The sequence below is a fragment of the Mesorhizobium sp. B2-4-15 genome (genome assembly GCF_006658505.1).
Classification (GTDB): Bacteria; Pseudomonadota; Alphaproteobacteria; order Rhizobiales; family Rhizobiaceae; genus Mesorhizobium.
Genome location: NZ_VFUZ01000037.1, coordinates 1 through 49259, shown reverse-complemented (window position 1 = coordinate 49259; position 49259 = coordinate 1). Strand labels below are relative to the sequence as shown.

48 protein-coding genes and 6 pseudogenes are annotated in these 49259 nt (G+C 60.9%); 38 read left to right on the top strand and 16 right to left on the bottom strand.

All coding sequences use genetic code 11. The annotated features are described in order from the left end of the window. Positions 1-149: 149 nt before the first annotated feature. Positions 150-368, bottom strand: a complete 219-nt coding sequence (locus FJ930_RS28050; RefSeq protein ID WP_141840927.1) for a hypothetical protein — start codon at positions 366-368, stop codon at positions 150-152. A 1048-nt stretch (positions 369-1416) separates the two neighbouring features. On the opposite strand from FJ930_RS28050, the gene FJ930_RS30195 reads away from it, so the two are divergent. From FJ930_RS30195 to FJ930_RS28030, 4 genes are all read left to right on the top strand, one after another. Beyond that, positions 1417-1701, top strand: a complete 285-nt coding sequence (locus FJ930_RS30195) for a hypothetical protein (RefSeq protein WP_150833768.1) — start codon at positions 1417-1419, stop codon at positions 1699-1701. 185 nt (positions 1702-1886) lie between these two features. After that, a complete protein-coding gene (locus tag FJ930_RS28040) occupies positions 1887-2228 on the top strand; it encodes a hypothetical protein (RefSeq protein WP_140749710.1) in 342 nt (113 codons plus the stop codon). 121 nt (positions 2229-2349) lie between these two features. Beyond that, positions 2350-2643, top strand: coding sequence for a hypothetical protein (locus FJ930_RS28035; RefSeq protein ID WP_181763489.1), 294 nt, complete (start codon positions 2350-2352; stop codon positions 2641-2643). A gap of 286 nt (positions 2644-2929) precedes the next feature. Continuing rightward, the gene (locus FJ930_RS28030; RefSeq protein ID WP_348642761.1) at positions 2930-5011 is read left to right on the top strand and encodes an acyltransferase family protein; all 2082 of its coding nucleotides are present in this window, start codon (positions 2930-2932) and stop codon (positions 5009-5011) included. Positions 5012-5170: 159 nt separating this feature from the next. Here the strand turns inward: FJ930_RS28030 and FJ930_RS30860 are convergent, their stop codons facing one another. Further along, positions 5171-5365 (bottom strand): Chromate resistance protein ChrB, encoded by a 195-nt coding sequence (locus FJ930_RS30860; protein ID WP_348642762.1) that lies wholly within the window; start codon positions 5363-5365, stop codon positions 5171-5173. Positions 5366-5839: 474 nt separating this feature from the next. On the opposite strand from FJ930_RS30860, the gene FJ930_RS28020 reads away from it, so the two are divergent. From FJ930_RS28020 to FJ930_RS30665, 12 genes and pseudogenes are all read left to right on the top strand, one after another. Next, a complete protein-coding gene (locus FJ930_RS28020) occupies positions 5840-6496 on the top strand; it encodes a hypothetical protein (RefSeq protein ID WP_246677065.1) in 657 nt (218 codons plus the stop codon). After that, positions 6493-7191 carry a hypothetical protein gene (locus tag FJ930_RS28015; protein WP_141840924.1) on the top strand — a complete coding sequence of 233 codons (699 nt, stop codon included), beginning with the start codon at positions 6493-6495 and terminating at the stop codon, positions 7189-7191. Before FJ930_RS28020 ends, FJ930_RS28015 begins: the two co-directional genes overlap by 4 nt. 151 nt (positions 7192-7342) lie before the next feature. Beyond that, positions 7343-8458, top strand: coding sequence for a glycosyltransferase family 9 protein (locus FJ930_RS28010; RefSeq protein WP_246677064.1), 1116 nt, complete (start codon positions 7343-7345; stop codon positions 8456-8458). Between the two features lie 169 nt (positions 8459-8627). Then, positions 8628-8879, top strand: coding sequence for a hypothetical protein (locus FJ930_RS28005; RefSeq protein WP_141840923.1), 252 nt, complete (start codon positions 8628-8630; stop codon positions 8877-8879). 65 nt (positions 8880-8944) lie between these two features. Continuing rightward, on the top strand, positions 8945-10813 hold the full coding sequence (locus tag FJ930_RS28000; protein WP_181763488.1) for a nucleoside-diphosphate sugar epimerase/dehydratase: 1869 nt from the start codon (positions 8945-8947) through the stop codon (positions 10811-10813). A 199-nt stretch (positions 10814-11012) separates the two neighbouring features. Next, a pseudogene (locus tag FJ930_RS27995) lies at positions 11013-11217 on the top strand (IS5/IS1182 family transposase); the annotation flags it as partial. A gap of 350 nt (positions 11218-11567) precedes the next feature. Then, positions 11568-12941: a cytochrome c gene (locus tag FJ930_RS27990; RefSeq protein WP_141840921.1), complete on the top strand. Its 1374-nt coding sequence runs from the start codon at positions 11568-11570 to the stop codon at positions 12939-12941. Beyond that, entirely contained in the window at positions 12941-13447 is a 507-nt protein-coding gene (locus FJ930_RS27985; protein WP_140749728.1) for a (2Fe-2S)-binding protein, read from the top strand. The genes FJ930_RS27990 and FJ930_RS27985 overlap by 1 nt, the downstream gene beginning before the upstream one ends. Continuing rightward, entirely contained in the window at positions 13447-15696 is a 2250-nt protein-coding gene (locus tag FJ930_RS27980; protein ID WP_141840920.1) for a molybdopterin cofactor-binding domain-containing protein, read from the top strand. Before FJ930_RS27985 ends, FJ930_RS27980 begins: the two co-directional genes overlap by 1 nt. Positions 15697-15840: 144 nt before the next feature. Next, entirely contained in the window at positions 15841-16116 is a 276-nt protein-coding gene (locus FJ930_RS27975; RefSeq protein WP_246677063.1) for a hypothetical protein, read from the top strand. A 160-nt stretch (positions 16117-16276) separates the two neighbouring features. Then, positions 16277-16441: a hypothetical protein gene (locus tag FJ930_RS30190; protein WP_181176590.1), complete on the top strand. Its 165-nt coding sequence runs from the start codon at positions 16277-16279 to the stop codon at positions 16439-16441. A 58-nt stretch (positions 16442-16499) separates the two neighbouring features. Next, positions 16500-16733 (top strand): annotated as a pseudogene (locus FJ930_RS30665) (DUF736 domain-containing protein); the annotation flags it as partial. Between the two features lie 265 nt (positions 16734-16998). On the opposite strand, the gene FJ930_RS27965 reads toward FJ930_RS30665, so the two are convergent. Together FJ930_RS27965 and FJ930_RS27960 are read right to left on the bottom strand one after the other, a co-directional pair. Then, positions 16999-17490: a type II toxin-antitoxin system YhaV family toxin gene (locus FJ930_RS27965; RefSeq protein WP_140749957.1), complete on the bottom strand. Its 492-nt coding sequence runs from the start codon at positions 17488-17490 to the stop codon at positions 16999-17001. 2 nt (positions 17491-17492) lie between these two features. After that, positions 17493-17825, bottom strand: coding sequence for a type II toxin-antitoxin system PrlF family antitoxin (locus FJ930_RS27960; RefSeq protein WP_141840918.1), 333 nt, complete (start codon positions 17823-17825; stop codon positions 17493-17495). A gap of 102 nt (positions 17826-17927) precedes the next feature. Between FJ930_RS27960 and FJ930_RS27955 the strand changes: the two genes are divergently transcribed. Further along, entirely contained in the window at positions 17928-18167 is a 240-nt protein-coding gene (locus tag FJ930_RS27955; RefSeq protein ID WP_140749951.1) for a hypothetical protein, read from the top strand. Here the strand turns inward: FJ930_RS27955 and FJ930_RS30660 are convergent. Together FJ930_RS30660 and FJ930_RS30185 are read right to left on the bottom strand one after the other, a co-directional pair. Beyond that, positions 18139-18350 (bottom strand): annotated as a pseudogene (locus tag FJ930_RS30660) (DNA-binding protein). The gene FJ930_RS27955 and the pseudogene FJ930_RS30660 sit on opposite strands and share 29 nt — an antisense overlap. A gap of 691 nt (positions 18351-19041) precedes the next feature. Continuing rightward, the gene (locus FJ930_RS30185) at positions 19042-19206 is read right to left on the bottom strand and encodes a hypothetical protein (protein WP_181176589.1); all 165 of its coding nucleotides are present in this window, start codon (positions 19204-19206) and stop codon (positions 19042-19044) included. 125 nt (positions 19207-19331) lie between these two features. Here FJ930_RS30185 and FJ930_RS27940 point away from each other — a divergent pair, with 125 nt between their 5' ends. Then, positions 19332-19514, top strand: a complete 183-nt coding sequence (locus FJ930_RS27940) for a hypothetical protein (protein ID WP_140749949.1) — start codon at positions 19332-19334, stop codon at positions 19512-19514. 1220 nt (positions 19515-20734) lie between these two features. On the opposite strand, the gene FJ930_RS27930 is transcribed toward FJ930_RS27940, so the two are convergent. Beyond that, positions 20735-22222, bottom strand: a complete 1488-nt coding sequence (locus tag FJ930_RS27930; protein ID WP_141840917.1) for a PLP-dependent aminotransferase family protein — start codon at positions 22220-22222, stop codon at positions 20735-20737. Positions 22223-22444: 222 nt separating this feature from the next. On the opposite strand from FJ930_RS27930, the gene iolE reads away from it, so the two are divergent. The 10 genes from iolE (at position 22445) to FJ930_RS27885 (ending at position 31367) form a co-directional block, all read left to right on the top strand. Continuing rightward, complete coding sequence (gene iolE, locus FJ930_RS27925; protein WP_141840916.1) at positions 22445-23353, top strand: myo-inosose-2 dehydratase; 909 nt, start codon at positions 22445-22447, stop codon at positions 23351-23353. 26 nt (positions 23354-23379) lie between these two features. After that, positions 23380-24477 (top strand): ABC transporter ATP-binding protein, encoded by a 1098-nt coding sequence (locus tag FJ930_RS27920; RefSeq protein WP_140748633.1) that lies wholly within the window; start codon positions 23380-23382, stop codon positions 24475-24477. Next, positions 24474-25793, top strand: coding sequence for an extracellular solute-binding protein (locus FJ930_RS27915; protein WP_141840915.1), 1320 nt, complete (start codon positions 24474-24476; stop codon positions 25791-25793). Before FJ930_RS27920 ends, FJ930_RS27915 begins: the two co-directional genes overlap by 4 nt. Continuing rightward, positions 25793-26698 carry a sugar ABC transporter permease gene (locus FJ930_RS27910; RefSeq protein ID WP_141840914.1) on the top strand — a complete coding sequence of 302 codons (906 nt, stop codon included), beginning with the start codon at positions 25793-25795 and terminating at the stop codon, positions 26696-26698. Before FJ930_RS27915 ends, FJ930_RS27910 begins: the two co-directional genes overlap by 1 nt. Then, positions 26695-27513 carry a carbohydrate ABC transporter permease gene (locus tag FJ930_RS27905; RefSeq protein WP_140748627.1) on the top strand — a complete coding sequence of 273 codons (819 nt, stop codon included), beginning with the start codon at positions 26695-26697 and terminating at the stop codon, positions 27511-27513. Before FJ930_RS27910 ends, FJ930_RS27905 begins: the two co-directional genes overlap by 4 nt. Positions 27514-27565: 52 nt before the next feature. Next, positions 27566-28558 (top strand): inositol 2-dehydrogenase, encoded by a 993-nt coding sequence (gene iolG / locus FJ930_RS27900; RefSeq protein WP_140748625.1) that lies wholly within the window; start codon positions 27566-27568, stop codon positions 28556-28558. A 30-nt stretch (positions 28559-28588) separates the two neighbouring features. Next, the gene (locus FJ930_RS27895) at positions 28589-29527 is read left to right on the top strand and encodes a sugar phosphate isomerase/epimerase (protein WP_140748623.1); all 939 of its coding nucleotides are present in this window, start codon (positions 28589-28591) and stop codon (positions 29525-29527) included. 590 nt (positions 29528-30117) lie between these two features. Next, entirely contained in the window at positions 30118-30297 is a 180-nt protein-coding gene (locus tag FJ930_RS27890; RefSeq protein ID WP_140748621.1) for a hypothetical protein, read from the top strand. A 164-nt stretch (positions 30298-30461) separates the two neighbouring features. Beyond that, positions 30462-30590, top strand: a complete 129-nt coding sequence (locus FJ930_RS30795; RefSeq protein WP_281406691.1) for a hypothetical protein — start codon at positions 30462-30464, stop codon at positions 30588-30590. Between the two features lie 555 nt (positions 30591-31145). Beyond that, positions 31146-31367 (top strand): hypothetical protein, encoded by a 222-nt coding sequence (locus FJ930_RS27885; protein ID WP_140748619.1) that lies wholly within the window; start codon positions 31146-31148, stop codon positions 31365-31367. 208 nt (positions 31368-31575) lie between these two features. On the opposite strand, the gene FJ930_RS27875 is transcribed toward FJ930_RS27885, so the two are convergent. The 4 genes from FJ930_RS27875 to FJ930_RS27860 are packed head-to-tail and all read right to left on the bottom strand — an operon-like array spanning position 31576 to position 33220. After that, a complete protein-coding gene (locus tag FJ930_RS27875) occupies positions 31576-31764 on the bottom strand; it encodes a hypothetical protein (protein ID WP_140748615.1) in 189 nt (62 codons plus the stop codon). Between the two features lie 10 nt (positions 31765-31774). Beyond that, complete coding sequence (locus FJ930_RS27870; protein ID WP_141840913.1) at positions 31775-32476, bottom strand: SOS response-associated peptidase; 702 nt, start codon at positions 32474-32476, stop codon at positions 31775-31777. Positions 32477-32486: 10 nt separating this feature from the next. Next, positions 32487-32927, bottom strand: a complete 441-nt coding sequence (locus FJ930_RS27865; RefSeq protein ID WP_141840912.1) for a hypothetical protein — start codon at positions 32925-32927, stop codon at positions 32487-32489. Next, positions 32870-33220, bottom strand: a complete 351-nt coding sequence (locus FJ930_RS27860) for a hypothetical protein (protein ID WP_141840911.1) — start codon at positions 33218-33220, stop codon at positions 32870-32872. The genes FJ930_RS27865 and FJ930_RS27860 overlap by 58 nt, the downstream gene beginning before the upstream one ends. A gap of 63 nt (positions 33221-33283) precedes the next feature. Here FJ930_RS27860 and FJ930_RS27855 point away from each other — a divergent pair, with 63 nt between their 5' ends. Next, a complete protein-coding gene (locus FJ930_RS27855) occupies positions 33284-33493 on the top strand; it encodes a hypothetical protein (RefSeq protein WP_140748606.1) in 210 nt (69 codons plus the stop codon). Next, a complete protein-coding gene (locus tag FJ930_RS27850; protein WP_141840910.1) occupies positions 33494-33955 on the top strand; it encodes a hypothetical protein in 462 nt (153 codons plus the stop codon). A gap of 856 nt (positions 33956-34811) precedes the next feature. Here the strand turns inward: FJ930_RS27850 and FJ930_RS27845 are convergent. Next, positions 34812-35770, bottom strand: a pseudogene (locus FJ930_RS27845) (IS1595 family transposase); the annotation flags it as partial. 146 nt (positions 35771-35916) lie between these two features. Here FJ930_RS27845 and FJ930_RS27840 point away from each other — a divergent pair. From FJ930_RS27840 to FJ930_RS27830, 3 genes are all read left to right on the top strand, one after another. Then, complete coding sequence (locus FJ930_RS27840; RefSeq protein ID WP_140748601.1) at positions 35917-36162, top strand: hypothetical protein; 246 nt, start codon at positions 35917-35919, stop codon at positions 36160-36162. Positions 36163-36378: 216 nt separating this feature from the next. Further along, positions 36379-37095: a Crp/Fnr family transcriptional regulator gene (locus tag FJ930_RS27835; protein WP_140748599.1), complete on the top strand. Its 717-nt coding sequence runs from the start codon at positions 36379-36381 to the stop codon at positions 37093-37095. Then, positions 37095-37334: a hypothetical protein gene (locus tag FJ930_RS27830; RefSeq protein WP_140748597.1), complete on the top strand. Its 240-nt coding sequence runs from the start codon at positions 37095-37097 to the stop codon at positions 37332-37334. The genes FJ930_RS27835 and FJ930_RS27830 overlap by 1 nt, the downstream gene beginning before the upstream one ends. A gap of 647 nt (positions 37335-37981) precedes the next feature. Here the strand turns inward: FJ930_RS27830 and FJ930_RS27820 are convergent. Both FJ930_RS27820 and FJ930_RS27815 read right to left on the bottom strand, forming a co-directional pair. Continuing rightward, positions 37982-40162 carry an EAL domain-containing protein gene (locus FJ930_RS27820; RefSeq protein ID WP_140748595.1) on the bottom strand — a complete coding sequence of 727 codons (2181 nt, stop codon included), beginning with the start codon at positions 40160-40162 and terminating at the stop codon, positions 37982-37984. 202 nt (positions 40163-40364) lie between these two features. Beyond that, positions 40365-41222, bottom strand: coding sequence for a LysR family transcriptional regulator (locus tag FJ930_RS27815; RefSeq protein ID WP_140748593.1), 858 nt, complete (start codon positions 41220-41222; stop codon positions 40365-40367). A 123-nt stretch (positions 41223-41345) separates the two neighbouring features. On the opposite strand from FJ930_RS27815, the gene FJ930_RS27810 reads away from it, so the two are divergent. After that, positions 41346-42428: an amidohydrolase family protein gene (locus FJ930_RS27810; RefSeq protein ID WP_140748592.1), complete on the top strand. Its 1083-nt coding sequence runs from the start codon at positions 41346-41348 to the stop codon at positions 42426-42428. Positions 42429-42439: 11 nt separating this feature from the next. Next, positions 42440-42793, top strand: a complete 354-nt coding sequence (locus FJ930_RS27805) for a Rieske (2Fe-2S) protein (RefSeq protein ID WP_140748590.1) — start codon at positions 42440-42442, stop codon at positions 42791-42793. Between the two features lie 151 nt (positions 42794-42944). Here FJ930_RS27805 and groEL read toward each other — a convergent pair. Together groEL and iolD are read right to left on the bottom strand one after the other, a co-directional pair. After that, a pseudogene (gene groEL / locus FJ930_RS27800) lies at positions 42945-43135 on the bottom strand (chaperonin GroEL); the annotation flags it as partial. A 1534-nt stretch (positions 43136-44669) separates the two neighbouring features. Continuing rightward, positions 44670-46511 (bottom strand): 3D-(3,5/4)-trihydroxycyclohexane-1,2-dione acylhydrolase (decyclizing), encoded by a 1842-nt coding sequence (gene iolD / locus FJ930_RS27785; RefSeq protein ID WP_141840909.1) that lies wholly within the window; start codon positions 46509-46511, stop codon positions 44670-44672. Positions 46512-46699: 188 nt separating this feature from the next. On the opposite strand from iolD, the gene FJ930_RS27780 reads away from it, so the two are divergent. The 3 genes and pseudogenes from FJ930_RS27780 to FJ930_RS27770 form a co-directional block, all read left to right on the top strand. Next, complete coding sequence (locus FJ930_RS27780) at positions 46700-47584, top strand: MurR/RpiR family transcriptional regulator (protein ID WP_140748573.1); 885 nt, start codon at positions 46700-46702, stop codon at positions 47582-47584. Positions 47585-47968: 384 nt separating this feature from the next. Next, positions 47969-48910: a sugar ABC transporter substrate-binding protein gene (locus FJ930_RS27775; RefSeq protein ID WP_140748570.1), complete on the top strand. Its 942-nt coding sequence runs from the start codon at positions 47969-47971 to the stop codon at positions 48908-48910. 104 nt (positions 48911-49014) lie between these two features. After that, a pseudogene (locus tag FJ930_RS27770) lies at positions 49015-49259 on the top strand (ABC transporter permease); the annotation flags it as partial.

The window sequence follows — 49259 nt, the reverse complement described above, 5'->3', positions numbered from 1 at the left end:
GGGTGGGGCTTCAGGCGCCGGCCGGGCGAACAAGTCCGCCGCATCCATACTGCCATGTATTCCGCGGCGCGGAAAGGTACGCGAACGCGCACGGTGATCCTGAAGGATATTTGTGACGACTAGTCTAGGGACGCGGCTGTTCTGGGGGATCAGCCTCTGCGCCCATCTCTCGCTTTATCAGCGAAGCTGAATGCGAAAACACTTCCGCGAGTTTCGTCTGTGACACGAACCCATCTTCTCTTCCAGGTGCGCAAGATCACGTTTCTTCCGATAGTCTTCGACGCGGCCTCCAATGGACTGGTGGCATGCGCCTGATGCACGGAAAGGACTTTGTTCATGTCCATTTCTTCGACGAGATAGATCGCCATCGCCCAAGCCCCATCCCCAGTTGCATTCTGGCGCAACTTTTGCGGGCATGCAAGCGGCCCTGGCAACCTGGTGCCGGAACTGCGCCCATCACACCGAAGTCAAACCGGCAGCCTTGATCCGGCGATACGGCAAAGACGCACTTTTCAGCACAGTCGAACGCGCTCTCGTTTGCACGAGTTGCGATAGGGGAGGGTCGATGCGGCTGGAGATTCACAAGCTGCCGCAAAACTGTTGAACGCCACAGGCGGAGCCCTGCGATCGAAGCTAATCTCGGCGCCCGTTCGATTGCCGCACATCAGGCGCGTTGGGACGCTGCTGATGCCGAGATCGGGTATCCGAGAACAGACGAACTAATACAGCGATCGGAACAGGCGCTTCTGGATGACCTGGCGCTGTCTCCAGCATGCTCCGTCGAAGCGGCGACCACCAAAGCGGCGAGCATGCTGGTGGTGAGAGCGGCGGCAGCGGTGGCAGCGGCGATGGTGGTGGTGCCGACTGACACAGGTACGGCTTAGCCGGCCATCGAATTTCGACCAATGCCCTGCCGGTCAGGCCTCTAGCGGCCTTCCGCTGCCAGTCCCCCACGCAACAATGCTGCTGCGCCGCTGCGTAAAGTCCTACGTCTCTCGCTTGGCGCTTTCGAAGTCGGCTTCCAATCGCGATAGCGCTCCCGCTGCAGGCCTTCGTAATCTGGAATGCATGTGAAGAACACCGGGCGCCGATCGCGGCAGGCAGCCTTGCAATCCGAGCAGGCGAACAGTCCGACAAGATCCTGATGCATTGAGCCATGGCCGGGCCCGAGCCTGTCGGTCCACCGATGCAAGAAGTTGGTACCGGGTGGGCTTATGGGGCCATAAGCCCGGATATAATTTCGTTATGACAGTGGGCCCCGAGCGCCAAGCTTGCGTTTGACCATGGCCGGCGCGATGGTGCCTTTGGGGAAAAGGGAGGGGAACATGCGCAGCCGAGCTTTCGTGGCTGTTGCAGCGGTTTTTGCGCCGGCGTGAGGCTGAGGAAGTCATGAGCATTTCAGAGTGATCTACGGTGATGAGGGCGGCCACCACCTGTCTGTTGGTTGTCGCGGCGGTATCTTCCGGGACCGCTGAAGCCGAAACGCTGAGAGAAGCCTATGACGCTTGTCTTGCAGCCAGCATCCCTAAATTCGAGCATGTTTGTGGCCGTGCAGACTTGATAGCGAGGGACATAATTTTCGAGTGCAGTCCGCAGCTTCTGGCAATTTTGCGTTCGATGCCGCTTGCCGACGATGAAAACCAAAAGGTCGTGGCAGATCTGTTGAAATTTCGGGTTCAGCATCCCTGCGAAGTAAATTAGGTCAGGCCGCCGGCCGCTCTCCTACGCCGCCGAACTGTCGCGCGCTCCCTGGCGCCGCCCATGAGCAAAGGGAAGCATATGGTTCAGCTCATATGTGCAGCCGAAAAACAAAGTGATTTCTTGTCGCCCTAAATCGTCCAGAATCGAGGCGTTGGTCAGCTAGATCGGAGACGACGGAGAGGTCGATGAAATTGTCGGTTCTTGCCTTGGCCAGCGCGATTTTGTCGTTGACATTTAGCGCTCACGCAGCGCCGCTCTCGATCGACGCGCCGGCCCACGATCGCTTGATCCAGCAGGCGCGTGTGACGTGTGCATACCTGACCCGGGACGGCTACTGCGTCCGACCGCAAAGGGGGCACAAACATAGAGAATATCGGCATTATGACCGGCACCACCGCTACGACCACTATCGGCGGATCTTCCGGACTTACGAGCCGCCATACTACGGGCGCTATTATCGCCCGCGGCCGATCATCCGGGTCATTCCCAATTATCCGCCGTTTTATGATGATGGCTGGGACTATTGAGAAGTTGAGAAGGGCGGCGCAAACGTCGCCACGCTCGGGGAGGTCGCCTCCCCGTAGCCAGCCTCACCTTCGCCTGGGTCGCCAAAACAAACCCAGCGTCGAACGCTGTTTGGAGCATTTCATGAACATTCGAATCCTTATCGCCGCAGGTTCCGTAGCATTGGCCAGCCCACTCGTGGCTCCGGCAAACGCGCAAGAGATGTTTTATGGCTACAATTGCAGTGACGGCTGCTCGGGGCATCAGGCAGGGTACAATTGGGCGCAAAGGAACGACATCACCGACGAAAGCGATTGCGACGGGAATAGCCGGTCTTTCAACGAGGGCTGCCAGGCGTACATTGATGAGCAATCGACCGAACCAGTTCAGCGCTATCAACCCAACGATGGAAACGACGACGAAGATAGCGGGGAATGACAGGCGTCAGACCAGCAAAGTCTGCATTGCGCCCACCTGTTGCCGATCGGCCTGCCGAACCATTATCCCGGAAGCCGCCGATCGTTTCCAAAGCGTGCGGTACTCGTTGGGTCGGGTCGCGGCAGATGTCATTGGCGTGCTCCATGGGGTCACCCGCCTGGTGTCCCACCGCATCCGGCATAGTTGACTTCAACATGGAGTGCTGCGATTGAGTCACGCTTCCGCTCCACAACGGTCACATTCGCACGACAGAAGCACTCCGCCGGCAACCCCCAGGAGAATCGCGTTGAACGTTGTATTGCCGAGTCAGATCGCGCAAACACCAACGCTGCAACCTTCGCCGGGCCGGGTGCCCTATCGTGCCGACATCGACGGGCTTCGAGCGATCGCCGTGCTCCCGGTGATTCTGTACCACGCAGGCATTCCCGGCTTCCAAGGCGGCTTCGTCGGCGTCGACGTGTTCTTCGTCATTTCCGGATATTTGATCGCATCGCTGATTGCAGGCGAGATCGCCGAAGGCGACTTCAGCCTGCTGCGTTTTTACGAACGGCGCATCCGGCGAATCTTCCCGGCACTGTTCGCCATGATTGCGGCCTGTGCCGTTGGCGCCTGGATGTTCTTCATGCCGGAGGAGTTCAAATATCTCGGGCGCAGCATGTGGACGACCGCCCTTTTCACTTCGAACATCCAGTTCGTGAAGGAAAGCGGATATTTCGACATAGGCGCCCAGATGAAGCCGCTGCTTCATACGTGGTCGCTTGCTGTCGAGGAACAGTTCTACATTGTCTTTCCCATACTGCTGATGACACTCGGCAGATTTGGCCGCAGCCGGACCGTCGCGGTGCTTTCAGCACTGTTTGTCGCATCGCTCGCAGCGAGCGCCTGGAGCGTGTTTCAATGGCCGACGGGCGCTTTCTTCCTGTCGCAGTTTCGCGCCTGGGAGTTGCTGCTTGGCGTTCTGCTGGCCTTCAAGATCGCGCCGCCGCTGTCGCGGCCGCTCACACGGCAAGCGCTGGCTGCGCTGGGTATAGGCATGATTGCCGTTGCAGTTTTTACTTTCGGCGAAGGAATGCCGTTCCCCGGCCTTGCTGCGTTGCTCCCGTGCCTCGGGGCTGGGCTGGTTATCCACGCTCGTGCCGCAGACGGCGCGATCGGTCGAGCGCTGCAGATGCCGGTCGTGGTTTCTGTCGGCCTGATTTCCTATTCCCTGTATCTCTGGCACTGGCCCCTCATCGTCTTCACGCCTTACATCCTCGGCCACAAGCCGTCGGTGGCCCAAGGCGGCGTAATCGTTGGCTGCTCCATCATTCTTGGCGCTCTCTCATGGCGCTTTATCGAAAAGCCCTTCCGCGGCGGCGCCAGCCGTGTCGGCCGCAGGGCCTTGTTCGCAGCCGCGGCCACTGCGATGGCCGCAGCGATCGGATTCGGATCTTACGTCGCCAGGGAAGGCGGTCTGCCGTCGAGGCTGCCGGCGGTTGTGCGCATGGTCTACGCTGCGACCTACGACGTCAGCCGCTTCGGTCAATCCGGTTGCCTCGAGCACTCCCGCGGCAACATCCGCCCGACGCTGGAGGACATCGGTTCCGGAAAGCTCTGCACAGTTGGAGCGAAAAGACAGGCAGATCCGGCTTTTCTGGTCTGGGGCGACTCTCATTCCGCCGCAATGGCCCCCGCGGTCGATGTTGCCGCGGCCAAGACAGGAATATCCGGCCTTTTCGCGGGCCGTGACGGCTGTCCGCCGCTTCCCGACCTGCAGCCTTCCAACCCAAGCGACGAGCAGGGCTGCCTGGAATTCAACGCGGCGGTCCGCGGGCTGATCGCTGCCCGCCAGATCCCGCTTGTATTCCTCGTGGCCTACTGGCCCAAATACGTGCACGACAGCGAACTTCCCCATGAGGGGGTCTTCTTCGACGCCTCGATGCCCCCGCCACTCGAGGACAAATCCGCGCAGATCGGCGAAGCCCTCGACCGGCTGATGGCCGACCTCACGCGGCAAGGCACAAAGGTCGTGCTGGTCATGGATGTGCCTGAGATGGGCCGCTACGTTCCCGAGGCTGCCGCGCGGGCAATGCTCACGGGCGGCTCGACCGATATCGCTCCGCCCTGGGACTATATCGCGAAACGGCAGGCTCTCTCGCGCGCGATTCTGGCAGACCTGGCGGCAAAGTACGGCGCTCGGATTGTCGATCCGCTTCCCGCATTCTGCAGCAAAGGGCACTGCGAGGCTGTCCGCGACGGCATGCCGCTCTACAAGGATGCCGACCATCTTACGGGCAGTGCGGCACGAAGCCTCGCCTATCTGTATGAGCCCGTATTCGCGTCACTCGTCGCCCGAGGCGCGAGCGAAGGAAATCCGGGTCAACGGTAGACTGCCGAGCGCCCGCCCGGATGCGCACCAAAAAAGAGGCCATAATTCGCGAACCAGGACCTCGGGACACGCTGCGCATCCGGCTCCGCTGGGTGTGCGCTCGCGGTGCTCCAGCCGATCGAGTGCCGTCTTCAGGCGAAGAAACGCGGTCATTTGGCCTCACGTCCTGTGGTTAGCCCCGCCGCGCCCTCCGTTTGCCGCCCGCTTCTCGTCCTGAACATCGAAGGCCTGCCGCGCAAACTCGTCGCGAAGCATCTCGCAGCGCGCGAGCCGTTCGTCGGCCTGTGCACCCAAAGATGCAGCATAGAAATCGAGCTTGCGGATCTTCTCGAACCAGGTCCGGAGCTTCTTCAGGTCCTCGTCGTTCTCTTCGAGTTCGGCATAGGTGAACTTGCCCGCCGCGCTCTCGGGTTCTGACGCGGAGCGGTTAGCTGCGTCTGCCGTCTTTCTTCCACAAGGTGGAGAAAACCAGTTGGCGACCTATTTCAGAGGGTGGTGGGAAACGAGGACGGAACCATGACTTCAGATCGAAAGGAAGACTACGATTTTCCCCTGGTACGACAAGGACGGGGAGGCCGTGGCCCGCTTCTCCCGAGATCTTTCCCGATAGCGCATTTGGTGCCGATCACCGTGCACCGGTCGCCACCGCGAAGAAGTGCTCCGCTGTACTTCGGGTCTTCCGCTTGCAGTGATTCCCTGCTTAATTCGAGTAAATCCGCACCAATATAGAGTTGCCACATGATACCAATCTACATTGGGTATGACCCGCGCGAATCCCGAGTTCTAGACGTAGCGCGATGGAGCGCCTATCGGCGGACAAGCACGCCGTTGCAGATACAGCCCCTCGTGCTCAAAGAGCTTGAAGCCCAAGGAATCATGAAGCGACCGATGGTGGTTCGTGATGGTAAGCTCTGGTGCCCGATTTCCGAGGCACCGATGGCGACCGAGTTTGCCATATCGCGCTTTGCCATTCCGTTTGTGAGGCAAGGCGGCTGGGCCATGTTCTGCGATTGTGACGTCCTGTTTCTGAAGGATCCAGCCAAGCTGCTCGACCTAGTCGATCCTTCCTACGCGATTATGGCGGTTAAGCACCAGCAACGCGAATCCGAAGCGGTCAAAATGGACGGACAAACGCAGACGTTCTATCGCCGCAAAAACTGGTCGTCGGTCGTTTTGTGGAATCTAGATCATCCCTCCAACAAACGGCTGACCAACGAGATGCTCAATACCTGGCCTGGACGTGACCTCCACGCCTTCAAATGGCTTGAGGACCATGAGATCGGGGAATTACCTTTGGCATGGAACTACCTCGTAGGGGCTTCGGCTTCGGAACTCGACCCCGCCGATGTCTCGCTGGCGCACTACACGCTCGGCGGTCCTTGGTTTGCGGGCTGGTCTGGCGCCACGCAATGGGACGAATTGTGGAGCCGAGAAGAGAGCATTCTGCGTGCGTTTGAGGAACAGGCGGTTCAGATTCCCGCATGAAAACTCCGCTTTTGAAACTCTTGCCAACCTTCTCAAAGCCAATTCTTCGCTTGCCCAGGGTCACGGGTCCCGCCTTGGTGATGGGGTCGGCGCCGAACTTTCGCCTCCCGGAGGGACATGATGCCGATTGGACACTTGTGACCGTCAATGCTTCCCAGCTTTTGGCGGAAACCTTCGGCCTCCCCGTTCCTGATATCGCCGTCATCCGCCGCGGCATTGTAGTCGGCGAGGGCGAACAGGACCTTTACAAGCGCGATTTGTTAAAAGGACGGCAGGCAAAACATCTGATCATACCGGTTTGGCCGAACGTTGAGGACAAGCTGAAAACCGGTTGTAGCACCTTCAACTATCGTTATGACACCTTGCAAGCGCTCACCAAATGGCAACTTGCCAACATCGTCTGGCGGCTTAGCGGCAAATATCATGTGTCCCACCGCTGGCACCGGAAAATCTCCACCGGAGCCTTCGCTATTATGCTGGCGCGCTTCGCCGGTTTCGCTCCTGTTGTAGTCAGCGGGTTTTCGCTGTCCCAGGCCGGGCATGGGTACGACACCCGAAATGCCTTTCGATATCATGCCGACGAAGATGCGGATTTGCTTCGACTGGTAGTGAGAAGAGGCGAGCCGATCTACGCAGAGGATAGAGACTTCGCTGCAGAAACTGGATTGCCCTTGTGGCAGGGACAGATGCCATGACGAGTGTTTCTTAGGAATCTCGCAATATGGCGACTGTTCCAGAACTTTATAGCAAAGACGACATCGCGTCGCTGTTGAACAGAACAACATCCATTACTTCGAGCCACGAGCCGAGCAATGATGAATATCACCCGCCCTTCGGGAGGTCGGCGTGCTGAATATCTCGATGGTTGATCGGCAGACTATCAAGTCCATTCTCGTTATTCAGACGAAGTACATCGGAGACGTCATTCTGACGTCGGTGCTCGTGCGAAATCTGCGCCTCGCTTACCCAAACGCTGCGATAGCCATGCTTTGCGCTCCTGGCCTGCGGGACTTCGTAGTCAGCCAAAATATCGCAGACGTGGCCATCGGATTCGAGCGTCGAAGTGCTGGTAGAAGCCTGCTTCAGCGAGTGAAGGAATATTCATGCTTGGTCGCTGACCTCCGCCGCCGAAAATTCGATCTCACCATTGATGTGGCTGACTCGAAGACATCAAGGATAGTACACAGGTCAATCGGGGCCCCGCTGCGCGTCGGATACAATCCCCCGGAGAGGCCCCTGAAATTTTGGGAAGTTCAGCCTGCTAACATATTTGCTGAAGCCTTCGGCCATGGAGGCGCGCACTATTTGTACCGATATCTGTCCCCGCTTAAAGCGCTTGGGATCGAACCACGCGAAGTGACACCGAGGCTTGAACCTACACCAGTCGGGCGAAGCGCGTCTGCCCGGGTTCTGACTCGAAGCAATCTGGCTATAAAAGCTTTCGTCGCAGTACACGCTGGAGCAAGCTTCGAAGGGCGGCGTTGGCAACCTGAACGGTTCGCTGCGGTAATCGACGAGGTTTATATAACGACGGGCCTGCGGTCACTGCTGGTTGGTGGACCTGATGAAAGGGCAACCGAGCAAGCAATCTTAAACGTGGCAATGTCACCTTTGGTGAGCGTTGTTGGTAAGGTCTCGCTTGAGACCCTAACTGCTTTGCTTGCAGATGCGTTTATCTTTCTGGGAAACGAGAGCGGCCCAATGCACATGGCTGCGTCGGTCGGAACCCCAGTTGTGGGCCTGTATGGCCTCACGCCACCCGACGTCTGGGGGCCCTTGGGCGTGCTTCACCGGACGGTTGAGCCGCCGCTGCCTTGCCAGTGTGTTGCGCCCGATTTGTGCAAGCCCGGCAACCCGGGTGGCGTCTACTGCGTTCATCGACTACCGGTTGCCAAGGTCGCTCAAGCGACACGAGACCTGATAGATGCAGTGAGGCGACAGGCGAATGAGACGGCCAATTGAACGTACTCGCTCCGGTGGGAGACAGCCATCACCGGCCCGCGTAAAACAGTGAAGAGCACTGCAGACCGCATTTCGATAAAATCGTGCGCTTATCGGTCCGTTGATCGCCGGCTTGCCGAGCTGGTGCATCAAATATAATAAAGATGTACCGATTTCGGGGGAAAATGGCTTGAAATTGTTGGCGACGGACGTTTGTGGCTTGCCCACCAACAGCCCAGAAAACCCAGCAGGCGTTCACCTCGTTCCGCGTTTCGGCACCGGTTGGACCGCAGGCAGTATTCTGCGAGATGGGCACTCCTGCGATGAATATTCCGCCGCGACATCGCCGACCTTCAGTCCGTTTTCGGTGCCGAACCCTTTTGCCCGGATCCTCGTCGCTTATCCAAATATTTCGCTGAAGCGGTTCGGGCCTATCTGGTGAACGAAGACAACCTGAAACGCTCTCGACCAATTTCTCGACCGATGCTGTTGCGAGGATTAGCGCTAATGCACGATGGCGTAATGGGCGCTGTCGCGATGCTGCTGTCCTTCGTGCTGAGGTTGGATTTCGATGGTGTCGCTCAAAATCTAGCGGTATTCTTGAATGCGGCTGTTCTTTTCGGAATTGTGGTTAGTGGCGTCGGTTTTTTGCTGGGGCTGAATCGAGGTATTTGGCGCTACGCGTCGCTGTCGGATTTCTTGGCAATAGCCTATGCGGCTAGCCTGTCCGTGGCCAGTTTCACTGTGATCGAATTCCTGCTGGATCGACTGAATTCGATCCCCCGTTCTTCCATTCTTATCGCTTGGGCCTTCCTGATCGTGCTCCTAGCCGGACCGCGTGCTGCGTATCGGCTTTATCGGAATCGCCACGATGTCATTCGAGGGAGGTTGGCCGATCGCGGCACCGGCAAGCATGTGCTCTTGATTGGAGCGACAGATAACGCTGAGGCCTTCCTGAGAACCATCAAGGAGAGAAACAGCGCCTCTTTCGAGGTCCTGGCGATTATCGACGAACGTGGCCGTAGGACCGGGCGTTCTATTCGCGGGGTCCCTGTATTAGGGCCATTGGAAAGACTACCGCAGATCCTCAATCAATTCGAGGCTAGGGGACGCCGGCCCGAGGCGATAATCCTGACACGATCGCGCGATGATTATCAGCGGCACGCCAGCATCGAAGCGTTGGTTGAAATCGCTGCCCGGCAGAAAGTAGAAATCCTGAGGCTTCCGAACCTCTTTGACATGCAAAGGATCGATGCAGAAATCGAACTGCGTCCGATCAAGTTGGAAGACCTCTTACAACGGCAACCCGTTATGCTTGACTCCCCTAAGATAGCCTCGATGATCGAAGGCAAGACTGTCCTGATCACCGGCGCAGGCGGTTCGATTGGATCCGAGTTGGCGCGGCAGGTTGCGGCCTTGAGCCCCCGGAGCCTCGTTCTTGTGGACGCCAGCGAGTATGCACTTTACTCCATTGAGTCTGAGCTCTCTGGCGCACGCCGCAACTTCGAACTCCATGCTTCCCTCTGCAACGTGCGTGAAAAGGGGGCTGTCAACACTGTTGTCCAGAGCCACAGACCCCACGTGATCTTCCACGCTGCAGCACTAAAGCATGTGCCGATCATTGAAGCTCAACCGCTTGAAGGTATTCTCACCAATGCGATCGGGACTCGTAATGTCGCCGAGGCGGCGCTCCGTGCGGGTGTCCCCAAGATGATTATGGTTTCGACTGACAAGGCCGTAAATCCTACCAGCGTAATGGGCGCGACCAAGCGGATGGCGGAGATGTTCTGCCAGGCAATGGATCTCGACTCGAAGACCAACAGCACACGTTTTGTCACAGTGCGATTCGGCAACGTCCTGGGGTCAGCCGGATCTGTGGTCCCGCTTTTCGAAAAGCAGATCAAGGCCGGAGGGCCGGTAACAGTTACCGATCCAGAGATTGAGCGCTTTTTCATGACTATTCCGGAAGCCTGCCTCCTCGTCATGCAGGCGGCAGCGCACAACTCTGCGCAACAAGAAGAACGCGGCCGAATTTACGTTCTCGACATGGGCTCGCCTGTAAAGATCGTGGATCTGGCTCGAAATCTCATCCGCCTTTCGGGGCGGCGCCCAGACACCGACATCCGGATAGTCTACACCGGACTTCGGCCTGGCGAAAAACTCTACGAGGAATTGTTCGATAGCAAGGAAACCTTGAGCCAGACCGGTGCGTCGGGCATCCTGATGGCATCTGCACGGTCGATCGAACTCGCACTGATTGAGCGCATCTTCGACGAAATGCAGCGCATGATTGACGCCCAAGATTTGCCCGGCGCCCTCCGGCTTCTGAAATCCACTGTCGCTGAGTTTACTCCTGGAGCGCACGTTCACCGCTAATGAGCGGGAAGAGGTCGATCAAGCCATGAGCCTCAATGCGGCGACCACAGGTAGCGATCCAGTAACGGCGGCCTGACGAAGCTTTGGTGCACGGATCATTCAGCGGTTGTTATGTAGGCGAGGGGCAATCTCAATAAGCGGTTTGTCGCAGCGATGCCTCTCAAAGCATCATACCGCCCGCCGCCATCGCATCGGCAAGATGAAATTCGGGGTGACGAACGGGCCGGACTGTGAGGCGGGGCTACGCCGGCGTGGCAGCCCGACCCTGTGGCTGACTCCGGAGGCGCTTGCCATGTGGATTGCTCCGCGTCGAACAACACGCAGCGGCCAGCCTCGCTATCTGTCCCGATCTGGTGATCGAGACCGGCTTGACGCCAGGCCCGTTGTTCGGGCCGCGCCTGCGGATCTGGACGTTCCCCGGACACCGAGCAGGCGGACAGGGACGTGGTGACCTGGGACCCTGAACTTCAGAATTGAGTAGAGTCCGTCGGTCACTATCACACGGCATCGACCGCGCCATCCGCGGCTGGCCGGCGGCGGCAGGCGATGGCACGGCGCTGTTTGCCGGGGCGCCGGAGTAGCTCGGCGCCGGCGATTGGCCGATCTCTCCCACTTGGGACCCACAAGGGGGGAGATTGGCTGTCATTGACGCCTCGCACCTCGAACCTAGTTCTCTCCGCGTGGCGTCAAGCCTGCGACGCTGAACGGCCGGTTCGACAACGCGCCCGCCGCACCTTGAGTAAGGAGTACCTCCTTGAAACGCTTCTGGATCGGCGTTCTCATCCTCATTGTCGTCTGCCTGGCGGGCTTTGCCGTCTACGCCTGGAAGCCGGCGATCGACCCGATCGAACCGCCGCAGCGCACCTCCTTCGACCAGGCGCTGATTGAGAAGGGCGCGGTGCTCGCTTCTGTAGGCAACTGCACGGCTTGCCATACCAAGCCCGGCGGAAAGTCCTTTGCCGGCGGACTAGCGGTGCCGACGCCATTCGGCACCATCTATTCCACCAACATCACGCCGGACCCCAAGACCGGTATCGGCCGCTGGTCGGAAGCTGCCTTCAGCCGGGCGATGCGGGAAGGCGTGGAGCGCGACGGCGATCACCTTTATCCGGCCTTCCCGTTCGACCATTTCACGCTGGTCTCCGACGAGGACAACAAGGCGCTCTATGCCTATCTGATGACGCGGCATGCCGTGGAGAGCCGGCCTCCCGCCAATGAGCTGACGTTCCCACTCAACCTGCGTTTCGTGCTGGCGGGCTGGAAGCTGCTCTTCTTCCACAAAGGCGCCTATCGCGAGGATACCGCGCAGAGTGCCGAATGGAACCGCGGCGCCTATCTCGTCGAAGGGCTTGGCCATTGCGGCGCCTGCCATACGCCGCGCAATGCCCTGGGCGCCGAGCGGAAAGGCGCGCACCTTGCAGGCGGCGAAGCGGAGGGCTGGGATGCCTTCGCGCTCGACAGATCATCGTCCGCGCCGGTCCCGTGGACGCATGACAGCCTCGATGCCTATCTGCGCCAAGGCTGGCATGCCGATCACGGCGTGGCCAACGGGCCAATGGCCGAGGTCACGGGCAATCTCGGCCGGCTTCCCGATTCCGATATGAGCGCCATCGCCACTTACCTGATCTCGCGGATGAGCGAGCCGACGCCGGAGCGTGCGGCGGCAGCCGAGGACATCCGCAAGAAGCTTTCGATCGACCAGGGCGGCACGCCGATACCGGCCAGCGCCACCACCGGCAGTCCGACAAGCCGCGGCGGCGCGATCTACCAGGCGGCCTGCGCCACCTGCCATGACGGCAGCCGCCCGCAGCCTTTCGGCGGCATCGATTTCCATCTCTCCAGCACAATCGCCGCGCGCGAGCCGCAAAATGCGATCAACGTCGTGCTTTTTGGCCTGCCGGCGACGAGCGGCCGGGAGAGCCCGATCATGCCGGGCTTTGCCGCGACGTTGACCGACGATCAGGTGGCGGACCTGCTCGGCTATCTGCGCGAGACCTATGCCCAGAAGCCGGCATGGGCGGACGCGAAGACGAAGATCGCCGATACCAGGAGCGGAAAATATCGGGTCAGCGTCGGGCCTTCGGACGGCATCGAGCGCAGCCCGGACAATGTAGGAGCCAAGGACTGATGCTTAAGCTCAACGTCAACGGCACGTCACATGACGTCGACGTCGATCCGGCGACGCCGCTGCTTTATGTGCTGCGCAACGATCTGAAGCTCAACGGCGCCAAGTTCGGCTGCGGCCTCGGCCAGTGCGGCGCCTGCACGGTGATGGTAGACGGCAAGGCGGTCTTTTCCTGCCTGACGCCGGCCATGCTGGTTGAGGGGCGCGAGATCAAGACGGTCGAGGGCCTTGGCACCATCGACGCTCCCGGACCGATGCAGAAAGCTTTCATCGAACAACAGGCGGCGCAATGCGGCTATTGCATCGCCGGCATGATGATGCGGGCGCAGGCGCTGCTCGAGGCAAAGCCCGATGCCGCCGACGCCGACATCAGGCAGGCGCTGGAGCCCAACCTCTGTCGCTGCGGCACGCATATGCGCATCCTTCGGGCCGTGGCCCGCGCCCGCGATCTGATGCAGGGCAAGTCCGCCGACAACATGGCGCCGGCCGCCGCCACGGGGAGGGGATGATGAACGCATCGAACCTGCTTCCCGATGTCACCCGCCGCGGCTTCCTGGCGGGAGCCGGCGCGCTGGTCGTGTGCTTCGCCATCCCCGCCGAGGCGCAGGAGGGCGAGGTACCAAGCGCGCCCGGCGCCCAGACGGCGAAGCCGAAACTACCTGGCAGCCTGGCCGATACGCCTTCGCTCGACGCCTGGATCCGCATCGACGCCGACGGTTCGATCACCGTCTTCACCGGCAAGGCCGAGCTTGGCCAGGGCACCAAGACGTCGCTGCGCCAGATCGCGGCCGAGGAACTGGAGGTCGAGCCCGCATCGATCAGGCTGATCACCGCCGATACCGCGCTGACGCCGAATGAAGGCTACACAGCCGGCAGCCAGACGATCCAGAACTCGGGCACCGCCATCCGGTATGCCTCGGCGCAGGTGCGCCAGATCCTGGTCGCCAAGGCCAGCGAAAAGCTCGGCGCGCCGGTCGAGGCGCTCAAGGCCGAGGCGGGCGCGATCCTCGGCCCGAATGGGGCCAAGGCCAGCTATGGCGAACTGGTCTCGGCCGACGTGCTGCATGTCGACGCGGCGGCCGACACCAAGCTCAAGCCGCCCACCGCCTACCGCGCCATCGGCAAACCCTTCGCGCGGGTGGATATCCCGGCAAAGGTCACCGGCGGGGAAGCCTATGTGCAGGACATGCGGCCGCCGGGCATGGTGCATGCCCGCGTTGTGCGTCCGCCGAGCTACGGCGCCAAGCTCACCGACTTCGCCGATGCCTCTGTCAAGGCGATGCCTGGCGTCATCGCGGTGGTGCGCGACGGCGATTTCCTGGCCGTGATCGCCGAGCAGGAGTTCCAGGCGGTGAGGGCCATGCGCGCCATGGCCGGCGTCGCCAAGTGGCAGGAGCAGCCGGGGCTTCCCGACCAATACGACCTGCCGGCCTTCCTCGAAAAATCCGTATCGGAGATCGGTACCGTGACCTCGGTCGGTGCCGATAGCGTGCCTGGCGCAAGGACGCTCAAGGCGCAGTTCACGCGCGCCTACCAGATGCACGCCTCGATCGGCCCGTCGAGCGCGGTGGCCATGTTGGACAATGGCCTGACGACGGTGTGGACGCACACGCAGGGCGTCTATCCCGACCGCAAGGCGATTGCTCAGATGCTCGGCGTGCCGGAGGAGAAGGTGCGCTGCATCCACACTGAAGGCTCCGGCTGCTACGGCCACAACGGCGCCGACGATGCTGCGGCCGACGCGGCTCTGATCGCGCAGAAGGTGGCGGGCAAGCCGGTGCGCGTGCAATGGATGCGCGACCAGGAGCATCTGTGGGAACCATACGGGCCGGCGATGCTGACCAGGGCGAGCGCCACGCTCGACCAGAACGGCAACATCGTCAGTTGGCACTATGACCTGTGGAGCAACAGCCATGGCACGCGGCCGGGCTCGGCCGGATCGCTGATCGCCGGCCGCTTGATGGCCCGGCACTTCCCGCCGGATCCGGCGAAGCTGCAGATATCGCCGCTCGGCAATGGCGACCGCAACGCCATCCCGCTCTATGACGTGCCCAACCTGCGTGTGAACTGGCATTTCATCGCCGACATGCCGGTGCGGGTTTCCTCGCTGCGCGGCCTTGGCGCCTATAGCAACGTCTTCTCTATCGAGAGCTTCATGGACGAACTCGCGCTGGCGGCGAACGCCGATCCGGTGGAATACCGCCTACGCCACCTGAAAGACCCGCGCGCTAAGAAGGTGATCGAGGTGGCGGCGCAAAAATTTGGCTGGTCCAAGGATGCTTTGCCGGAAGGCCGGGGCAGGGGCTTCGCCTTCGCCAAATACAAGAACCACGCCGCTTATCTGGCCATCGCGCTGCAGGCCGATGTCGACAGCGACAGCGGCACGATCATGGTGTCGCGCGTCGTCGCGGCGGTCGATTGCGGCGAAGCCGTCGCCCCTGATTCGATCGTCAACCAGACCGAAGGCGGCATATTGCAGTCGATGAGCTGGACGCTTTACGAGGCGGTGCATTTCGACAGCACGCGCATCTCGAGTCCCGATTGGTCGACTTATCCGATCCTGCGTTTCAGCACTGTTCCGGACAGCATCGAGGTGCAGGTCGTCGATAATCCAGGCACGCCTTATCTCGGTGTCGCCGAAGCCGCCCAAGGGCCAACTGCAGGCGCCATCGCCAATGCGTTCCGGAGTGCGACAGGCAAGCGTATCTACGATCTGCCTTACACGCGAGAGAGGGTGAAGGACGCGCTGGGGGTTTAGGCGCTTAGTCCCCATTGTCCTCGAAGGTGACAGGGGCGCTGTCGCACCGGCGCGTCCAGTCTGACGAACTCAACTGTACAACTTACGTGCCCCCCGTCATCCTCGGCGGACAGATAAACCTACCAATCAGCGTCCCACTCCACCATGCCCACCCGCCGCCTAGTCGAAGCCTCGATCGCCGATCTGCGCCGCGCGCTGGAAGACGGCACCGTCACCAGCGTCGAAGTGGTGGCCGCTTTTCTCAGGCGCATCGCCCATTACGACCGCCACGGCATCGCACTCAACGCCGTGCCCATCCTCAACCCGAAGATGTTCGAGGAGGCCGAAGCTTCGGACCGGCGCCGCCGCGAGGGCAGGACGCTCGGGCGGCTCGACGGCATCCCTACACCGCCAAGGACAGCTACAAGGCCGAGGGGTTGACGGGGGTTGACGGCTCGCCGGCCTCCGAGCATCTCGTCGAATTGACTCGCTAAGTTCTGTACGGAAGCGTACAAAGATTAATCGTCAACAGCACATTATCGGGCGTTGATGCTTGGGAGCGACCAGCGCACTCCTGCCCATTAATGAGGCATCGGATGGCATGGCGAACGAGCCGGAGCGTTCCACTCTGACGGCCCAAGTCGTGCGCGACCTTGCCCGGGAATCTGGCGCTACCGAACAGCAAATCCGTGACATAGTCTCGCTGGTCGGTCTCGATCGCGCATCGATCCTGCGGGAAGCTCGCTTTCTTGCGAAGAACGGTTAGTTCCGCGAAAGCCCCGACCCTCTGCAGCTGCAACGAGCAAACCGAAGGAACCACCACAATGGCCATCATCGGCATGTTCACCAGCACCGCAAAGGGCTTCAAGGGCTCGGTCAAGACCCTCAACCTTGACGTCAAGACGGTCGATTTCGTCCCCGCCGAAGGCGACAACGAAAAGGGCCCGGACCACCGCATCTTCGCCGGTGCCACCGATCCGAGCTTCCCCGCTCCGATCTATGCGAGCCTGGTCGAGACGGAAACGCAGGGCGAGTTCTCCCTCATCTGGTCGCGCCGCAGAGTGAAATCGGCTCGACAAAAAAAGGCCCCGTCCGGTGTGGACGGGGTTTCGCCATGTGCGGTGCATCTGGAGGCGTCGGTTATGACCGATCCCGAGGCGATCCTCGATACCCTTCATGCCGAGGAACGAGCCCGATTCTGGTCGCCGTCCGGTTGCGTTAGCCAATGAAACCGAATGGCGGAAACGCGCCGCTGGCGTGATTCCGGCGCAGCCGGAAGCACAGTCCGAAGGGCAACGCCATCAGCGTTCAACACTATATTCGTCAGGGATTCGGGGGCGAGGCTTTTTCCAGCCGGTCGACTACGGCCGGATCGGACGTGGCCTTATGAAGCGCGTCCCAATCGCCGGGCGGGTTGCCATCCGCCAGCATCCCCTTGAAAATCTTGTAGGCGTCGGTCTTCGCGCCATAGGTTCGCAAGGTGATTTCATCGTTCACCCAAGCGAAGATGATGACTTTTGCGGTCGAGTCGTAGCGGAAGAACAGGCGAAAGCGACCGTTGCCGAATTTCGCCCGGAACCAGTGCTTATGCGCCTCACCGAGCGTCGAGCCTTGCCGGTAGACGGTTGCGGTCGGATCGGCCGGGATCGTCTGGAACACAAGCTTGTTCAAGGCGGCCAAAAGCTTGGTGCTCGCGTTCTTCTGGTATTCATCCGGCTTCTTTGCCTTTAACGCCTCGACGGCCTCGGTCAGCTTTTCCAACTGATCGAGAAAGAGGGGATGCGCGAGAATGGTCCAGCCATTGACGGTGAGCATGGCTAGAGTGCGACGTCCCCGTCGATCTCGGCATGGAGGTCAACGTACATGTCCCCGACAAGCGCCGCCATGCGATCCCGCAGGCTAGCGGGCAGCGCGACAACGGACGTGCCCGGGTGCTTGGTCATGTCTTTCGCCAGAAATTCAAGAAAGCGATCGACAACTGGATCGCTGGTCTCTTCGGTCGCCTTCTCGACATAGACCCGGCGCTGGTCATCGACGAAAAAGGCGATGCGCCCGCCATAATCCACGCCCAAAGCCTGCCTGACAGCTTTGGGAACGGTCGTCTGACCCTTCGCGGTAATGGTGCTTTCTTCTTTCAGCAGCGCGCCCATGGCTGGCTCCAAATTCAATCTCCCACGCAAGTAAGGAAATTTCCTTACGTTGTCAAGGTCGGCTGCGCCTCACGTCTATAACTCTCATGACCCCGTCCGGAAATGGGGCCGATCATCGCCGCGATCGGGAAGCCGGCAATCGTCGAAGCAGAAATCCCGATCGCCTGGTGCGGGGGAGATCGTGGATTGCGTCTGGCGATGAACATGCCGAAGATAATCAAGCAGCACCTACCGGGCCAGTTCATCGGCCAAGTGCATGTTCATCCCTCGCCGGAATTCATGCGGCTGCTTCAATTAGAGCGGCGCGTGATCATCATGATTCCTCATCGAGGACCATGGTGACTCCGTTTGATGCACGACATGCCACCAAGTTTTTTTGATCCCACGCGTCAAGCTTGTCGATGGGATTCAAAACGTCTTGCCTACCTTGATGAAGGTCGGACCGATTTTCTTGGCACGCCAGTTGCGCGAGGTCCCGACTGAGATAGCTTCGCGATAGCGCTCCGAAACCTCCTCGGCTGTCAGTTATTTGTTCGCATCCATTTCTGCCTCCTAAATCGTGTTCAGCCGCCGATCAGAGTATTGCAGCGCGTGCCGGCTGCTGGCCACGCGTGACATGCCGCAACCCTCGGGAGCTCTCTAGCCCACGCGTGAGCACGCTGGCGCATGGATATGAATGAGGTCAGTCTTGAAGGACGGGAAGAGACAAAGCGAGAGCGTAGGGCCAAAGTATAATGGCGGCTAGAAATAGGTGTTCGACATCATCCGTTTGAAGGCACTAGGTTGGTACACGCCAGGGTGAACAACGACGGTCGTGTCGGTCTCGGTCTGCATGGCAGACTGGCGAAGGGCGATGAGTGTCCATGAGATCAAATCCGATGGGTACCGCAACCAGGTGATTAAGAATGAAGATGGGATACGGCTGATCACCAAAAACGGCTACGACTGGACAGGCCGCTATACGATTGCGGCGGCGATGCGACCCCAAGACGCGCTGCTGGCCAAGGCAAACTTGACCGGCCCGCGCCTCCTGCCCAGAGCGTGGGCCAAGCTCAGTCAGCCAATGCGATGCGTTCGGAACATCTCCGCTATCGCCAAGTTCGGAAGATGGATCGTCAGTCCTTCAACGGTCCTTTGGGCGACGCCCCCGTCGGCGGGCGGACTGGCGGGGCGTCGTTCGCTTGCGGGGCACTCCAGGTATGCTGCGAACTCAGCGCTAGGACTGACGCTCTTTCGGGACGTCTCGCTTTAGCAGTTCAGCGAGCACGGCAGACGCTTCTCGGAGCAGCGCGATCACGTCCTCCTCTTTCATTGATTGAAGGTGGTCAGCGGCAGTCGAAAGCTCGTAGACCATCTCCAACCCACGCGTGTGGAGTTGCATGGCTCCCTCCTCGGTTCGCTTGTTCCGGCTTCCGACCAACTTGCGCCGTCACCATCAAATAAGATGCGGAACCTTTTTGAGCAAAATACATTTTTTGGGCTCAAAATTCGTAGGGAGGCGCTAGCATGAAACGCCGATCGATCGACAAGGAGAAGATTGCAAGAGCGGACCGCGAATCCAGGGCAATCCAAGACGCGGAACGGCAAGCGCGTGATGCAAAGACGGCTAAGCTGAAAGAGATGCGTATTCAGCGGGAATCGGGACGTACCGAAAATCAGTCGAAGCTAAATTCGTGGATTATGCGCTGACTTTCATCGACGACACGAAACCAACGTGGTTGTCTGGCTCCAGGTGATACAGGCCGATCAACGACATGTTTTAACGCCTCGACGGCGGTTGCACTTTGGCGAGATGGGCTCGCACGACCTCGCCGTTTTCCATTTCCTCGATGTGATACGTCGGCATGGCGGCCTCTAGTCCTCGAATTTAGGAAAAGAACTTGCGGAGACGCGAAATGTTTCCCCGCACCGGCTAAAGAGGCGGCGGACCAGATGCAGGCCTCGGATCCTCAGGTCTCCATCTCCAACGGCTCGTGCTCGGGCCTGGTGCCGGTGGCCATAAGTTCTCGATAGGCCTGACACGAGAACCAGTAGTCAGGACCACGGCCGGCAAAATGTGCCTCAAGCGCACAGGCGGCTGCGGCAGTCGCTGCTTCTGAACCATAGATCTCGATGCAGGCAGCGATTACGCGGTCTGGATCGGCGAGTTCCGCAATCGTCAATCTTAATCGGATCGTTCGTTCTCAACGCGTGCCATCGCAAAGCTCCCGGAGTTGGAGCCGCAAGGTAGCTCGTCAGAGTGAGCGGGCTGGCACGCAAGAAGGAGGCAGACGACTTGGCAGGGGGAATGTGGGGCGCCAAGTCGTCTGCTTCAGGCAACGTCAGCGGCTTGAGGCGCACTAGCGCTGTGGGGGTGCACCGGAGAGGGTGCCGGTTCACGCTATGCCTAGGGGCGGCGCTCACAATGCGATTGCCGGCACATGGTGAATGGGGCGTTCCGCAGGGCGGATCATCCAGTAATTAGTCCCCCACAGAGCTTGAAACTAATGCATTGCCCTATTTGATACTCCATATCAGAAATGTGATACGATTCCTGAAATGGGAAAAAGGGCGAAGCACAAAGCAAAGCAGACGATTATTGCACTACCGTTAGATGACGAGGTTCAGACGGAAGCCGCCTATTATGCCCGCATGTGCGGGATTACTCCAGAAGAAGCTTTGCGAATCATCGAAGCGGCCAATCCTCCGAGGTCGACCAAGGGCGCTACGGCTGGAAAGCGCGGGTCCGGTCGGTAGGCCTCCAACAGCGGGCTTTTCTCTTCTGAGGACGTGAGAGAACCGTCCCCTGAGACGCTCAGTCGTAGACGATCTGACTGCGCGATCCGTCCAACGTGATGAAGCCGACGTGCCGCCGGTCATGATAGAAGTCGCACGGAGGAAGTCCGCTCATGGCGGAGAACAGCCGAGGCTCAGTACAGAATCCGCGATTGCTCGATTGCCTGCCGCAACCTGCGCATGCCTGCCTCCGTCTGCACCTTGTTGCAGGCGGCGTAGCCGAGCACCAAACCGTTGCCTGAGGTCGACCAGTAATATTTGGATAGCGGCGAGGCGTTGACGCCGAGACGGTCGGCGGCCTCGACGACCGCGCGGTCGTCGCAATCTGCCGGCAGATGCGCGACGAGCTGGATGCCGGCTTCGGCCGGTGAGAGCGTCACGTTGGCGGGAAGCTCCGCCGCGAACAGATCCTGAAACAGCTTGCGGCGCTCGGCATAAATGCGGCGCATGCGCTTTAGGTGCCGGCTCATATGGCCTTCGTCGATGAAGTCGGCGAGTGCGGCCTGCAGCACCAGCGGAGCGAATTGGCCGGTGGTGCTCAGCGCATGCGGAATGCCCTCGCAGAGCGCCGGCGGCAGCACCATGAAGCCCAGCCTGAGCGCCGGGAACAGCAGTTTGGCGAAGGTGCCGACATAGATAACGCGTTCGGCGTAATCCATGCTCTGGATCGCCGGAACCGGTCGTCCCTGGAAGCGGTACTCGCCGTCGAAATCGTCCTCGACGATCCAGGAATTGTGGCGCTCGGCGATCTCGAACAGGCGCAGCCGCTGATCCATGCGCATGGTGGTGCCAAGCGGATGCTGGCAGGCCGGCGTCACATAGATCAGCCGCGGCGCGATCTCGGGTGGGTTCATCTGCCAGCCGTCGCCGTCTACGGTAAGCGGCAGAATATTGCCGCCGGCAACCGTGAAGGTCGCCCTGGCGGCGTAGTAGCCCGGCTCCTCCAGCCACACCGTGTCACCGGGGTCGAGCAGCAGTCTGGCAAGCAGGTCGAATGCAGCCTGGGCGCCGGTGGTCACCACGATCTGCTCAGGCAGGCAGCGCACACCGCGCGCCGACACCAGATAGCTCGCGATCGCCTCCTTCAGCGCCGGCAGGCCGGTGACGTGATAGGTGCCGAACAGCATGTCGGCGCCGAAGGTGGCGCGGCGCGCCAAGAGCCGCCCCCACACCCCGAACGGGAAATTTTGCGCGTCTGGCATGCCGGGGTGGAAGGCGAAGCGGCCGGGCGCACCGTGGTGGAAGGGCTGCCGCATCATGCTCTCGCCGCGCATCGATAGTGGATGGCGGATGGCGGTCGCGGACGCGGACGCGCTGCGCCTGTCGCTCCCGGGCGAATTGGCCGGCAGGTCGACGACGATGGCGCGCGCGCCGGGCCGGCTAGTGAGATACCCCTCCGTCGTCAGCTGGTCGTAGGCACCGACGATGGTATTGCGGGCAAGGCCGAGATCATCAGCCAACGCGCGGGTGGAGGGCAACTCCGATCCTGGTGCCAGCCGCTTGTCGCGGATCATCGCGGCGATCTGCCGATAGAGCTGGCGCTGGATCGGCTCGGCCACGGTGCGCTCGATCAGCAGCGCCTCCATCGGAAAGGCCTGGCGCCTGCGCCTCGACATCTGCATCGGCAACACCCCGGACAAGAAGGAAGGGCAAGCTTAGCCGACGATGGCGGCAAGCGAAACTGGCACCTTCACTTCCGCCCAAACTGGCCCTCGCGATGGATACAGATTGGCGCTTAGATGCAAAGAAAAACGGGAACAGCGCGCCAGACATGCCGCCTGCAGAGCGTCCACTGCCCGGGTGGAGCGCCATTGCTGCGGAAGCTTGCGCCAGCGGGAGATACGATGGCCGTCAAGCTGGGCATCAACCCCATCACGTGGACAAATGACGACGTGCCCGAACTGGGCGGCGACACGCCGCTTGAGGTTTGCCTGTCCGAAACCAGCCAGGCCGGCTATGCCGGCACCGAGCTCGGCGGCAAATTCCCGAAGCAAAGCGAGGCTTTGAAGGCGGCGCTCAAGCCCTACAGCCTCGAACTCATCTCCGGCTGGTATGATGGCCGCATCTGCGAAAAAGAGGTCGAGGAAGAGTTCGACGCCATCTTGCCGCATCTGACGCTGCTGCGCGACCTCGGCGCCAAGCACGTCGTCTATGCCGACACCTCGCGCGGCCGTCACGGCGCCATCCATGACCGGATCTCGCAGCGCCCGAAACTCGCCGACGATGAATGGCAGGCCTATGGCGCCAAGATTACCCGGCTTGCCGAACGCTTCGCCGATTTTGGCGTCAGGATGGCTTTCCACCATCACATGGGCACCATCATTGAGACCGACGAGGAGATCGGCAGGCTGATGGCGGGGTCGGGCGAGGCGGTCGGCCTGCTCTACGACACCGGCCATTGCGCCTTCTCCGGCGGCGATCCCGAAAGCCTGCTGCGTCGGCACATCGGCCGCGTCGTCCACGTCCATTGCAAGGATGTCCGACCCGAGATGCTGAAGCGGGCGCGGGCCGCCGACATGAGCTTCATGGGCGCGGTGATGGAAGGCATCTTCACCGTGCCGGGCGATGGCGGGATCGACTATGCGACGCTGCTCAAGGTGCTGGCCGACAATGGCTATGCCGGCTGGCTGGTCGTGGAAGCCGAGCAGGATCCGGCCAGGGCGCATCCGCTGACTTACGCAACGATGGGCTATCGCAATCTGCGCGAGCTGGCGCGCAAGGCCGGCTTCACGGTCGACGAACGGAAGGGCTGAGGCACAAGCGGGGGCGCCGGAGGGCGATGAGTTCGGTCCTGTATAGAAAGGTGGTCAAGAATTTCGGCGCACTCAATGTGCTGCGATCACTCGACCTCGCCGTGCCGGATCACAAATTCCTCGCGCTCCTCGGCCCATCGGGCTGCGGCAAGACGACGGCGCTGCGCATCCTCGCCGGGCTGGACATGCCGACCTCGGGCAAAGTCTTCATCGGCGAGCGCGACGTCACTCGCCTCCAGCCGCGCGACCGCGACATCGCCATGGTCTTCCAGAGCTACGCGCTCTACCCGCAGATGACGGTCGCCGAGAACATCGGCTATCCGCTGTGGATCCGCGGCACGCCGGACACCGCGCGCAAGGCCAAGATCGGCGAGGTCGCCGCCATCCTCGAAATCGGTCACCTGCTCGACCGCCGGCCGCGCCAACTCTCCGGCGGGCAGCGGCAGCGGGTCGCGCTGGCGCGGGCGATCGTCAGGGATCCGGCAGCCTTCCTCATGGACGAGCCTTTGTCCAATCTCGATGCGCGACTGCGGCTCACCATGCGCGGCGAGATCAAGCGCCTCTGCCAGCGCCTCAGCGCCACTACCATCTACGTCACCCACGATCAGGTCGAGGCGCTGACCATGGCCGACCTCGTCGGCGTCATGCATGGCGGCGACCTTCAGCAAATGGCGCCGCCCATCGACATCTACGACCGACCGGCCAACCGCTTTGTCGCCACTTTCGTCGGCAATCCGCCGATGAACATTCTGCCGGTCACGCTGGCCGAGCAAGGCGTGATGGCGGGCGGAAGGATCGTGCCGCTGGCGCGAGCGCGACTCACCGCATGCCGCCTGGCCGAGATCGTCGAGATCGGCTTGCGCCCGGAAGACTGCAGCATCGCCCAGCCTGGTGCGCCGGGCGCACTGCCGGGCGAGATCTACGTGGTCGAGCCGATGGGCAACGAGACGCTGGTCAATGTGCGGCTCGACGGCGGCAATGTCTCGGTGCGTGCCGGCCGCGATTTCAGGGGTTCGGTGGGCGAAAACATCAGCGTCGCCTTCGATGCGGCGAACGCCTGTCTCTTCAATTCGGCCGGCCTCACCGCCGTCCAAAGGGTCAACAGTAACGGGAGAGAGAAATGACGCGTTCCAGCAGAAGCAGACTTACTCGCCGCTCCGTCATCAAGGGCGGCCTCGGCCTGGCGCTCGCCACCACGGCCCTCACCACACTCGGCCTGCCAATGCCGGCCAAGGCTGCCGGCAAGAAGGTCATCATCGGCGCCTTCGCCGATGGCGGGCTGACACCATTCAAGCAGAAGATCATCCCCCAAGCCAAGGAGGCCGGCTTCGACATCGAGTTCCTCGAGGACGAATACGGCGTGACCCTGGAGAAGTGGTTCGCCGACGCCCAGAGCGGCGCCGGCCAGTATGACCTCTATCTGCTCGACGATCCCTGGGTGCCGCAGTTCGGCGCCGCCAACGTGCTCGAGGATCTCGGCGCCGAAGGCGTCGACGGGGCCGACAAGGACTGGATCGTCTCGATGATCGACATGGGCTACTGGCCGCCGCAGGAAGGGCCCCGCGTCAAGGGTTTCGAAGGCGCCAAACCGACGCTGATCTGTGTGCCTTTCGTTGGTGATCTGCAGACGCTCACCTACCGCAACGACGTCTACACGGACGGCGCGCCGAAAACCTGGGACGAGGTGATCGCCAAGGGCAAGGAAGGTGTGGCGGCCGGCAAGATCAAATATCCGGTCGTCTTCCGTGGCGTCTCCGGCAATCCGATCGTCACCAGCTGGTATCCGGTCTTCCTGTCGTTCGGCGGCTCCTTCTTCGACGACAAGTGGAACCCGATCTTCAATTCCCCGGAAGGCAAGGCATCGGCCGATTTCTTCGTCGGCACGATGAAGCAGAACGCGCCGAGCGGCGTGGTCGAGTTCGACTCTGACCAGGAAGGTGCGGCGATCCTCGGCGGCGATGCCGGTGCCATCATCCAGTATTCCGGCAATGCCTTGAAGGCCGACGATCCGGCTCAGACCAAGGTGGCGGGCAAGCTCGATTTCGGCGTCGTGCCGAAGCAGGAGAAGGCGATCGCCCAGATGGGCATCTTCATCGCCGGCGTGCCGAAATCGGCGCCCAACAAGGCGAACGCGATCGAATTCCTGAAGTGGTACACCAGCGCCGACATCCAGGCCAAGCTCTCGGAAGCGGGCTCGATCCCGGTCAAGCGCAGCGCCTTCGGCATCGCCAAACCAGGCAACCGGCTGATCCCTATTGCCTTGCAGCAGCTCGATGCCGGCGCGCTGCCCCGGCCGCGCACACCGGATTGGGCGAAGGTCGAAGAACTGCTCGGCATCGAGCTCAACAAGGCGCTGCAGGCCGGTTCCGGCGGCGGTGCCTCGCTCGACACGGCCGCCAAGCAGGTCAAGGACTACCTGGCCACAGCCGGTTACTACTGATGAAAAGCGCAACGCAGGCGCCCCAATATCGCTTGCAGGGGGCGGGGCTCGACCTCGCCCTCCCATATCTCATGCTGGCTCCGGGCCTGACGATCGTGCTGGGCGTGCTTGTCTATCCGCTGTGGGACGGTCTCAGGGCCAGCACCAGAGCCTACCGCTACGGCTCGCCGGTCGCCGACGTCGGTATCCAGAACTATGTGCGCCTGTGGAGCGACGCGCAGTTCCTTAACGCGCTCTGGGTCACGGTGAAATTCGTCGCGCTGTCGGTGTCCGTGGAGGCGGTGCTCGGCTTTGCGCTGGCTCTGTTCTGCCTGCGCGAGTTTCGCGGCATTCGCCTTTTGAGGACGGTGCTGATCATCCCAATGGTGATCACGCCGGTTGTTGTCGCCATCGTCTTCCGGCTGATCTACGCCAGCGACGCCGGCATGCTGACGGCGCTGTCCGAGGCCATGGGCGGCGGCGCGGTGCAGATCCTCGGCAACTCGCTCAATGCCTTCATCGGCCTCGTCGTCCTCGACGTCTGGGAATGGACGCCGCTAATGTTCCTGATCCTGCTCGCCGGCCTGCAATCGCTGCCGCACGAGCCGTTCGAGGCCGCGCGCGTCGACGGGGCCGGCGCCTGGCGCGTCTTTGCCGATCTCACCTTCCCGATGATGCGGCCGGTGCTGGCAGTCGCCATCGTGCTCAGGACCATCGATGCCTTCGGCACCTTCGACCAGGTCTTCGTGCTGACCCGTGGCGGACCGGGCGAAGCGACGAGGCTCATTTCGATCTACGGCTACGACACCGCGTTCAAGTTCCAGCAGACCGGCTACGCGGCGGCGTTGTTCGTGACGGTCGGCCTCGTCGTGCTCGGGCTCGCCTTCAGCGCCATCAGGCTCCTGCGCAGGATCGACGCGTCATGAGCTCTCGTGTGACGCGCATCCTCACCACTAGCTTCGTGCTGGCAGTCGTGCTGCTGCCGATTTACTGGCTGGTCTCGACCTCGCTGAAGTCCAACCGGGAGATCACGCAGGAAGGCACGCTCTACCCGCATGTACCGACGCTCGACAATTACGTCAGGCTGTTCACCGAAAAGCAGTTCGGCTCCTACCTCGCCAATTCGCTGGTGGTGACCTTCTTCTCAGTTGCGATCGCGCTGGTCGTTGGCGCCATGGGTGCCTATGCGATCGCCCGCTTTCGCCTGCCTTTCGCCATGGAGCGCAAGGTCGGCCTGTTCCTGCTAACGCTGCGCATCATCCCGCCGGTCGTCATCCTGATCCCGGTCTATCTGCTGATGCTCAGCCTAGGCCTGCTTGACACCTGGCTGGGGCTGATCGCCACCTACACTGCCTTCAACGTCACCTTCTGCGTCTGGATGATGGAGAGCTTTTTCCGCGAAATCCCCGTTGATCTCGAGGAGGCGGCGATGGTCGACGGCGATTCCCGCTTCGGCGCCTTTCGCCGCATCACGCTGCCGCTGGCGGCTCCCGGGCTCGCAGCCACCGCGATCTTCGCCGTGCTGGTCACCTTCAACGAATTCCTCTTTGCGCTGGCACTGACGGCGACGCCTAGGGCGATGACCATGCCGCGCGGAACCGCGACGCTGATCGGCCGCATCGACACCGACTGGGCCTCGATGGCGGCCGCCGGCGTCATCGGCGCGCTGCCGATCGTCTTCTTCGCGCTTCTGGTGCAGCGGCACCTGGTGCGCGGACTGACCATGGGCGCCGTCAAATGAACCATGAATTGGCCGTCTCGCAAGAGAGACGGCTCGACAGGAAAGTCGAAGCATGATGGATGTCTGTCTGTTCGGGGTGGGGCTGATCGGCCGCGTGCACGCGGGCAACCTCACGCGCCACCCAAAAGTGCGGCTGCGCTACATCATCGATCCCAATCGTGAGGCCGCAGGCACGATTGCGGCCATCACAGGCGCCGAGATCGCCGACACCGACACAGTCATGAACGACCCGGCGGTGAGAATGGTGTTCATTGCCTCGGCGACGCGCACACATGCCGAGCTTGCCATTGCGGCAGCGGCGAAGGGGAAGGCGATCTTCTGCGAGAAGCCGATCGACCTCGACCTCATGCGCACGGATGAATGCCTGGCGGCGGTCGAGAAGGCCGGCGTGCCGTTCCAGATCGGCTTCAACCGACGTTTCGACCCGAGCTTCCGGGCGCTGAAGGAGCGCCTTGTCGCCGGCGAGATCGGCGCTGTCGAGCAGGTCATCATCACCAGCCGCGACCCCGAACCCGAAACCGAGGAAGCGCTGGCCGGGGGTGGGGGCGTCTTCCGCGAGATGACCATCCACGACTTCGACATGGCGCGCAATCTCCTGGGCGAGGAACCAGTCGAACTCTTTGCCACCGGCTCTTCGCTGGTGGCGCCGCAATACAGCAAGCTCGGCGACTACGACACCGCGATGTTCATCCTGCGGACTGCATCGGGCCGGCAGTGCCACATCAATAACAGCGTGCGCGCCGCCTACGGCTACGACCAGCGCATCGAGGTGCATGGCACCGACGGCATGCTGCAAGCCGGTAACCGCCTGCCGACCTCGGTCGAGATGTCCGGCGTCAACGGCATATCGCGCGACAAACCGTACTATTTCTTCGTCGAGCGCTACGGCGAATCCTACGCCGCCGAGATCGACCATTTCATCTCTTGCGTCGAGACGGGCAGGAAGCCCGATGTCACCGCGAGCGACGGCCGAAAGGCGATGATCCTTTGCGAGGCAGCGCTTGCCTCCGCCAAGTCCGGCAGGTTCGAGCCGGTCGGGCTCTGATCGAGCGTTGCAGGATACCAGGAGCGTTCCATGAAGATTGGCATGATCACCGACAGCCTGGGAAACCTCTCCTTCGACGAGATGCTCGCCGCCTCGGCCGAGCTTGGGCTGGAGACGCTAGAGTTCGCCTGCGGCAACTGGTCGTCGGCGCCGCACATCGATCTCCAGGCGATGCTGGGCAGCGCCACGACGCGTAGCGAGTTCGTCGCCAAGGTCAGGGATCATGGGCTGACGATCGCGGCGCTCAACTGCTCCGGCAATCCGCTGCATCCGGGACCGCAGGGCAGGAAGCACCATCAGGTGACAGAGGATACAATCCGGCTGGCGAGCCTGATGGGGATCGACCGCGTGGTCATGATGTCGGGCCTGCCCGGCGGCCCGGGCGATGCCAACCCGAACTGGATCATCACCGACTGGCCGCCCGAATGCGCCGACATCCAGCGCTACCAGTGGGACGATTGCATTATTCCCTACTGGCGCGACCTGGTGAAGTTCTCGAATGATCTCGGCATCCGCAAGCTCTGCCTCGAACTGCACGGCTATCAGGCCGTCTACAACGTCCAGACACTGCTCCGGCTTCGCGACGCCGTCGGCGTAACCGTCGGCGCCAACTACGATCCGAGCCATCCGATGTGGATGGGCGCCGACCCCATTGCCGCCGTGCGCAAGCTCGGCTCGGCGATCTACTATGTCCATGCCAAGGACACGCGGGTCGAACCGATTCCCGCCGGCATAGATGGCGTGCTCGATGCGCGTCCGCCGACGCTCTATGCCGAACGCGCCTGGAACTACATCACGCTGGGTTACGGCCACGGCGAGACCTGGTGGCGGCAGTTCTGCACCGCGCTGAAGCAGGCCGGCTATGACGATGTGCTCTCCATCGAGCACGAGGACATGATGTTGTCGCCGATGGAAGGCATGCGCAAATCCGTGGCGCTGCTGCGCAACGTGGCGATTAACCTGGCCTGAAGCGAGGACCTGCCGAGGTTCGGGTTGAGAGAGGGTTTGCCCGTTGCCGGTCCTGCGCAATTCCACGAGATCGATCTGTGCGACGCCAACCCTTACGCTCGCCACCCGCGATGCAAACAAGCGACGCCGAGGATGAAGACCGGCCAGGGCAAACTGAGGAAGCCCGTAAAGAAGGATCAGGCCGGCGGCCAGTGCGGTCACGCCAGTTCCAACCGAAAACCGCCGTGCATCAACGGTCCGGCGGCGGCAAGGACGAGCGCGCAAAATCTGCCGCAGCATTCGCGGGTTTGCGATGGCAGATGTAGCCGTGATGCGCAAACTGGAAGGGATCGCCGCAAATGGTCGTGGTCGCAAGATGTTGTGACGCTGACCTGAGGCTGTGAGCCGACGGCCGCTTCCTCAGTCGCAATTGCCGGCCGATCGGTTGCGGGACATGCGGAACAATGCGGGAAGACTTCTAAGTTTGGCCAGGTGCCGTGTTGCACGGTAATGCGCACATTGCAGCGAAATGAACGGCTTCACGATGCTCAAGTGCAGCGCCTCGGCCGCCGGCCCAGGGAACGGTTTCCAGCCTCACGGGTTAAATCGTCATGCAACAGATCAACGACACCAAAAAGCGGGTTAAGCAGTTCGATGAGAGGGAGCGGCAAAGCCTCATCCGGATCAAAGAAACTCAGGAACTCATCGAGCAGAACCGCCGGCTGACAGAGAGGTCCCGTGAAATCCTTGCGCGCGCGTCCGAACTGGCCGCCGCGCTCGGCAGGCACTAACGATCGGACTTGAGAAAGCTCGAATCATCGCCGCATCTTCTTTGGCGTGATCTCCTTGATTCGCACCTTGTCGCCAATCGCCTTGGCCATGGGCTCGGCCGCTCACCTTCGAGCCGGATCTTGTCGCCAGGTTTGGCTTTCGGGTCGAGGATGGAATAGGGGAAGTGATTGCCGGTGATGTTCAGCGCACCGCATTCGCCGATCCGCTTTCGCACCGTGGCCGTGATGGCGACAACATCGCCGATGTCTATTTCCCGCGCCATGTTGAGATTCTGGCGCGCCATCTTTCTTAGTCAAGTGATCGCTAATCACCGCCTCAGAGGTATCGGCCACCGGGGAAGCGCTGGCGACGACATCTTTCAAGCTCAACACCGAATGCGCCATGGATTGTGACGGTGCCGTTCGCAGGGATCTGGCGACAAACGTTGGGCGGGCCCGGCCGCTGGTGGGGTGTTCGCGGGGGGGACGCAGCAACCAGGCCCTAACCGGCCATTCGTCACGGTCGGCTGCCTAAACGTGCACCCTGCGGCCTCACGTTCAATGTCCATTCGGATGATGTGAGATCGGCTCTTGAGTGCGATATTGGCTCGCGACGGCCATCAGCAAGTTTCCCTCTCGGGCGCAATTGCCCGCTCAACTCTCCAGCTGGGCGGGCGCTTTCTTCCGATTTCTCCTCCGTTCCGTTTTGGGTCATCCAACATGGCATCCGAATTGCTGCCCTCAGCTTTGCCAGCTCTGATGGCTGGAAACCGGCCCGTTCGTACCGGGGCGTGGGCTCGCTGGGTCGGGGCAAGGGGTTTGCTCAGCGAGCCTTTTGGCGCAGCGCGACAGTGCGGAGGGTGGGGCACATGCGGGACTTGCCAACGAACGTTGACGTCGACGCTGTGATCGCAGTCGGTCAGTACCTTGATGATCACAGCAAGACCACTCCAGTGTCTATTTCAGACGCGATCAGGGTCATTCGCAAACGGGCAAAAACGCGTCTCTCCGATTTCGACTTAGAGCAATTGATCGTCGAAAGCGCGGGGACGCGGCACCTGGGCCTTCTGCTGGACACTCACGACGACTGAGCATTTGTGGTCGGACATCGCTACTCCTACAGGTATCGATCGCCCTGGGCGCGATGTTCGAGGCAAAACCAATGCGACGATTGCAGCGGCCGGGCGAAGCCGAAGGGGGCACGTTTGCCGCATCCTGGGTGCTCGCAAACGTGGTTCTCTATGCGCCCCCGTTCCCGCGCCGCCGCCATGCCATCTGCGAGTTTGATAGGCTCGTCGCTCACCGACAGGCTCTGCGGGTCGCCCGTGGTGCACCCAGCTGATCGAGCTTCTGCTGCAAATGACCATTCAGCACCATCATCTCCTTCAGCGCTTTCATGACGTCGCCCTTGTGAAAGGCGACGAACTTGTCGGCCGCCGCCTGTAGCGCTGCCTCCTGCCGACTGTCGAGCCTGACAATGTGGTCCATTGCATGCCTCCTAAAAGAGAGATCCTTGCGCCGGCTGCTGTGGGAACTTGATCTGCGTCGCCGGCTTCTCGACAATGATCAGCGCGTCATCCGGCGCGGTGCGCTGAAGCTCCTTCGCTTCCGGCCAGGGCGCGGTAAGCCAGGTTTCGATCTCTTCCTGCATGGTCAGGATGACCGGCATGGCCTTTTCGTGAATCGGGGCGACGAGCGCGTTGGGCTTCGTGGTCATGAAGCCATAGAGCTCGAAATCACCAGGGCCGTCCTTGACCTTGCGGATACCCTGCCATTGCGTCCATATGCCGGCGAAGAAGAAGAGCGGCTTGTCTTGGCTGCGGGCGAACCAGACATTGCGCTGGATGCCTGTTTCCGGGTCTTTGTCGCCGGGTGTAGGGGAGGGCTCGGCAAAACTGGTGACGGGGACGACGCACCGATGCTCAACGCCGACATATCGCTGCCAGTGTCCGTATTGCGGGTTGCGGATGTTGGTGGTGCCGTAATCCGCTTTTCCCTTCACGCGCTCCGGCGGCGTCGGCATGCCCCACAGCAGATTGGCAAGCTCGCGTTGGCCGTCCTGCGCGTTGCGCACCACTGGGCCGGGCTGGTTGGGGTAGAGGTCGACTGACGGTTGCAAATTGCCCGCGATGTCGCGCATGGCCCGCGTGAGCTGGCGGATCGCTTCCTGGCTGGTGGTGATGTTGTAGAGGTTGCACATCTCGTTGCCCCTAGTATCGCAGGCTCTCGGGGACGCTCAGCGGCCCAAGTTCCAGAATGCGCTCGTATTCGCCGGTTCGGCGCCAGACGCCCATTGCTCGGCCGTTCTCGCGGTCCTTGGCTGGATCGAATATGATGCCGCCGAAGTGGTCAAGAAACGCTTTTGCATCGGCCTGATTTGCGAAGCAGTGCAGCCGCCATTCTTCATATTTGCCATCAGGCCAGATCGCCTGCACGCGCCGAATTTGAGGCGCGGCGCTCATCTTATCGCAGAACCTTGCGATCCTTGTGAAGTTCCGTTCGGTGCAGATGTCGTCGGGCAACGCAACCTGGTGCGGCCATCTGCGATCGATGATCGACGGCGTCGGGATCGAGCGGGTGCGCTTGACCACGCCTAGACCAGTTCCAGCATCAGATAATTGCCAGGCTTTTCCAGCCAGCAGGCGCAGCACGCGTCGATGGCGGCCTTGTTGGCTTCCATCCAGACTGACGCGGCCTCGTCTTCTTCCTCGCTCATCTGCTCATCGTCTGGGAAGCCTTGGATATCCCAACCTTCAAGGGCAAACATCCCGTCCGCGGCGGCTTCGGCGCTGATACCTGCCCGCGCGAAAACCGCCTCTGCGGCGGCAATGCCATGCGCGATCTCATCGGACGACGCGCCCTCTATGTTCAATCGAAGCTGCATGACTGCCTCCTGTGGCCATCCTGCCTGCAGCAGTGAACAAAATGAGAACACGAGAGTCAATAGGCTCTTGACGGAACAGGAATATGTTCCTTATTCGTCACTGGACCTGAACAGGATAGGGCTATGGGAAAGCGCCAAGAAGCGCCGACCGGCGAAGCTATGTCGGAATTGGAAGTGGCAGCGGAGCACGCCTTGGCGGCAGCCGGTGGCGATGCCCTGGTTGCCTTGCTGACTGTCCTCGCCAGGAACATCGAACTCGAGCGCGACCTCGCCCTGTCGCGCGCAGCGATATCGAGCGGCTTTTCCCGCGGCTGGCACAAGGCACGCGCCTAGATGGGGGACACGGCCGAAGACAATTTCCGCATCGAGGTTTGGGATCGCGAGCAAAAGACGCACCTCGAGACGATATCCCGGTCCCCCGACGCGATGGTCAGCCAAGCTGCCTGGCAAGCAGCGATCCGGCGCCGGCCCGGCATGCTGCTGATCCACTACAACAGCCGCCACGTTATGGAGAAGATCATCGCACCTGGTGAGGTGAAGATCCCACCGCAGACGATCATCGACGGCAGCATCCATGCTGGACTGGACGTCTCGCTCGCCGACCTTCGGGAATGGCACAAGCTGCGAGCCTGGTGCAGGACCTGCTCGCATCATGCCGAAGTGAAGGCGGCGGCGCTGATCCGCCGATATGGCAAAGACGCTCTTTTCAGCACAGTCGAACGCGCCCTCGTTTGCACGAGTTGCGATAGGGGCGGACCGGTGCGGCTGGAAATTCACAAGCTGCCAAGAAATTGAGCGGCCAGCCGTCCGTGTTGACGCCGGGAGTGCATTGATAATCATTCCGGTTCGCCGGCTGTGGCGTGATCGCCGCCTTCTGCCTCGCCTCAGCGGTCGCGCATGCCGGCCGATCTATGATCGCGTAGCTCGTCCATGCTCTTCCCGATAGGGGAGATTATGTCCGGCGAGGGAACTGGCTGCTTGTCGAGAGCAAGCGGACCGAATCCACCCGTCAACGCCAGAGCCGCTACGCCCATGCCAGCCTTGACCGGCAGTTTTTGGCCCGGCGGACGCTTCGGACGCAGGCAAGGACTCCGGGACATGCGATACCGCTCCATTGCTCAGGGAGCGCTACTCCGGCAGTTCGTCGTCCTTGATCGGCGCCTTCCCTTTGCTGGCCCGCTTCTAGCCGAGAAGCCGGGCTTGGCGTTCACGATCGATTTGGGCCGGCGCAAAGCCACGCGTGGCCACGCGAAACATCGACAAATCCGTTTCCGAGTTTGGCACTCGCCAACGAAACGCTGCAAGTCGTCATTCGGCTGTGCGCTGGTGCCCGGTTACGCTGTCCTCATTGCCATCATGTCGATCCTCATCTGGCAAGACTACTCGAACCAAGTCCACCGAATCTCCAAAGCGTTCTACGAAGGCTGCTCTGAAAAGAACCCTCCAGGCGCCCTCATGCCTCCGGAACAGAGACACACCTATTGTAGTTGCATGTCGACCGCGTTAGCACCTTCATTCGTCTGGAGGGTGGCGAAGGCATTCGCCCTCTCACGGCCTGCACCAACTGGTTTCCAAAACGATCCAGGATTGGCGTCAATCGCGACGCAGGCGGCTGCAGTATGTGCTCTTTCTTCCACTGCGTCGTATCGCCGACGATGCCGCGGTGCGTAACGGGAGCGATGCGCTGGCCGACGCCAAGCATCGTGTCCATTGCGCTGTGAAAATGGCGCCGCCGGTTCCAGCGGAAGGCGAACTCGCCGAGGTAAGCGTCAAGATGCTTCTCCCGGAAGCCATGGAATGTGCCCAGCGCCCAACGCTTCAGGTTCGCAAAAACGACGTGAATCCATTTGAAGACGGTGTGGGCGGGCATCGTCCTATTGCTCAGATTGACCTGCCTGAGGCGACGGCCGGGCACCTTGTGGTACGAGGCAAGGGAGTCCGTCCGCACCGCCGATCCGGGAAGGGTGTTGGCTACCACGAACGGAACGATGCTTTGAGCCGACCGATCCGCGATGCGCGCGAGCCTGATGCGTCCGACGCCATGGTTGCCGACCGTCTCGACCGCCCCAGCGATCCATATCTGGTTGGCTGTGCTGCTGCCGCCACCCCTCTCCAGCGCGTCCTCCTTGCGCCGATACGGGATGGCGGACTCGTCCACGTCGACAGTTCCGGAAAGCGGTGTCCGGTTGGGGTTCACCATTGCCCGCCGGAGCTTGTGGAGCACCAGCCAGGCGGTTTTGTAGGAGGCGCCCAGCTTAGGTTGGAGCTGCAGCGCCGAAATGGAATTGGAGTGCGTCGCCATCAGGTACGCCGCCAGGAACCACTTGCGCAGCGGCAGATGCGTGCCCTGCATGACTTCCCAGCGATCACGGAAGTCTGTTTCCGGCACCCAGGCCTCTCCCATTTGCCTGCGCATTCGAAAAGCCACGGTCGGACCTCGAGGCGCCATGCTTTCCTGGAACTGCATTGTGGGCATGTGAAGCCGCCCGGCCAGCCCTTGTTGAAGAGGTAGTCCGCGCACGCGTAATCGTCGCGGAAAGTCTCCACGAACTCCTCGATCGACGGTGGCTTGTCGTTCTTCCACCGGGTCGGAAACAGCGCCTCGCCCATGTCGACGCCAATATGGCAGGCGAGGCGATCCGTCGGCAACAATCGCTAGATATGGTTACCACCTGAGCGAACGGGATAAGCGGTAGAATATATGAAAGATGTCGTGACAGGCTGCGCTTCGATTGTACGGATTGAGACCAAGACCCTTGTCAGTCTATCTGCTGCCCTACTATTTTCGTGATTGGGGAGAAATCGCGATGGCAAGGGATCGTCAGCAGGAGAAGATATCCATTCTGGATTGCGTTGTCCTGCGTCAGGTCTTTAGGATTTATGTCACTCATCTTGGCTTGGATGAAGATCAATGGCAGGGTTACGCGACAACTTTGATCCGAGATTATACCCGGACCCAAGAGGTCGACTCCCAATTGCTGGAATGGATCACGCGAAAATAGCGTCCAAATGAGTGATGGCCGGTCCTATACACCGCCGAGTTGTTGGACTGCTGAACTTTACAGAATTTCGGCGGAATCGATCGAATTCCACGCAAAGGGCGTGAGGGTTTGCCAGCCGGCCGCTTAGGGCCTATGCTTTTCAGATCGGCCGTTAGTCATATCGGATGCTGCCGACAGTAAGAGGTACGCGCTCTTGCCCGTTAAGGGAGAAGAGCCATGCCTCAATCCATTCTTCGCAACCATGTTTTGCAAGCTCTATCTCCAGAGGATTTCGCGCTTTTACAGCCGTCGATGCATCACGTCGAACTGGCCATCAAAGCCCCGCTGGAAGATTCCTACCAGCCTATCGAGCACGTATATTTTCCGGAGACGGGTATCGCGTCTGTGGTCGCCACGATGACCGGAGGCCGGCAGAGCGAGGTTGGCATCATCGGCCGCGACGGTATGACGGGAGTCGCGATCATTCTCGGGCAAGACAGGTCTCCCAACGAAACCTACATCCAAGTCGCCGGCAATGGCTGGTGCCTGCCGGTTGAAAATCTTCGCGCCGCAATTGCACAAAGCCAAACTCTCGGCGAGTCGCTGCTTCGCTACGCCCATGCATTCCTGGTGCAGTCGTCCCGAACGGCGCTGGTGAACGGACATTCAAAAATCGAGGAGCGGCTGGCCCGGTGGTTGCTGATGGTCCACGACCGGAGCGAGGGAAAAATCTACCTGACGCACGAATTTCTGGCCACCATGCTTGGCGCTCGGCGTCCCGGCGTAACAACAGCCCTGCAAATGCTTGAATACCGAGGGCTGATCCATGCCAAGCGCGGCGAGATCACGATTATCGACCGTGCCGGCATGATAAAACTCACACACGGAGCTTATGGGGAGGAGGAGCAACGTCAGTTCGGGATTGCCGCTTTGGGTTCAGGGAGAAAGTCTTGATGACCAACACATTTCACACCATTACGTTTGAAGGAGCGGCGAGGGCTATATCCTTTCCAGAGGCAGAGCTTACTTCTTATCCCATCGCACAGGCGTTCCGCGCAATCGAAACACTGATGCCGGCGTGCAAGGCCACCCACCACAATCTGGAGGAGATGCGGGCTGCAGCCTGCATCATTCATAATGTGCCCGCCGCCTTTGACGCAATAGCGGCCGATTGCTCGGAAACCCGCCACTAGGGCCAAATGCCCTCGCTCGCTATCCGATCTCGCTGGTGGTCACGACGCGGCGCTCTGCGATTGATTTCGTCGCCACTTCGGCAAGGACTAGCGCCAGGCGTCCGTCTTCGACTGGTAGCGCTCGATGAAGTGTGCGGACTGATGCGCTTGCGGATGCCGGCGGCCTCGACTGCTTCCTGAACCGCGCGATGCAGTTGGCGCGACGTCGCTGTGAACGCCAGTCGTCAGGCACGGAGGCCCGATCAGAGTGACCGCGACAGTCCCTGCGAGCTGGCCTGGACATCCCATACGCGGCAGGCCCACAGCACCCCATGCGGAAGTTCGCGGCAGGCGCTGGCACACACCCCGAAACACAAATCCCGATAGCTCACCGCTTGCGGCCCGCGGGTTCCTGCATGGTCTGCGCCTTCTCGAAAGCCTGGGTGGCGAGATCGTCGAACGTCATCTCGTACGGCACCGACACCACCGGTTCCTGACCTCACTACGGTAGGTGAACCATCCAGAACGAGGAGCAAGTCGCAAAGACGTCTCCTTGGCGCCCCTAAGCGGATAGCCATCCCGTTTCTACGGGCTAACGTCCAACAATCGACCCTGTGCGGCTTGCAGCCCCGGGACGACCAATCCACCTGGCGCCTAGTACGCCGGGCCTACGAGGCCTTTCGCCATCCTTCACCGCCAATCCAGCTCGCCAGTTGGTCAGCGGGCATCGGCCGGGCGAAGGCGAATCCCTGCAGGATGTCACAGCCCAATTCTCTCAGAATCCTGGCTTGCTCCATCGTCTCGACGCCCTCGGCGACGACTTTAATGCCAAGCGACCGGCCTATGTCGATGATGGAGGCAACCAGGCGCCGCTGTTCGGGCAAGCGTACGATGGGGTCGATGAGCTGACGATCGATCTTGAAATGGCGCGGCTTGAGCTTGAGCAGGCTGACGATCGATGTATGGCCGGTGCCAAAATCGTCTATGTCGATACCTATACCCATCTCCCTGATTGCATCAATGTTCCATTCGACCCCATCGTCAAATTCGTCGAGGAAAATTGACTCGAGGAATTCGAACGAAATCGCACCCGGCCTGATATTGAGTTCGCGAAGGCTGGGAATTAAGCGGTCATCGCTCAGGCGTCGGAACGAGACATTGACCGATACAGTGGGTACTGCAATGCCTTGGGATTGCCATTGGTCGAGGTCGAGCATTGCTTGCTGCAGGATGCTGCGATCAATCGCAGCCAAGACATTGAGATCCTCGGCGATCCGGAGGAACCGGATCGGACTTAGGACTCCCTCCCTCGGATGATGCCAGCGCGCAAGCGCTTCGACCCCAATGATGTCGAGGGAAGTAGCGTTGAGGAGCGGCTGATAATAGGGGTGGAATTCGCCCTGCTCGATACCGCTGAGAATTTCATCGGCCATATGCTTGGTCGATTCAATTTCGCTTTGCAGCGCCTTTGAAAAGAATTCATGGCGGTTGCGGCCGCGACCCTTAGCCCGATAGAGCGCGATATCGGCGTTTATCAGCACGCGAAGCGCATCGATGTCCGCGCCCGTCTCGAGGGCGATGCCTATGCTTGCGCCCAAGCGGCAGAAGTGCCCCTCGTATGGCACCGGCTGTCGGATCTCGGCGATGATCTGATCGGCAAGGCCGGCGAGGCGATGGGCGTCGGCACCATTGAAACAGGCTATGACGAATTCATCGCCACCAACGCGCGCGACGAAATGCTGCGCTCCGCCCTTGGCACTTAGAAGCCGGGCAACGTGAACCAGCACGGCATCGCCGGCCGCGTGTCCCTGCGTATCGTTAATCTGCTTGAAGCGATCCAGATCGATGTGGAGCAATGCCAAACCGTCGCCCGGGAGGCGCGGCCGGTTGCGGTACTGGCTCAAGATTTGGTCGAGATAGCGCCGGTTGGGAAGTCCGGTCAGCGCATCATGGAGGGCCTGGGTTTCGATCCGGGCCTTGGCGGCTTCCAGTTCGACGTTGCGAGCCTCGGCAAGGGCCTTTGCCGTCTTGAGCCTCTGTTCCAAGGCGACTTCGTCAGTGATGTCCCAATTTGCGCCGATGAATTTTGGTGTTGCGCCATCGTCCTGAAAGTAAGTTGCGCGCGACATAAGAGTACGGATTTCACCGTCGGCCCTGATGATGCGAAATTTCCCGTTGAACGTTCCCTTCTCTTCGATGGCGCGTGACATCGCCTCAAGCGTCTTTGCCGCATCTTCGGGGTGCAGGGCATTCTCCCAGTCGGCGGCGTGAAGGGATTTCCGCTCGCGTGGAATCCCAAAAATGTCACGCGCCCTGTCGTCCCAAAACAGCTCCCCAGTTGCCAGGTCGCCCTCGAACACCCCAATTTGGGAGGCGTCCAGCGCCACTTGCAGGCGGCGTTCGCTTTCCTTCAGTGCGGCCTCAGCGCGTTTTCGGCCGTCGATATTCACCGCCTGTACAGAGAGGAAGCGAGCCTGATCCCCGTCGGCAGGCATCAGTGACACGGATGTCAAAGCCCAAATGGTCGTGCCGTCCTTGCGGATATACCGTCGCTCGGCTTGATATCCATGGATCTTTCCGGCAATCAGATCTTCGGTCTGCGTGCGCGCTGACGTCAGGTCGTCGGAATGCACGATTGTCGTGAAGTGGATTCCGATACATTCCTCGGGCCCGTACCCAAGGACATGGCTTCCGGCTCGATTGGCGTAAACGATCTTCCCGTCAGTATCGAAAAGGAACGTCGGGATCGTGGCGTTTTCTACGAAATTGTGCAGCAGCGCCTCGCCCTTGCCGTACCGGAAGGTCGTTTCACCTGACGCGTTCGGGATAGTTTTTTTTGCCTCATCCACCCCAAGAGCATGCCATGCAAGTCTTAAGAATAACTCACTTCGGCGAGTCCATATTTGCTACTGTGCTATAGGTCGGATCGGCAGGAAGGGGAGAAGGACCTCAAGGCGTTCGTCGCCGGCTCGCGTTTGACGGGCCGAGATTGCGAGCAGGCCTTCATTCGATACAGGGCGTACTGTGGGCGTTTACGATCGATGTTATCGATCACCCTTCCAGCGACATGACGGCGAGGTGCAGCGCGCGGATGCCTTTCTTGATGATCGGCTCATGCCGGCGTCGCGCGAGGACTGCCGTGTAGACCGGCTGATGGAGCGTTGGAGCTTCTTCCACGATGTGAGAGGGCCGCTCGGCGGCGAAGCGACGCGCATCGTCGGCGCGCATGTAGCATGTGCCGCCGGCCCGTCTCAGCATATTGTCAGCTAGCGTCTCCGAGCCCATCGAGAGCCGGCAGGCAGTCAGGTTTGGCAGCGCTTCCGCATGAGCCTTCTCAAGCGCCACCGTGTAACCGGGCCGGATGTAATTGTCCGGGCTGACATCGCAAAGCCGGCGCGCTGTCGTAGAGACCATCACATATTCCTCGACCATGAGTTGATCATACGCGATCTCGGGAAGGTAGCGCGGAGCGTAAACCACGGCAATATCGAGGTTTCCCAGGCTCAGATCCGATATCATCTGGGGCGAATAGTCGGATTCGACATGAATCGAGGACTTGGGCAAGACTTGCAGCAGCGTTTCGAGCCAACCTGGCAGGATCGAGCGGGTCATCCCGACCTGGGCAGCGACCCGCAGGCTCCCTTCGAATCTATTGAAGGCGCGCACGTCGTGACGCGCCTGGGACCATGTCGACAGCATCGAGCGCGCGTAGGCCTCAAAACGCCGCCCTGCCGCGGTTGGCTCGGCGCCGGCCCGGCCGCGGTGGAAGAGCTCCGATCCAACGGCGGATTCCAGGTTCTTGATGCGGCTGCTGACCGTCGATTGCGTCAGCCCGAGGCGCTCCGCCGATCGGTTGAAATTCCGCGACTCGACGATGTCGAGAAAGGTTTCGACCTGTTCCAATTGCATAGGCAAACCAATCGATTTTTACGATCGTATCGGCCCGATCATACGCTTGATCCAAACACTGACAAGGCGGAAATTTGATGCAGAACCGAAGGCGTTCGGCGCCACATCATCAAAGAGGGAAAAGTGTTCATAATCGATTGCGACTGCCACAATTACTGGTCCAGCGCCACGGTGCTGGAGCCCTACCTGTCCGGCATCTGGAAAGACATGTTCATCGAAGGCGAGAAGACCGGCCCGGTAGGCGCCTTTCCGCACGGCCATCGACCCTGGTTTCATCCACAGGATTTCTCCCGCAAGGATGTGCGGCCGAAGGTCGAGGCGGACAACTACCTGATCATGAAGGACAAGCACCTCGACAAATACGATATCGGAGTTGCGATCCTTACCGGGGACGAGCCGATCGAAGCTTCGACGCTGGCAAATCCCTACTACGCCAGCGCGCTGGTAAGCGCCTATAATGACTACCAGATCAATGAATGGCTGCCGAAAGACAGCCGCTTCATGGGCTCCATCGTAATCGCGCCGCAGGAGCCACGCCTTGCGGCGGCGGAGATCCGGCGGCTTGGCGCGCATCCCCGGATGGCGCAAGTTCTGGCCTCCCAGGGCTCGGTCCGGCCATATGGCGATCCGTTCTATCACCCGATCTTCGAGGCCTGTGCCGAGGTCGGCTTGCCGTTCGCCATACATCTTGGCGGGCATGGCGGAATCAACTGGAACGCCGTCGCGCCCGCGCCCACCACTTTCTTCTGGGAGACCCATGCGATCCTTCACATGTCGGCCATGTCGCATGTCGCGAGCATGATCGCGCATGGTGTGTTCGAGAAATGGCCGGATCTCTACTTCGTCATCATCGAATGCGGCATTGCCTGGGTCCCCTCGGTGCTTTGGCGACTTGACGCCGACTACAAAGCCCTCCGCAAGGAGACGCCATGGCTGAAAATGCTGCCATCGGAATATTGCCGACGCAACATACGCTTCTCTACCCAACCCTTGGAGCAACCATCGAACGTCAAACATCTCTGGGCAATGCTGGAGGCGATGGACGGGGAGAACACGCTGCTGTTTGCATCCGACTACCCGCATTGGGATTACGACGATGTCAACACGCTGCACATCCCGCCGGAATGGCGCGGCAAGGTCCTCGGCCAGAATGCGCTCGAGGTGTATAAGCGCATTCCCCGCCCGCAAGCCGCCGCCGCAGCGTGACGAGGACCGAGATGGCCGAGAAGACGTATATTTGTCGCGCCGACGACATCCAGGTCGGGACGCCATTCATCGCCAAGGTGCGCAGCCTGTCGATCGGCGTGTTCCGGATTGGCGACAGTTTCCATGCGGTGCTGAATGTCTGCCCTCACCGCGGCGCCCCGCTTTGCGAAGGGCCGCAATGCGGAACGACCGCTCCCGTCGAGGGACCCCAATTCATCTATCACCGCGAGAACGAAATCGTTCGCTGTGCCTGGCACGGATGGGAATTCGACATCAAGTCAGGTGCGGCTCTGGTCAACCCATCCGTTCGCGCGCGGACTTTCGCAGTCACCGTCGAGGCCGGGGGCATTTATGTCACGGCCTGAGTAGCCAGCGGCCGACGGCCGCCTTGGCGAGCGGTTGGGCATCGTTCGCCAATGCGGCTGCCTTATGCGCTTCATCGCTTTTTGCCAATGCGGCACAATTTGCGACGGATCGCCTGTTTCTGGCGTAGTCAAGCTCCCTCGGGGACGCGCCGAGCTTGGCCAAGCGCTCCTGCAGCTTTTCGCGGTCATAGTCCGACGTCGTTTCCTCGATCTGCGTCTTGATCTGTGCAACGCGGCCCTGGATTTCTTCCTTTCGGCGGACGCCGTCACAATGGTCGTGCTCTCTTTCTCGATCACGACCTTGTTGGCGCGGCCCAGCATCTGCCGGTTGTGCTTGACCTTCCACCATCTGCCGCAACGTCTCGCCGAATCGGGCGTTCACTGGTCGCGTAGCTTGGACGGAATCTATTTCCATCCTGACGTTCTGTGAGAGGCGGGGCCTTACGCAAAGGCTCGTTCACGCGTCCGCAACCAACCCCGCTGCCGCCCGTTTAACCCGTGCTGGTTGACCCCAGCACACTCCCCACCTTGCCCGCTGCCCCGCGGCAGCGGGCTTCTTGTTTGTTCGGGGAACATCGCCGACAGTCGATTGTTAGCACTGCGGCGGCGATGCCACCCCCAAAGACGCGCCGCTGGCCGAGGGCAACTCGGCCGGCCCGTGCCTCCTGCGGAAGGAGCGCGGGCCAAGCTCAGCCAGCCAATGCGATGCGTTCGGAATATTTCCGCTATCACCAAGTTCGGAAGATGGATCGTCACTCCTTCAACGGTCCCCCGGGGCGGGTCCTGCCTGCGGGAACTGCCGGAGGTCCCCACTCGGACCCATCACCGCCCAGGTCATTGTGGTATCGGTGCCAATCTCGGGCGCCTGAACCATCCGCCCAAACCTAAGCCCCGCTGGTCTCTGCCGGCGGGGCTTTCCGCTCGATCCTGGTTGAACCTGCTGGCCTTGAGCTTGCTGAATCCAGAAAGCCCGGCGCAGCTAATGAGCGTAAGCGATGGGCTTCCTCCGAGCGGCTACACCTCTAAAGGGTCGACCACCTACCTCAGAGATCAATAGTCCCCCGAATCCGTTCCATAATGGACACAGTTTTTCTTCGCATCCAACCCATTGTGTGAGATAGTACTTATAAGCTTCGCTAGGGCGGCGGGCATGTCGTTGTCGCATTGCAGTGGTGTGTATTGTCCCGCTGATTTGGAGATGCTCCAGCGCGTGTTTAATCGACTGTGCCATGAACGACGGCTAGCCAAAAAAGACAGGGAGCAGCGGAAATATCTGGCTGCGGAAGTCTTCCGAGTTTTTGAGGACGGGATACAGGAGGAGGCGGACCTTTTGCGGGCGCTGTCCAAGCGTCGCAGGGCCTAGCTGGAGAGGCGCCTTTTTGTAGGGGCCGCGCACTATCGGCCCGATCTGCGAAGCAGTGCAGCCGCCATTGCTCATATTCGTCATCAGCCCAAATCGCCTGCACCTGCCGCATTTGATGCGCGGCGCCACGTTCCTCGCAGAACCGCACGATAGTCGATGAGAAGATGGCGACGCGGTTCGCGGCCGATGAAAATATTCTCTCCCACGGTCAGGTCCGCGCGAGGCAGAATTCCTGGTGGATGAGGACGATGCCGGCATCCTCGGCGCTTTGAATGGACGCGGGAAGGGGGAACGTTCGTCGATCAAGCCGGTGCCTGCGGTCGGCGGCACATAGCCGCCAACAATGCGCATCAAGGTCGATTTCTCGGCGCCATTCTCGCCCACGAGGGCAAGAGTTTCTCCACGATCAACGGACAGGCTGAGACCCTGGAGAACGGGATTCAGCCATACCTCTTCGCGACGTCGCGCAACTCGACAAACGCCATGAGATTTCACCTTTGGATTGTGACGAAGTCAGACGCCTACGCGCTGCTTCCTGCGAGCTTGAGCCTGTTCCGCGTGCGCTTCCCGCACCTGCGGCCTGGCGCTTACCTCGGGCACACCCACATCCCACCAGGCATCGCCAGGCGTCCAGGTGAAACCATCGGACACCAGCGTGATGACCGTCGTCCGGTCTGTTCCGAGGGCCCAATCGACGGCTTGCGCGAGGTCCGCGAGGCTGTCGACGCGCCGGGTGAGCGCGCCCATCGATTCGGCGTGCTTCACAAAATCGACGCTGAATGGCTCCTTGACGCGACAATCCTTGATCAGGTTGTTGAAGGAGGCAGCGCCCTTGGCATTCTGGAGGCGATTGATTACGGCGTAGCCGCCATTGTCGCAGACGATCACCACCATTTTGTGGCCCGACAGGACCGTGGAATAAATGTCCGAGTTCATCATCATGTAGGTGCCATCACCGATCATCACGATCGGGGTTCGCGTGGGATCCGCCAGCGCGGCACCCCAGCCGGCGGCGATCTCGTAACCCATGCACGAGAAGCCGAATTCACAGTCGAATGTATTGGGCGCCTTGACGCGCCAATTTTTCATAACCTCGCCCGGCAAGCCGCCCGCGGCCGTGATGACCAGGTCGCGCTCGCCTGCGCGAGCGTTCACGATGCCGATGACCTGGGCGTAGCTGGGAACAGGTTGGTTGGTCGGCTGCTGGTACCCGTCCAGCGCCTTGTTCCACTTGGCGAATTCGACGCGGCCCTTCTCGGTCCATTCCTTTGGCGCCTGCCACTCCTCCAGCGCCGCCCCCACCTCATTGAGCGAGGCCAAGGCATCGCCTACGACCGCCAGGGCACGGTGCTTGGTCGCGTCCCAGCGGGCAGCGTTGATGGAAACGAATTTCGCGTCCTTCGCGAAGGCGCTCCAGGATCCGGTGGTGAAGTCCATCAGACGCGTGCCGACGGCCACGATCACGTCCGCCGAAGCGGCCAGTGCGTTCGCGGAGGTCGAACCGACGATTCCGATTGGACCGACATAGGCGGGATGATTGTGGCTGACGGTGCTTTTGCCGGCGATCGTCTCACACAACGGAATGCCGTGGATCAGGGCGAGGTCGGCCAACACCTGCTCGGCGCCGGAGTAACGCGTGCCGCCACCGGAAATGATAAGCGGGCGCTTTGCCCCTTTCAGCAGCTTCACTGCTTCGGCCAGCCGGCTGGCGTCGGGTCGCGGCCGCGGAATCGCATGCACGGTCTCGGCGAAGAATTCTTCCGGATAATCCCAGGCCATCTCTTGCACGTCCTGCGGCAGCGCGATGAATGCCGGACCGCAATCGGCCGGATCCAGCATGGTGGCGACCGCCTGGGGCAGCGAGGAGATAATGCCTTCGGGATGAACGATGCGGTCCCAATAGCGAGTAACCGCCTTGAAGGCGTCGTTGACGTTGATGGTCGGATTGCCGAAATGCTCGACCTGCTGCATGACTGGGTCGGGGCGGCGATTGATGAACGTATCGCCAGAGAGCAGCAGCACCGGCAGACGGTTCGAATGTGCGACACCGGCGGCGGTGACCATGTTGAGGGCGCCGGGGCCAATCGAGGTTGCGGCAACCATGATCTGGCGGCGGCGCTTGGCTTTTGCGAAACCGATTGCGGCGAGTGCCATCGACTGCTCGTTCTGCCCGCGCCACGTGGGCAACCGGTCCTGGACCGCCTCCAGCGCTTCCGATAGGCAGGTGACGTTGCCGTGCCCGAAGATGGCGAAGACGCCCGGAAAGAGCGGTACCCGCTCCCCGTCGACGATCGTGAACTGATTGCAAAGATAGCGAACCAGGGCTTGCGCCATGGTCAGACGGACCACTGACATTTGATTCCTCCGGGCATCGCGGCAACATCATGCCGAATGACGAATTCAATTCGTATTGCAGAATTGACTTTTTTGCAAGTGCCATTGCATAGATTGCAACGGCAGAGCCGGATCCCCGCTTTTTGAGCCAGAATTCTCCGCTGGTAAACCCAGCGCAAAGAAGCCATCATGCAACGAAAATTGCAAGGATGCTGGTCGTGGAAGAGAAAGTCAAAGCGCCAAAGGACTATGAGGAACTCATCCGCTTGATCCACGATCGGTATGAGCAAATGAGCAAGTCATACCAAAAGATTGCCTTGTACCTCACGCAGAACCCGAATGATGTCGCGGTGCGATCCGTGAACGCGATCGCGGAAAGCAGCGGCGTTCACGCATCGAGCTTCGTGCGCTTTGGCCAGGCACTGGGCTATGAGGGGTTCAAGGATCTTCAAACCCTTTTCCAGAAGCGATTGTCCACCGCGGCGCCCGGCTTTGAAGCGCGCATCAAGGCTCTGGAGACGGAACTGGGGGGGCGCACCGACCGCAGTGAGTTCGCTTTGATGCACGATCTGGTGGTCCGTGATATCGCCTCGCTGCAGGAGATGCTGACAGCTATCCCGCCGGAGGACTTGGCCGAAGCCGTCAACCTTCTGGAGAAAGCCGACGTCATCTATCTCATCGGGCAATTACGCTCGGCGCCGGTGGTCGAACTCCTGCGCTACATCCTGACGATGCTGGGCAAGCGATGCACGTTGCTGGACCCTGGCGGCGGGCTGGCCACGCATATGGCCCGTGCGATCCGCCCGCAGGATGTGCTTTTCGCGGTGTCGTTTCGCTTCTATGCAAACGAGGTCGTGAATGTCGTGGAAGAAGTTGCCAGCAGGGGCATCCCCATCGTGGCGATTTCGGACAGCACCTTGTCGCCGCTGACCAAGGGCGCACGCGTGCTTTTTGCGGTGCCCGAGCACGAATACACTTTCTCAAGATCGCTTGCAGCCCCGATGTGCCTTGCCCAGGCGCTGACCGTAGCGCTGGCGGCGCGCTTGCAGAACAACGGCGTTGACCCGCGCATCCCGATAGTCACCGGGCAATAGCTCCTACGTCGCAGGTTGGCTTCCGGTCTCTTCTTGCCTCTCAGCATGACAGAGATGTTGGCGGTGGCAGCATAATTTCGATTGCAGACAGGCAGACGTTGCGGTCTGCCCTCGCAATGAGTTTCGCAATTCGTGTCTCTGTTTTGAAAAATGAAAACGAATTGACTCACAAATCGTTGCAGAATATCCCTGTTCTGCAATTATCGTTGCGGACCGGTTAAGGAGGACCGCTCCTTCAGTGCGGGGCAATCCTTTTCATTTGTCATCCAATCTCCGGATGGTGGCTTCAGGACCCGAAACGATATCAGGGAGAGATTCCCCGGGGAGATCGGGGATTCCGGATAGATCGGTGCAACCGGACACCAAAAGTGGAGGAGAAACACAATGAAGAAACTGCTTTTGGGCGTCGCCTTCGCGGCGCTGATGAGTTCATCCGCCATGGCCGCCAAGATCGGCGTATCGATGGCCAAGTTCGACGACAACTTCCTGACCGTGCTGCGCAATGGCATGATCGCGCAGGCCAAGGGCATGAGCGGTGTCGAGCTGCAGGTCGAGGACGCGCAGAACGATGTCGCCAAGCAGCTCGACCAGATCAAGAACTTCGCCGCTTCGGGCGTCGACGCCATCATCGTCAACCCGGTCGACACCTCGGCCACCCAGGCGATGTCGGACGCCGCCGCCGCCGCCAAGGTCCCGCTGGTCTATGTCAATCGCGAGCCGGTCAATGTGAACACGCTGCCGGACAACCAGGCCTTCGTCGCTTCGAACGAAGCCGATTCCGGCACGCTGGAAACCAAGGAAGTCTGCCGCCTGTTCAAGGCAGCCGGCAAGAAGGAAGCCAATGTCTATGTGATCATGGGCGAGCTTTCCAACCAGGCCGCCGTGCAGCGCACCAAGGACATCGAGGAAGTCATCGCCACCCCGGAGTGCAACTTCATCAAGATCATCGACAAGCAGACGTCGAACTGGGATCGCGACCAGGCCCAGAACCTGATGACCAACTGGCTGTCGACAGGCAAGAAGTTCGACGGCGTCATCGCCAACAACGACGAAAGCGCCATCGGCGCCATCCAGGCGATGAAGGCCGCCAACATCGACATGAAAACCGTGATCGTCGGTGGGGTGGACGCCACCCAGGACGCGCTTGTGGCGATGCAGGCGGGCGACCTTGCCGTGACCGTGTTCCAGGACGCTGCCGGCCAGGGCGCGGGCGCGCTGGACGCGGCGCTGAAGCTCGCCAAGGGCGAGAAGGTGGAACACAAGGTCTACGTCCCGTTCCAGCTGGTTACACCGGCCAACATCGACAAGTTCCTGAAGAAGAACTGAGCGGCGGACATACGGAGCGGCGCTCCCACGCTAAGGGCAGCGCCGCTCTCCTTCTCAGCGTCTGAAAGACGCGAGGAAGGCCGTGGCTGACGGAGGATAGAGGATTGGCACAGACATCTCATGGCGTCGGCGGGCTCAGCTATGACGCGAAGAAGCGCACATGGCCGGCCGAATTCAACGTTTTCCTGGCGCTCGTCATTCTCGTCGTCATCTTCGAGGCGATCGGCCGCATCTTTCTCGGCGACAGCTTCCTGTTCAACACGCGCAGCGACGTCAGCGGCATCTTCAACGAGGCGCGCCTGCAGATCATCATCCTGCAAGTGTCGATCGTCGGCATCATCGCCATCGG

Excerpts from the sequence above, each read along its gene's own strand:
- FJ930_RS27870 (WP_141840913.1), bottom strand. The coding sequence starts at position 32,476 with ATGTGCAACCTCTACAACATCACCACCAGCCAGGAAGCGATCCGCCAG.
- FJ930_RS30185 (WP_181176589.1), bottom strand. The coding sequence starts at position 19,206 with ATGCAACTCCACACGCGTGGGTTGGAGATGGTCTACGAGCTTTCGACT.
- FJ930_RS28050 (WP_141840927.1), bottom strand. The coding sequence starts at position 368 with ATGGCGATCTATCTCGTCGAAGAAATGGACATGAACAAAGTCCTTTCC.
- FJ930_RS27775 (WP_140748570.1), top strand. The coding sequence starts at position 47,969 with ATGAAGAAACTGCTTTTGGGCGTCGCCTTCGCGGCGCTGATGAGTTCA.
- FJ930_RS28000 (WP_181763488.1), top strand. The coding sequence starts at position 8,945 with ATGCACGATGGCGTAATGGGCGCTGTCGCGATGCTGCTGTCCTTCGTG.
- iolD (WP_141840909.1), bottom strand. The coding sequence starts at position 46,511 with ATGTCAGTGGTCCGTCTGACCATGGCGCAAGCCCTGGTTCGCTATCTT.
- FJ930_RS27940 (WP_140749949.1), top strand. The coding sequence starts at position 19,332 with ATGAAACGCCGATCGATCGACAAGGAGAAGATTGCAAGAGCGGACCGC.
- FJ930_RS27955 (WP_140749951.1), top strand. The coding sequence starts at position 17,928 with ATGGGGCCGATCATCGCCGCGATCGGGAAGCCGGCAATCGTCGAAGCA.
- FJ930_RS27830 (WP_140748597.1), top strand. The coding sequence starts at position 37,095 with ATGACCAACACATTTCACACCATTACGTTTGAAGGAGCGGCGAGGGCT.
- FJ930_RS27850 (WP_141840910.1), top strand. The coding sequence starts at position 33,494 with ATGGGGGACACGGCCGAAGACAATTTCCGCATCGAGGTTTGGGATCGC.
- iolG (WP_140748625.1), top strand. The coding sequence starts at position 27,566 with ATGATGGATGTCTGTCTGTTCGGGGTGGGGCTGATCGGCCGCGTGCAC.
- FJ930_RS27875 (WP_140748615.1), bottom strand. The coding sequence starts at position 31,764 with ATGGACCACATTGTCAGGCTCGACAGTCGGCAGGAGGCAGCGCTACAG.
- FJ930_RS27855 (WP_140748606.1), top strand. The coding sequence starts at position 33,284 with ATGGGAAAGCGCCAAGAAGCGCCGACCGGCGAAGCTATGTCGGAATTG.
- FJ930_RS30195 (WP_150833768.1), top strand. The coding sequence starts at position 1,417 with ATGAGGGCGGCCACCACCTGTCTGTTGGTTGTCGCGGCGGTATCTTCC.
- FJ930_RS27905 (WP_140748627.1), top strand. The coding sequence starts at position 26,695 with ATGAGCTCTCGTGTGACGCGCATCCTCACCACTAGCTTCGTGCTGGCA.
- FJ930_RS27930 (WP_141840917.1), bottom strand. The coding sequence starts at position 22,222 with ATGCAGATGTCGAGGCGCAGGCGCCAGGCCTTTCCGATGGAGGCGCTG.
- iolE (WP_141840916.1), top strand. The coding sequence starts at position 22,445 with ATGGCCGTCAAGCTGGGCATCAACCCCATCACGTGGACAAATGACGAC.
- FJ930_RS27980 (WP_141840920.1), top strand. The coding sequence starts at position 13,447 with ATGAACGCATCGAACCTGCTTCCCGATGTCACCCGCCGCGGCTTCCTG.
- FJ930_RS27805 (WP_140748590.1), top strand. The coding sequence starts at position 42,440 with ATGGCCGAGAAGACGTATATTTGTCGCGCCGACGACATCCAGGTCGGG.
- FJ930_RS30190 (WP_181176590.1), top strand. The coding sequence starts at position 16,277 with ATGGCGAACGAGCCGGAGCGTTCCACTCTGACGGCCCAAGTCGTGCGC.
- FJ930_RS27885 (WP_140748619.1), top strand. The coding sequence starts at position 31,146 with ATGCGGGACTTGCCAACGAACGTTGACGTCGACGCTGTGATCGCAGTC.
- FJ930_RS28015 (WP_141840924.1), top strand. The coding sequence starts at position 6,493 with ATGAAAACTCCGCTTTTGAAACTCTTGCCAACCTTCTCAAAGCCAATT.
- FJ930_RS27780 (WP_140748573.1), top strand. The coding sequence starts at position 46,700 with ATGCTGGTCGTGGAAGAGAAAGTCAAAGCGCCAAAGGACTATGAGGAA.
- FJ930_RS27895 (WP_140748623.1), top strand. The coding sequence starts at position 28,589 with ATGAAGATTGGCATGATCACCGACAGCCTGGGAAACCTCTCCTTCGAC.
- FJ930_RS27910 (WP_141840914.1), top strand. The coding sequence starts at position 25,793 with ATGAAAAGCGCAACGCAGGCGCCCCAATATCGCTTGCAGGGGGCGGGG.
- FJ930_RS28040 (WP_140749710.1), top strand. The coding sequence starts at position 1,887 with ATGAAATTGTCGGTTCTTGCCTTGGCCAGCGCGATTTTGTCGTTGACA.
- FJ930_RS27920 (WP_140748633.1), top strand. The coding sequence starts at position 23,380 with ATGAGTTCGGTCCTGTATAGAAAGGTGGTCAAGAATTTCGGCGCACTC.
- FJ930_RS27975 (WP_246677063.1), top strand. The coding sequence starts at position 15,841 with ATGCCCACCCGCCGCCTAGTCGAAGCCTCGATCGCCGATCTGCGCCGC.
- FJ930_RS27985 (WP_140749728.1), top strand. The coding sequence starts at position 12,941 with ATGCTTAAGCTCAACGTCAACGGCACGTCACATGACGTCGACGTCGAT.
- FJ930_RS27965 (WP_140749957.1), bottom strand. The coding sequence starts at position 17,490 with ATGCTCACCGTCAATGGCTGGACCATTCTCGCGCATCCCCTCTTTCTC.
- FJ930_RS27815 (WP_140748593.1), bottom strand. The coding sequence starts at position 41,222 with ATGCAATTGGAACAGGTCGAAACCTTTCTCGACATCGTCGAGTCGCGG.
- FJ930_RS27890 (WP_140748621.1), top strand. The coding sequence starts at position 30,118 with ATGCAACAGATCAACGACACCAAAAAGCGGGTTAAGCAGTTCGATGAG.
- FJ930_RS28035 (WP_181763489.1), top strand. The coding sequence starts at position 2,350 with ATGAACATTCGAATCCTTATCGCCGCAGGTTCCGTAGCATTGGCCAGC.
- FJ930_RS27835 (WP_140748599.1), top strand. The coding sequence starts at position 36,379 with ATGCCTCAATCCATTCTTCGCAACCATGTTTTGCAAGCTCTATCTCCA.
- FJ930_RS27960 (WP_141840918.1), bottom strand. The coding sequence starts at position 17,825 with ATGGGCGCGCTGCTGAAAGAAGAAAGCACCATTACCGCGAAGGGTCAG.
- FJ930_RS27915 (WP_141840915.1), top strand. The coding sequence starts at position 24,474 with ATGACGCGTTCCAGCAGAAGCAGACTTACTCGCCGCTCCGTCATCAAG.